This window comes from Novosphingobium resinovorum (assembly GCF_036352595.1).
Lineage (GTDB): Bacteria > Pseudomonadota > Alphaproteobacteria > Sphingomonadales > Sphingomonadaceae > Novosphingobium > Novosphingobium resinovorum_B.
Window position 1 is genome coordinate 57,157 of record NZ_JAZFAX010000001.1, and the last position, 55,464, is coordinate 112,620.

At 67.4% G+C, this 55,464-nt stretch carries 55 protein-coding genes (2 of these 55 cut by a window edge); 31 read left to right on the plus strand and 24 right to left on the minus strand.

Annotation, left to right across the window (positions count from 1 at the left end; translation table 11 throughout):
* Positions 1-107, minus strand: partial view of a glutamate--tRNA ligase gene (gene gltX / locus V2S85_RS00275; protein WP_330700888.1) — the beginning only. It extends 1,360 nt beyond the left edge of the window; the window shows 107 of its 1,467 coding nt (coding positions 1-107); its start codon is at positions 105-107; the stop codon falls past the left edge of the window.
* A 348-nt stretch (positions 108-455) separates the two neighbouring features.
* On the opposite strand from gltX, the gene V2S85_RS00280 reads away from it, so the two are divergent.
* The 5 genes from V2S85_RS00280 to V2S85_RS00300 all read left to right on the plus strand — a co-directional run bounded on the left by V2S85_RS00280 (position 456) and on the right by V2S85_RS00300 (position 6,285).
* Positions 456-2,348 carry a ComEC/Rec2 family competence protein gene (locus V2S85_RS00280; protein ID WP_330700889.1) on the plus strand — a complete coding sequence of 631 codons (1,893 nt, stop codon included), beginning with the start codon at positions 456-458 and terminating at the stop codon, positions 2,346-2,348.
* Positions 2,349-2,368: 20 nt separating this feature from the next.
* Positions 2,369-3,046: a glutathione S-transferase family protein gene (locus tag V2S85_RS00285; RefSeq protein WP_330700890.1), complete on the plus strand. Its 678-nt coding sequence runs from the start codon at positions 2,369-2,371 to the stop codon at positions 3,044-3,046.
* Positions 3,047-3,197: 151 nt separating this feature from the next.
* A complete protein-coding gene (locus V2S85_RS00290; protein WP_330700891.1) occupies positions 3,198-3,587 on the plus strand; it encodes a hypothetical protein in 390 nt (129 codons plus the stop codon).
* Entirely contained in the window at positions 3,580-4,980 is a 1,401-nt protein-coding gene (locus V2S85_RS00295) for an NAD(P)H-hydrate epimerase (RefSeq protein WP_330700892.1), read from the plus strand. The genes V2S85_RS00290 and V2S85_RS00295 overlap by 8 nt, the downstream gene beginning before the upstream one ends.
* 39 nt (positions 4,981-5,019) lie before the next feature.
* Positions 5,020-6,285 (plus strand): class I SAM-dependent RNA methyltransferase, encoded by a 1,266-nt coding sequence (locus V2S85_RS00300; RefSeq protein WP_330700893.1) that lies wholly within the window; start codon positions 5,020-5,022, stop codon positions 6,283-6,285.
* A gap of 128 nt (positions 6,286-6,413) precedes the next feature.
* Here the strand turns inward: V2S85_RS00300 and V2S85_RS00305 are convergent, their stop codons facing one another.
* The 3 genes from V2S85_RS00305 to V2S85_RS00315 form a co-directional block, all read right to left on the minus strand.
* The gene (locus tag V2S85_RS00305) at positions 6,414-6,674 is read right to left on the minus strand and encodes a hypothetical protein (protein ID WP_330700894.1); all 261 of its coding nucleotides are present in this window, start codon (positions 6,672-6,674) and stop codon (positions 6,414-6,416) included.
* Positions 6,675-6,707: 33 nt separating this feature from the next.
* Complete coding sequence (locus V2S85_RS00310) at positions 6,708-6,938, minus strand: hypothetical protein (RefSeq protein WP_330700895.1); 231 nt, start codon at positions 6,936-6,938, stop codon at positions 6,708-6,710.
* Between the two features lie 109 nt (positions 6,939-7,047).
* Positions 7,048-8,019 (minus strand): threonine ammonia-lyase, encoded by a 972-nt coding sequence (locus V2S85_RS00315; RefSeq protein WP_330700896.1) that lies wholly within the window; start codon positions 8,017-8,019, stop codon positions 7,048-7,050.
* Between V2S85_RS00315 and V2S85_RS00320 the strand changes: the two genes are divergently transcribed.
* The gene (locus V2S85_RS00320; RefSeq protein WP_330700897.1) at positions 8,018-8,197 is read left to right on the plus strand and encodes a hypothetical protein; all 180 of its coding nucleotides are present in this window, start codon (positions 8,018-8,020) and stop codon (positions 8,195-8,197) included. The genes V2S85_RS00315 and V2S85_RS00320 overlap by 2 nt on opposite strands.
* A gap of 66 nt (positions 8,198-8,263) precedes the next feature.
* Here the strand turns inward: V2S85_RS00320 and V2S85_RS00325 are convergent, their stop codons facing one another.
* A complete protein-coding gene (locus V2S85_RS00325; protein WP_330700898.1) occupies positions 8,264-8,902 on the minus strand; it encodes a class I SAM-dependent methyltransferase in 639 nt (212 codons plus the stop codon).
* Positions 8,903-8,907: 5 nt separating this feature from the next.
* Complete coding sequence (locus tag V2S85_RS00330; protein WP_330700899.1) at positions 8,908-10,134, minus strand: DUF3419 family protein; 1,227 nt, start codon at positions 10,132-10,134, stop codon at positions 8,908-8,910.
* 255 nt (positions 10,135-10,389) lie between these two features.
* On the opposite strand from V2S85_RS00330, the gene V2S85_RS00335 reads away from it, so the two are divergent.
* The 5 genes from V2S85_RS00335 to V2S85_RS00355 all read left to right on the plus strand — a co-directional run bounded on the left by V2S85_RS00335 (position 10,390) and on the right by V2S85_RS00355 (position 15,223).
* Positions 10,390-11,601 carry a saccharopine dehydrogenase family protein gene (locus V2S85_RS00335; RefSeq protein ID WP_271181103.1) on the plus strand — a complete coding sequence of 404 codons (1,212 nt, stop codon included), beginning with the start codon at positions 10,390-10,392 and terminating at the stop codon, positions 11,599-11,601.
* The gene (locus tag V2S85_RS00340) at positions 11,601-12,044 is read left to right on the plus strand and encodes a hypothetical protein (RefSeq protein WP_330700900.1); all 444 of its coding nucleotides are present in this window, start codon (positions 11,601-11,603) and stop codon (positions 12,042-12,044) included. Before V2S85_RS00335 ends, V2S85_RS00340 begins: the two co-directional genes overlap by 1 nt.
* Positions 12,045-12,049: 5 nt before the next feature.
* Positions 12,050-12,400: a DMT family protein gene (locus V2S85_RS00345; RefSeq protein WP_008828838.1), complete on the plus strand. Its 351-nt coding sequence runs from the start codon at positions 12,050-12,052 to the stop codon at positions 12,398-12,400.
* 16 nt (positions 12,401-12,416) lie between these two features.
* A complete protein-coding gene (locus V2S85_RS00350) occupies positions 12,417-13,595 on the plus strand; it encodes a carboxynorspermidine decarboxylase (protein WP_330700901.1) in 1,179 nt (392 codons plus the stop codon).
* Between the two features lie 419 nt (positions 13,596-14,014).
* A complete protein-coding gene (locus V2S85_RS00355; RefSeq protein ID WP_330700902.1) occupies positions 14,015-15,223 on the plus strand; it encodes a type III PLP-dependent enzyme in 1,209 nt (402 codons plus the stop codon).
* A gap of 63 nt (positions 15,224-15,286) precedes the next feature.
* Here the strand turns inward: V2S85_RS00355 and V2S85_RS00360 are convergent, their stop codons facing one another.
* From V2S85_RS00360 to murI, 5 genes are all read right to left on the minus strand, one after another.
* Positions 15,287-15,490, minus strand: coding sequence for a hypothetical protein (locus tag V2S85_RS00360; RefSeq protein ID WP_330700903.1), 204 nt, complete (start codon positions 15,488-15,490; stop codon positions 15,287-15,289).
* 136 nt (positions 15,491-15,626) lie between these two features.
* Positions 15,627-16,727 carry an NADH:flavin oxidoreductase/NADH oxidase gene (locus V2S85_RS00365; RefSeq protein WP_330700904.1) on the minus strand — a complete coding sequence of 367 codons (1,101 nt, stop codon included), beginning with the start codon at positions 16,725-16,727 and terminating at the stop codon, positions 15,627-15,629.
* Between the two features lie 157 nt (positions 16,728-16,884).
* On the minus strand, positions 16,885-18,099 hold the full coding sequence (gene hemA, locus V2S85_RS00370) for a 5-aminolevulinate synthase (protein WP_330700905.1): 1,215 nt from the start codon (positions 18,097-18,099) through the stop codon (positions 16,885-16,887).
* Between the two features lie 128 nt (positions 18,100-18,227).
* The gene (locus V2S85_RS00375) at positions 18,228-19,025 is read right to left on the minus strand and encodes a hypothetical protein (protein ID WP_330700906.1); all 798 of its coding nucleotides are present in this window, start codon (positions 19,023-19,025) and stop codon (positions 18,228-18,230) included.
* 23 nt (positions 19,026-19,048) lie between these two features.
* Positions 19,049-19,942: a glutamate racemase gene (gene murI / locus V2S85_RS00380; RefSeq protein ID WP_330700907.1), complete on the minus strand. Its 894-nt coding sequence runs from the start codon at positions 19,940-19,942 to the stop codon at positions 19,049-19,051.
* A gap of 110 nt (positions 19,943-20,052) precedes the next feature.
* Between murI and plsY the strand changes: the two genes are divergently transcribed.
* Together plsY and dprA are read left to right on the plus strand one after the other, a co-directional pair.
* Positions 20,053-20,652 (plus strand): glycerol-3-phosphate 1-O-acyltransferase PlsY, encoded by a 600-nt coding sequence (plsY, locus tag V2S85_RS00385; RefSeq protein WP_330700908.1) that lies wholly within the window; start codon positions 20,053-20,055, stop codon positions 20,650-20,652.
* Positions 20,649-21,770 (plus strand): DNA-processing protein DprA, encoded by a 1,122-nt coding sequence (dprA, locus tag V2S85_RS00390; protein ID WP_330700909.1) that lies wholly within the window; start codon positions 20,649-20,651, stop codon positions 21,768-21,770. Before plsY ends, dprA begins: the two co-directional genes overlap by 4 nt.
* Here dprA and V2S85_RS00395 read toward each other — a convergent pair.
* Positions 21,740-21,895 carry a hypothetical protein gene (locus tag V2S85_RS00395; RefSeq protein ID WP_330700910.1) on the minus strand — a complete coding sequence of 52 codons (156 nt, stop codon included), beginning with the start codon at positions 21,893-21,895 and terminating at the stop codon, positions 21,740-21,742. The genes dprA and V2S85_RS00395 overlap by 31 nt on opposite strands.
* 370 nt (positions 21,896-22,265) lie before the next feature.
* On the opposite strand from V2S85_RS00395, the gene V2S85_RS00400 reads away from it, so the two are divergent.
* The 3 genes from V2S85_RS00400 to V2S85_RS00410 all read left to right on the plus strand — a co-directional run bounded on the left by V2S85_RS00400 (position 22,266) and on the right by V2S85_RS00410 (position 26,375).
* Positions 22,266-23,471 carry a vWA domain-containing protein gene (locus V2S85_RS00400; RefSeq protein WP_330700911.1) on the plus strand — a complete coding sequence of 402 codons (1,206 nt, stop codon included), beginning with the start codon at positions 22,266-22,268 and terminating at the stop codon, positions 23,469-23,471.
* Positions 23,472-23,619: 148 nt separating this feature from the next.
* Positions 23,620-26,199 carry a type I DNA topoisomerase gene (topA, locus tag V2S85_RS00405; RefSeq protein WP_330700912.1) on the plus strand — a complete coding sequence of 860 codons (2,580 nt, stop codon included), beginning with the start codon at positions 23,620-23,622 and terminating at the stop codon, positions 26,197-26,199.
* Entirely contained in the window at positions 26,196-26,375 is a 180-nt protein-coding gene (locus tag V2S85_RS00410) for a hypothetical protein (protein WP_330700913.1), read from the plus strand. Before topA ends, V2S85_RS00410 begins: the two co-directional genes overlap by 4 nt.
* Before the next feature lie 12 nt (positions 26,376-26,387).
* Here the strand turns inward: V2S85_RS00410 and V2S85_RS00415 are convergent, their stop codons facing one another.
* The 5 genes from V2S85_RS00415 to lepB all read right to left on the minus strand — a co-directional run bounded on the left by V2S85_RS00415 (position 26,388) and on the right by lepB (position 31,769).
* Complete coding sequence (locus tag V2S85_RS00415) at positions 26,388-27,932, minus strand: glycosyltransferase family 39 protein (RefSeq protein WP_330700914.1); 1,545 nt, start codon at positions 27,930-27,932, stop codon at positions 26,388-26,390.
* Between the two features lie 147 nt (positions 27,933-28,079).
* A complete protein-coding gene (locus tag V2S85_RS00420; RefSeq protein ID WP_330700915.1) occupies positions 28,080-29,189 on the minus strand; it encodes an SGNH/GDSL hydrolase family protein in 1,110 nt (369 codons plus the stop codon).
* Complete coding sequence (era, locus tag V2S85_RS00425; protein ID WP_330700916.1) at positions 29,189-30,082, minus strand: GTPase Era; 894 nt, start codon at positions 30,080-30,082, stop codon at positions 29,189-29,191. Before era ends, V2S85_RS00420 begins: the two co-directional genes overlap by 1 nt.
* A gap of 175 nt (positions 30,083-30,257) precedes the next feature.
* Positions 30,258-30,926, minus strand: coding sequence for a ribonuclease III (gene rnc, locus V2S85_RS00430; protein WP_008828823.1), 669 nt, complete (start codon positions 30,924-30,926; stop codon positions 30,258-30,260).
* On the minus strand, positions 30,927-31,769 hold the full coding sequence (lepB, locus tag V2S85_RS00435; RefSeq protein WP_330700917.1) for a signal peptidase I: 843 nt from the start codon (positions 31,767-31,769) through the stop codon (positions 30,927-30,929). It lies immediately after the preceding gene.
* A gap of 149 nt (positions 31,770-31,918) precedes the next feature.
* Between lepB and pgi the strand changes: the two genes are divergently transcribed.
* Complete coding sequence (gene pgi / locus V2S85_RS00440) at positions 31,919-33,439, plus strand: glucose-6-phosphate isomerase (RefSeq protein ID WP_330700918.1); 1,521 nt, start codon at positions 31,919-31,921, stop codon at positions 33,437-33,439.
* Between the two features lie 64 nt (positions 33,440-33,503).
* On the opposite strand, the gene V2S85_RS00445 is transcribed toward pgi, so the two are convergent.
* Positions 33,504-34,166 carry an alpha/beta hydrolase gene (locus tag V2S85_RS00445; protein ID WP_330700919.1) on the minus strand — a complete coding sequence of 221 codons (663 nt, stop codon included), beginning with the start codon at positions 34,164-34,166 and terminating at the stop codon, positions 33,504-33,506.
* A gap of 181 nt (positions 34,167-34,347) precedes the next feature.
* On the opposite strand from V2S85_RS00445, the gene gor reads away from it, so the two are divergent.
* The 10 genes from gor (at position 34,348) to V2S85_RS00495 (ending at position 46,550) form a co-directional block, all read left to right on the plus strand.
* Complete coding sequence (gene gor, locus V2S85_RS00450) at positions 34,348-35,706, plus strand: glutathione-disulfide reductase (RefSeq protein ID WP_330700920.1); 1,359 nt, start codon at positions 34,348-34,350, stop codon at positions 35,704-35,706.
* Positions 35,707-35,956: 250 nt separating this feature from the next.
* Positions 35,957-37,483 carry an acyl-CoA carboxylase subunit beta gene (locus V2S85_RS00455; protein WP_330700921.1) on the plus strand — a complete coding sequence of 509 codons (1,527 nt, stop codon included), beginning with the start codon at positions 35,957-35,959 and terminating at the stop codon, positions 37,481-37,483.
* A 93-nt stretch (positions 37,484-37,576) separates the two neighbouring features.
* Entirely contained in the window at positions 37,577-38,758 is a 1,182-nt protein-coding gene (gene bktB, locus V2S85_RS00460; protein WP_330700922.1) for a beta-ketothiolase BktB, read from the plus strand.
* Positions 38,759-38,763: 5 nt separating this feature from the next.
* Complete coding sequence (gene mce / locus V2S85_RS00465) at positions 38,764-39,204, plus strand: methylmalonyl-CoA epimerase (RefSeq protein ID WP_330700923.1); 441 nt, start codon at positions 38,764-38,766, stop codon at positions 39,202-39,204.
* A 51-nt stretch (positions 39,205-39,255) separates the two neighbouring features.
* Positions 39,256-41,406 carry a methylmalonyl-CoA mutase gene (scpA, locus tag V2S85_RS00470; RefSeq protein WP_330700924.1) on the plus strand — a complete coding sequence of 717 codons (2,151 nt, stop codon included), beginning with the start codon at positions 39,256-39,258 and terminating at the stop codon, positions 41,404-41,406.
* Positions 41,407-41,488: 82 nt separating this feature from the next.
* The gene (gene bioB, locus V2S85_RS00475) at positions 41,489-42,541 is read left to right on the plus strand and encodes a biotin synthase BioB (protein WP_330700925.1); all 1,053 of its coding nucleotides are present in this window, start codon (positions 41,489-41,491) and stop codon (positions 42,539-42,541) included.
* Positions 42,542-42,558: 17 nt separating this feature from the next.
* Positions 42,559-43,395 (plus strand): alpha/beta hydrolase, encoded by an 837-nt coding sequence (locus V2S85_RS00480; protein ID WP_330700926.1) that lies wholly within the window; start codon positions 42,559-42,561, stop codon positions 43,393-43,395.
* The gene (locus V2S85_RS00485; RefSeq protein ID WP_330700927.1) at positions 43,377-45,398 is read left to right on the plus strand and encodes an acetyl/propionyl/methylcrotonyl-CoA carboxylase subunit alpha; all 2,022 of its coding nucleotides are present in this window, start codon (positions 43,377-43,379) and stop codon (positions 45,396-45,398) included. Before V2S85_RS00480 ends, V2S85_RS00485 begins: the two co-directional genes overlap by 19 nt.
* Before the next feature lies 1 nt (position 45,399).
* Positions 45,400-45,771 (plus strand): tRNA-binding protein, encoded by a 372-nt coding sequence (locus V2S85_RS00490; protein ID WP_330700928.1) that lies wholly within the window; start codon positions 45,400-45,402, stop codon positions 45,769-45,771.
* Positions 45,771-46,550, plus strand: coding sequence for a thioesterase family protein (locus V2S85_RS00495; protein WP_330700929.1), 780 nt, complete (start codon positions 45,771-45,773; stop codon positions 46,548-46,550). The genes V2S85_RS00490 and V2S85_RS00495 overlap by 1 nt, the downstream gene beginning before the upstream one ends.
* Before the next feature lie 4 nt (positions 46,551-46,554).
* Here the strand turns inward: V2S85_RS00495 and V2S85_RS00500 are convergent, their stop codons facing one another.
* The 4 genes from V2S85_RS00500 to V2S85_RS00515 all read right to left on the minus strand — a co-directional run bounded on the left by V2S85_RS00500 (position 46,555) and on the right by V2S85_RS00515 (position 50,295).
* Positions 46,555-46,731, minus strand: coding sequence for a hypothetical protein (locus V2S85_RS00500; protein ID WP_330700930.1), 177 nt, complete (start codon positions 46,729-46,731; stop codon positions 46,555-46,557).
* Positions 46,731-48,113, minus strand: a complete 1,383-nt coding sequence (locus V2S85_RS00505; RefSeq protein WP_330700931.1) for a peptide MFS transporter — start codon at positions 48,111-48,113, stop codon at positions 46,731-46,733. The genes V2S85_RS00500 and V2S85_RS00505 overlap by 1 nt, the downstream gene beginning before the upstream one ends.
* Positions 48,114-48,613: 500 nt before the next feature.
* Positions 48,614-49,720 (minus strand): 3-dehydroquinate synthase, encoded by a 1,107-nt coding sequence (aroB, locus tag V2S85_RS00510; RefSeq protein ID WP_330700932.1) that lies wholly within the window; start codon positions 49,718-49,720, stop codon positions 48,614-48,616.
* Positions 49,711-50,295 carry a shikimate kinase gene (locus tag V2S85_RS00515; protein ID WP_330700933.1) on the minus strand — a complete coding sequence of 195 codons (585 nt, stop codon included), beginning with the start codon at positions 50,293-50,295 and terminating at the stop codon, positions 49,711-49,713. The genes aroB and V2S85_RS00515 overlap by 10 nt, the downstream gene beginning before the upstream one ends.
* A 57-nt stretch (positions 50,296-50,352) precedes the next feature.
* Between V2S85_RS00515 and V2S85_RS00520 the strand changes: the two genes are divergently transcribed.
* From V2S85_RS00520 to V2S85_RS00535, 4 genes are all read left to right on the plus strand, one after another.
* Positions 50,353-50,541 (plus strand): hypothetical protein, encoded by a 189-nt coding sequence (locus V2S85_RS00520; protein WP_330700934.1) that lies wholly within the window; start codon positions 50,353-50,355, stop codon positions 50,539-50,541.
* A gap of 13 nt (positions 50,542-50,554) precedes the next feature.
* Complete coding sequence (locus V2S85_RS00525; RefSeq protein ID WP_330700935.1) at positions 50,555-52,456, plus strand: hypothetical protein; 1,902 nt, start codon at positions 50,555-50,557, stop codon at positions 52,454-52,456.
* 19 nt (positions 52,457-52,475) lie between these two features.
* On the plus strand, positions 52,476-53,366 hold the full coding sequence (locus V2S85_RS00530) for a tyrosine recombinase (protein ID WP_330700936.1): 891 nt from the start codon (positions 52,476-52,478) through the stop codon (positions 53,364-53,366).
* Positions 53,367-53,437: 71 nt separating this feature from the next.
* Positions 53,438-54,931 (plus strand): M48 family metalloprotease, encoded by a 1,494-nt coding sequence (locus tag V2S85_RS00535; protein WP_330700937.1) that lies wholly within the window; start codon positions 53,438-53,440, stop codon positions 54,929-54,931.
* Between the two features lie 106 nt (positions 54,932-55,037).
* Here the strand turns inward: V2S85_RS00535 and V2S85_RS00540 are convergent, their stop codons facing one another.
* Together V2S85_RS00540 and V2S85_RS00545 are read right to left on the minus strand one after the other, a co-directional pair.
* On the minus strand, positions 55,038-55,211 hold the full coding sequence (locus V2S85_RS00540) for a Flp family type IVb pilin (RefSeq protein ID WP_330700938.1): 174 nt from the start codon (positions 55,209-55,211) through the stop codon (positions 55,038-55,040).
* A gap of 122 nt (positions 55,212-55,333) precedes the next feature.
* Positions 55,334-55,464, minus strand: partial view of a Flp family type IVb pilin gene (locus tag V2S85_RS00545; protein ID WP_330700939.1) — the 3' portion only. The gene runs 67 nt beyond the window's last position; the window shows 131 of its 198 coding nt (coding positions 68-198); the start codon falls outside the window, past its right edge; it ends in the stop codon at positions 55,334-55,336.

Here is a 55,464-nt window from a genome sequence, read left to right on the forward strand (position 1 = left end):
CCGATATGGAGGTAACCGGTAGGCGAGGGAGCAAAGCGCGTTACGACGGGGCGGGGCCGGGGTGCCTCCGTGCCAGTCGCCTCGCCCGATGCACTGCCGCTTGCCATCTACCCGACCTTCCTGTCCTATTGGCGGCCATGGGGATCCACGCCGCGACTTGTGAAACTGCGCTTCCGGAAGTGCCCGGAACCGCTGCATTGCAGCATGGGCCATGGACCGCCAAAGGCCTCTTGTCGAGGGTTTTGGCCGCCGTCGAGCGATTTCTTTCGCAGGCCGGATTCGAACGCGGTCCGTGGCTGGTCGTGGCCTTCGCGGCCGGCATAATCGCGTGGTTTCGGCTACCTTCCTGGCCGTGGTGGAGCGGGTTTTGCCTGGCCTGCGTTGCGGTTTTTGCAACTTGTCATGCGACCTTCTCGCGCCATGGAGCCCATCCGCATCTGGCGCGGGCGGCGCGGGTGCTTCCGCTCGTGGTGATGGCGGGTTGCCTGATCGTGTGGGGACGTTCCTGCCTGGTCGGGCAGCCGGGTATCGAGCGGCCGATCGCGGGCCTCTTCCATGCCCGCGTGCTGGCAATCGAGCCGCAACCCGCGTTGCAGCGCGATCGCCTGCTGCTGGCCATGCGCGAGCCGGGAACGGGGCGGGCGATCAAGGCGCGGCTCAACGTCCCCGGTGAAGGAGCGGCAGGCGTCGCCGTCGGCGATCTCGTGGCGTTCCGTGCCAGGCTGATGCCGCCGGCGCCGCCGATGCTGCCGGGTTCGTACAACTTCGCGCGCACATCGTGGTTCACCGGCATCGCGGCGAGCGGCGCGGTGATCGGCGAAGTGCGACTGGTCGAGCGCGGGAAGCGCGGGCAGGGCGGGCTGGCACGGCTGCGCCAGTCGCTCACCGACCACATCGCCCGCAGCATCGGCGATCGGCGCGCCGGCATCGCGGCGGCCTTCGTGACCGGGGACCGGGGCGCGATTTCGCCTTCGGACGACCAGGCGATGCGCGATTCCGGCCTCGCCCACCTGCTGTCCATCAGCGGCCTGCATGTCAGTGCCATGGTCGGCGCGGTCTATGTCCTGGTCATCCGGATACTGGCGCTGTTTCCGTTCGTGGCGCTGCGCGTGCGGCTGCCGATCGTCGCGGCCGGGGGCGGGGCGCTCGCCGGGGTCGGCTATACGCTGCTCTCGGGCGCAGAAGTGCCGACGGTGCGCTCGTGCTTCGGCGCGCTGCTGGTGCTGGCGGCGCTGGTGCTGGGACGCGAGGCGCTGTCGCTGCGCATGCTGGCGGTGGCTGCCTTCCTGGTCATGCTGCTGTGGCCCGAATCGGTGACCGGCCCCAGCTTCCAGATGAGCTTCGGGGCGGTGCTGGCGCTCGTCGCGCTCACCACCGCCGAGCCGGTGAAGCGCTTTCTCGGTCCGCGCGACGAATCGCTGGCGGCGCGCGGATTGCGGCACCTGGCGCTGCTCCTGCTCACCGGCGCGGTGATCGACCTCGCGCTCATGCCGATCGGGCTCTATCACTTCCACCGCGCGGGTGTTTACGGCGCGCTGGCCAATGTCGTGGCGATACCGCTTTCCACTTTCGTGGTCATGCCGCTGCTTGCCGGGGCGCTGGTGCTCGATCTGGTCGGGCTCGGGGCGCCGGTGTGGTGGCTGGCAGGCATCTCGATCGACCTGCTGACGGGCCTCGCCCACTGGTTCGCATCGCGCCCCGGCGCCGTGAACCTGCTTCCCGCGACCAGCCCCGGCGCCTTCGCGCTGTTTGTTGCGGGAGGACTGTGGCTTGGCTTGTGGAGCGGGCGCATACGCTGGATCGGCCTGGCGGCGGCCCTCGCGGGCGGAGCGATGCTCGCCGCCGCGCCGCCTGCCGACCTGCTGGTTTCCGGCGATGGACGCCATGTCGGCGTGGTAGAGGACGGCGGAGTGGTCGGGGAAGGCGGGGCGCGGCTCTTCGTGCTGCGCGGCGGTGCTGGAGGCTATGGGCGTGACAACCTGATGGAGCTTGCCGGCATGGAAGGCGAGCCCGCCGCGCTCGACCGCTGGCCCGGCGCGCGGTGCAACCGGGACTTCTGCGCCTTTGCGATCGCGCGCTCCGGGGCGATCTGGCGCGTGCTCGTCTCGCGCGGGCGGGACGCGGTTCCCGAACGCGCCCTGGCGGCGGCCTGCGAACGCAGCGACATCGTCGTGTCCGACCGCTGGCTGCCGCGCAGTTGTCGCCCGCGCTGGGTCAAGGCCGATCGCGCGTCGCTGGGGCGCACCGGAGGGCTGGCGATATACCTGGGCAAGCGACGGATCGATACCGTGGCGCAGACCCAGGGAGAGCATGGCTGGTGGCATCCCGCGCCGCCGGCATTGCCATGAGACGGAGCAGAGGAACGCCGATGACGACGATCACCATCACCGCCTTCGAGACTTCGCCCGACCGGGGGCGCGGTCTTGCCCGCGACATGCGGGTGCGCTGGGCGCTGGAGGAACTGGGGCTGCCCTACGCGGTGCGCCTGCTGTCGTTCGAGGCGCTCAAGCAACCCGCGCACCGTACGCTCAATCCCTTCGGGCAGATACCGAGTTTCGAGCAGGACGGCATCGCCCTGTTCGAATCGGGTGCGATCGTGCTGCACCTCGCCCGGACCCATCCGGGCCTGCTGCCCGCCGACCCGGCCGCCCAGGCCCGCGCGACCGCGTGGCTGTTCGCCGCGCTCAGCACGGTCGAGCCGCCGATCGTCGAACGCAGCATGGCCGCGTTGTTCGAAAGCGCGAAGCCCTGGCACGAGGAGCGGCTGGCCATGCTGGACGGGCGCGTGCGGGTGCGGCTGGACGAGCTGTCGGCGCATCTCGGCCAGCGTGAGGCGCTCGATGGGGGTGAGTGGCTGGACGGTGCGTTCAGCGCCGGGGATCTGATGATGGTCACGGTGCTGCGGCGGCTGGAAAGCTCGGGCATCCTTGCCGACTACCCCGGTCTTGCCGCCTACATCGCCCGCGCCCAGGCACGCCCCGCCTATGCGCGCGCCTTCGCCGACCAGCTTGCGGTCTTCGAGCGCAGCCAGGCCGCAAACTCCTAGGAAGGGGCTGACCGGCCATGGCGTCTGCAGGATCGCGCCTGGGCCCCGGGAGGTGGGAGGTGCCGCTGCCATGCCCGGATCACGGGCGGCACGGGGCCATTCGGGGAGGGGGTCTTTCGATATCCGCCTGCGGTGCCTAATACGGTGGCCGATGACTTCCTCACTCCTCCGTTCGCTCCTCGTGCTCGCGCCTTGTCTCGGCGCCTTCGGCCTCGCCGCCGCATGCTCGGGGGAGAAGGAGCCGGGGCCGGTCGCGGTGGGGCTGGAACATATCGACTGCGCCGTCGGCGGCGTGACCAAGCTGACCCCCGCCTGTTCGGTGGAGAGGATCGAGAAGGATGGGCGCACCACGCTCGTCGTCCATCATCCCGACGGCGGCTACCGGCGCTTCGCGGCGACCGGGGACGGGACCGGGGTGACGACGCTCGACAGCGCGGGGCCGGTGCGCTCCCGGCTTGTCGACAAGCGTCTCGAAGTTACGGTGGGGCTCGACCGCTATGTCTTTCCCGCAACGGTGAAGCCCCATGCCGCACATGACTGATACTTCCGGCCAGATCCTTTCCGCCCGCCAGATGCGCGAGGCCGAGGCGCGGCTGATCGCCGCCGGCTCCAGCGTCGAGGCATTGATGGACGTGGCCGGGCGGGGCGCCGCCGAATGGGTCTGGCGCATGGCGGCGCACCGCCGCGTCACCGTGCTGTGCGGGCCGGGCAACAATGGCGGCGACGGCTACGTGCTGGCCGAGGCGATCCGCCGGCGGGGCGGCGATGCCGTGGTGGTCGCGGCGGCGGAGCCCGCGACGGACGCCTGCCGCGCTGCGCGGGCGCGCTTCGGCGGCGAGATATTGGGCCCCGATGCGCCGGTCAGCGGCGAGGTGCTGGTCGATTGCCTGTTCGGCACCGGGCTGACCCGGCCGCTCTCGACCGGGCATGCGGCGCTGCTCGCGCGGCTGGCGCGGGACCATGCAAGGTGCGTGGCGATCGACCTGCCGAGCGGCATGCAGTCCGATTCCGGGATGCTGCTGAACGAGGGCCTGCCGGCCTACGACCTGACGATCGCGCTGGGGGCGTGGAAATTCGCGCATTTCCTGATGCCCGCCAGCGCGCGGATGGGGCAGCTTCAGCTGGTCCGGATCGGCATCGACGGCGTCGATGGCGCGGCGCGGGCGATCGCGCGGCCGATCCTCGCGGCGCCCGGCGCCGATGCGCACAAGTACCGGCGCGGGCTCCTTGCCGTCGTCGGCGGGGCGATGCCGGGGGCGGCGGTGCTGGCGGGGGTCGCCGCGCAGGGCGCGGGCGCGGGCTACGTCAAGCTGTTCGCCGAGAGCAAGCGCAACGTCCCCGCCGACCTCGTGGTCGATCAGGGGGCGCTGGCGGAGGTACTGACCGACGATCGCAACACGGCGGTCCTCGTCGGCCCGGGGCTTGGCCGCGACGCGGCGGCGCGCGAGCGGCTGGTGGTCGCGCTGGCGGAGCCGGTGGCGGCGCTGGTCGATGCCGATGCACTGGTGCTGCTGGCCCCGCGCCACCTCGCCGAGCGTACTGCGCCGACGATCGCGACCCCGCACGAGGGCGAACTCGTGGCGCTGGAGCGGGCCTTCGACCTCGACGGCGCGGGTACGCGGCCCGAACGCGCACTCGCGCTCGCCCGGGCGAGCGGGATGGTGATCGTCGCCAAGGGCCCGGACACCGTCGTCGCGGCGCCGGACGGGGCCATCGCCTGCGCCGCGCGGGCGCGTTCGTGGCTCTCCACCGCGGGCACCGGGGACGTGCTGGCGGGCGTGATCGCCAGCCGCCTCGCCACTGGTACCGAACCGTTCGCGGCGGCTTGCGAGGGCGTATGGCTGCACGGGGAGGCGGCGCGGCTCTGTCCGCCTGCGTTCACCGCCGGGCAACTCGCGCGCGCGGTGCCGCTCGCGCTGGCGCATTGCCTGTAACTTGCTAGCCGCGCCAAGCGGGAGCATAGGCGCGCTACCATGACCGAATCCGAAGAAATCCTGCGCATCGCCTCCAAGGGCGACGGCGTCACCGCGTCCGGCCGCTTCGCCTGGGGCGCCGCGCCCGGCGACAAGCTGCGCATCGACGATACGCTCGAATGGGGGCCGCATCACGTCGAGCCGCCGTGCCGCCACTTCGGCCAGTGCGGCGGGTGCCAGCTGCAGCAGCTCGACGAGGAAAGCCTGACCGCCTTCGTCGAGGCGCGCGTGGCCAATGCCGCCGCCTCGCAGGAACTGGGGACGCAGGCGCTGGCCGCGCCGCATCTCTCGCCGCCTTCGTCGCGCCGCCGGGCCTCGCTGCGCGCGGAAAGCTCGGGCGGGCGCGTGGTGATCGGTTTCCGCGAGGCGAAGTCGCACCGGCTGGTCGAAGTGCAGGAATGCCACGTCCTCGTGCCCGAGATCGTCGGATTGCTCGGCCCCTTGCGCAAGCTGCTCATCACCATGGGCAAGGCGGCGCCGGTCAAGAAGGGCCGCCACGGCAAGCCCGCGCCCGGCAAGGCGCAGGCGCGCATGGCCGCCGACATCGAGATGACGCTGGTGGACCAGGGCATCGACCTCGGCATCAAGGGCCTGACCGCCGAGGGCCTCGCCGCCACCGAGGCGATGCTGGACTTCGCGCGCGAACACAAGCTGGCGCGCCTGACGATGGACGGCGGCTACGGCTTCGAAACGGTGTGGGAGCCGGTGCCGGTTACCGTCACGCTCGGCGGCGTCAAGGTGCCGTTCCCCCCGGGCACGTTCCTGCAGGCGACGCTCGACGGCGAGGAGGCGCTGGTGAGCGCCGCGCGTGAATGGCTGGCGGGTGCGCCGACGGTGGCGGACCTGTTCTCGGGGCTGGGCACCTTCGCCTTCGCGCTGGCCGGGCCGGAGACCAAGGTGCTGGCCGCCGAAGCCGCGCGCGACGTGCACTATGCCTGCAAGGCGGGCGCCGACCGCGCGCAGCTGCCGGTGTTCAGCGTCCACCGCGACTTGTTCCGCAACCCGCTGCAGCCCGACGAACTGAGCCGCTTCGCCGCCGTCGTGCTCGACCCGCCGCGTGCCGGCGCGCGGGAGCAGGTGGACTGCATCGCCGATTCGAGCGTGGGGCGCGTGGTCTACGTCAGCTGCAACCCGTCGAGCTGGTCGCGCGATGCGGCGCGGCTGATCGAGGCGGGCTTCCGGCTGGTGGAACTGCGCCCGGTCGGCCAGTTCCGCTGGTCCACCCATGTGGAACTGGCGAGCTACTTCGTGCGGGATACGGCGTAACGTCAGCCTGAGCCGGATGGGGGCTTTGGCAAGCTCAGCTTGAGCGGATTTGAGAGATCTGCCACCGGGTCCGCTCACCCTGAGCTTGTCGAAGGGTCACGGCTGAGCCCTCCGAAGCCCCCGGCGCGCTAATCCGCGCCCATTTGCGCCATCATGTCCATGAAGTCGCGCGCGGCATTGCGTTCGTCCTCATGCTCGAAGGCGACGTCGAGATCGGGCGCGGAGCCCAGGATGTACATGAAGGTCCAGAGCGCGAAGCGGCGGCCCTTGTCCTTCTCCATGCCGAAATCGACCTTCATCCGCTCCACCCCGGCCTCGATCCCGGCGGGGGTGACGGTGGAAAGGTCTTCGGTGGCGAAGTAGCGGCGCAGCTGGTCGTCGAAATCCATGGCGGCGCTCCTAGCAGCTACGGCGCACCGGCTTCAACCGCGTTCGCGATCCCAGCCGCAGCAGCCGCCGCAGACCGGGTAGGCCATCGCCCCCCAGGCGCTGGCGATGAAGCCGATGAAGAACACGCTCCAGCCCAGCCCCCAGTTGCGACTGGACAAGGCGTCCGCCAGCGCCGCCAGCGTGATGCCGATGAAGAACAGTTCCACGGCGATGAAGACGAGCTTGAACGGCTTCAACGGGCGGAAGGGCACTCCCTTGTCCATCGCGTACTCCCGAACTCTTTTATCCTTGTACCGGGAATATATCCTGCAATCGTTGCCTGTTCCATAACAACTTTGATCGGGCCGATGCGGTGTCCGCCAGGTTTACGCCCTAGTTCGTGCCCGACAGCACTTGCGCGAAGGCCCCGGCGTCGGTGTTGCCGCCGGACAGCACCACGGCGGTGCGTTCACCGAGTTCCACCTTGCCCGCCAGCACCGCGGCCAGCGCCGCCGCGCCGCCGGGCTCGATCACGAGGTGCAGCCTGGCGAAGGCGAGGCGCTGCGCCGCGCGCACTTCGGCGGGCGTGGCGACGAGGCCGAACGGGCAGCGCGCCTGCAGCACCCGGAAGTTGATCGGCCAGGTCGCCGGCGTCTGCAGGGCGTCGCAGGCGGTGGGCGGCGCATCGGTTGCAACCCGTTCGATGTGCCCGGCGGCGAGGCTGCGGGCGACATCGTCCCAGCCTTCGGGCTCGACCGGTACGATGCGCGCGTCGGGGCAGGCGAGGGCGAGGCCCGAGGCCAGTCCGCCGCCGCCGCAGGGCGCCACGACCAGGTCCGGTTCCCCGCCCGCCCACTGGCGCATCTGCGCGGCGATCTCGATGCCCGTGCTGCCCTGGCCCTCGATGATCCAGGGGTCGCCATAGGCATGGACGAGGGTGGCGCCGCGCGCCGCGCAGAGCCGCGCGGAGACTTCGTCGCGGTCCTCGCCGCCGGGACGGTCGTAGAGCACGACTTCGGCGCCGAGCGCGCGGGTGTTGGCAAGCTTCACCTGCGGGGCATCGACCGGCATCACGATCGTCGCCGCGATCCCAAGGCGCCGCGCGGCCCAGGCGACGCCTTGCGCATGGTTGCCGCTCGATACGCCGACGACCCCGCGTGCGCGCTCGTCGGGCGACAGCGCGGTGAGGCGGTGCCAGGCGCCCCGGATCTTGAACGCGCCGACCGGCTGCAGGCTTTCGGCCTTGCACCAGATCGTGCGGCCATCGATCTCCAGGGGCAGGAGCGGGGTGGCGGGGAGGATCTCGGCCACCTTGCGGGCGGCTGCGGCGACGCCTTCGGCGGTCGGTTCGCGGGGGGAAGTCATGGCCGGGGTCTTAGGGGCTCGCGGCGCCGGATGGAAGTCAGCGGCAGGGAACCGCGGCGCTTCCGGCACATTGTTCCTTCATAACCAAGGAGAACGGATCATGGGCAAGGGTATCCTGTTGTGGCTTATCGGCGTTCCGATCCCGGTCATCCTGCTGTTGTGGTTCTTCTTCCACTGAGGGCGCGTGTCGCCGGGATGACGGCGACCCGCTCCAATGCCGAGGCTTCGAGAGCCTGCCCCGCCGTCAGCGTGACAGGCGCACCATCTGGTAATAGCCGAAGGGCCCGCGCTGGTGCTCCGCCACCAGGCTTTGCTCGCGCGCCACGCGGGCGGCGACTGTGGCGAGGTCTTGGCGGGGCGTGACGTGGAACTTCGCCAGCCATGCCAGCAGCGCCTTGCGCAGAGGCGAGGGCAGGCCGGCGCAGTCGCCGAAATCCACGACATGCAGCCGCCCGCCCGGCGCCAGCGTCGACGCGGCCTGCGCCAGCGCCGCTTGCCAGTCCGGGATCATCGAGACGGCATAGGACAGCATCACCCGTTCGAACCCCTCGCGCCCCAGCAGCGCGCCGGCGTCGAAGCGGGTCGCGTCGCCCAGTGCCAGCGTGCCGCCGGTCCCCAGCGTGCGCCGCGCGCCGCGCAGCATCTCGCTGGAGATGTCGAGCCCGAACAGCTTCACCCCGCGCCAGATCCGCCCCACCCGGGCGAGGTTGCGGCCGGTGCCGCAGCCGATCTCCAGCACCGCCATGCCGGGCTTGGCATCGAGTTCGTCGATCAGGCGGTCGCGGCCGAACAGGTAATATTTGCGCGTCAGGTCGTAGATCGGGCGCTGCCAGCGGTAGATGCGGTCCATCAGCGCGGCGTGGCTGGGGGCTGCGGTCGCCATGGGGTTCAGCCCTTCAGCACGTAGAGGTGGACGCCGCCGTAGATCGACGAACGGTCGGTGAGCGTCGCCGTCTGCGATTGCTCGATGCGGTAGTCCCAGCGACCCAGGATGGCATCGGGCACGCGGCCGGGCAGCAGCGAGGGTTCGGCGGCGGTGCGGAACAGCACGCGGGCGCCGGGTTTCGCGGTGCGGGTGATCTCGGTCCACAACTCGGTAAGCTGGGTGTCGGTCATCCAGTCCTGCGCGTCGAGCAGGACGTAGCGGTCGTAGCTGGCGTCGTCCGCCGCGGCGAGGACATGGGTGAAGTTGGCGTGGCGAAGGTCCAGCCGGTCGAGCCGGTCGCGGACCAGCGGCAGGTTGGCTTCCTGCAGGTACGGGGGCAGGGGGGCCTCGGTGCCCTTGCCGTAGCCGCGCGAGAACGCCTGCCAGGCGAAGTAGTTGTCGTTGACCGGGAAGTGGCAGGCCAGCTTCTCCAGCCGGCCGCGCAGCACGTCGGCCATCGACTGGCCGCCCGCCAGCGCGTCGTACTGTGCGGGCGGGATGCCGAGGCCGAACAGCGAGGCGGGGTGCTTGGTCAGCCAGCGCACGAAGCGGCGCTCGAACACCGGGGCGAAGCGCTCGTCGAAGATGCGGCGCTGCTCTTCCATCGAATCGGCGTCGAGAAGCTCGGCCGGGTTCACCTTGTGCAGTTTGGCGATGACATGCGCCGCGCCGATGAAGCCGCCGAGCAGGCCGTGGCGATAGACGCCGCGCGTGAACGCCCCGATGCGGCGGCGGCCGACCAGGTCGCGGCCTTCCCAGTAGCGGCGGGTCGCCTCGTCGAGGTGCGGGGCGAGGCGCTCGCGGTAGAGCGCGACGTTCTCCGCCCGGTCGGCCTCGGCGATGAAGCGGCGCACGTCGGCAGGGCTGAGGTGGCGCACGGCGGCGTGCTTGAGATTGTTCAGCGCGATGTGCGCGGTGTTGAGGTCCACCACGGTGATGTGCGCCGGGTCCGCCGTCAGGTAGGACAGCGCGTTGCAGCCGCCGCTGGCGATGGTGATGATGCGGCTGTCCGGCGTGATCTCCATCGCCGCCATGTCGGCAACCGGGTCTTCCCAGATCTGCGCATAGACGAGGCCCTTGAACGCCATCGCGAAGGCCTTGTCGAGCAGCCGGGTCTTGCGCGATGCCTCGTCGCGGACGACCGCGTTTTCGATGAGGCCCGAACGAGGACGGGAACGGGGTCTGGTCATGGCACTGGCTCCTGCGAAGGGATGCGGCGCGGATGACACTGCGGGGTGACCGGCTGATGACGCCTCGAAGGCGGTTTATGACACTTCGGGGGTGGTCCGTGCGGCGGTTGCGGTTGCGCGGTGTGCCGCTAGGGTATGTTTAGGTGCCGTTGAGTGCACCTTGTGTGCCACACAGTTGAGTTGTCACAGAACGGCCCTATATGGCGCGCTTTCGATTGGCCTTCAGGGCCTTGATGCCGCAATGGAGACAGGTTGATGAGCAAGGTTCTGGTGATCGGCGCGGGCGGCGTCGGATCGGTCGCGGTCCACAAGATGGCGATGAATCCCGATATCTTTTCGGACATTCATCTCGCCAGCCGCACGGTCTCGAAGTGCGAGGCGATCGCGGAATCGGTTAAGGCGCGCACCGGCGTGACCATCGGCACTTACGCCATCGACGCCGATGACGTGGCGGCGACCTCGGCCTTGATCCGCGAGATCGGTCCGAAGCTGGTGGTTAATCTTGCCCTGCCTTATCAAGACCTTGCGATCATGGATGCCTGCCTTGCGACCGGCACGCACTACATGGATACCGCGAACTACGAGCCCAAGGACGTGGCCAAGTTCGAGTACCACTGGCAGTGGGCCTATCAGGAGCGCTTCAAGGAAGCCGGCCTGATGGCGCTGCTCGGTTCGGGCTTCGACCCGGGCGTCACCAGCGTCTTCGCGATGTGGCTCAAGAAGCATAAATTGAAGACCATCCGCACGCTCGACATCCTCGACTGCAACGGCGGCGACCACGGCCAGGCTTTCGCGACGAACTTCAACCCGGAGATCAACATCCGCGAAGTCACCGCGCCGGCCCGCCACTGGGAGAACGGCGACTTCGTCGAAACCCCGGCGATGGCCAAGAAGGTGAGCTTCGACTTCGAGGGCGTCGGCCCCAAGAACATGTACATGATGTACCACGAAGAGCTTGAAAGCCTTGCGAAATTCCTGCCGGAAATGGAGCGCGGCCGCTTTTGGATGACCTTCGGCGATGCGTACATCCAGCACCTCACCGTGCTGCAGAACGTGGGCATGACCCGCATCGACCCGGTGATCTACAACGGCGTCGAGATCGTGCCGCTGCAGTTCCTGAAGGCGGTCCTTCCCGAGCCTGCATCGCTTGGTCCCACGACCAAGGGCAAGACCAACATCGGCGACATCGCGACGGGCGAGGCGCTCGACGGTTCGGGCGAAAAGACGTTCTACATCAAGAACATCTGCGACCACGAAGACGCCTACGCCGAGACCGGCAACCAGGCCGTCAGCTACACCACCGGCGTGCCCGCGATGATCGGCGCGGCCATGGTCGTGACGGGGGCTTGGGTTGGCGAGGGCGTGTTCAACATGGAGCAGTTCGACCCCGATCCCTTCATGGACATGCTCAACAAGCACGGCCTGCCGTGGACCGTCGAGGAACTGTCCGAACCGCTGCCGTTCTGATGGGCGCCCGCTCGCGCCTCCTGTTCCTGACCGCGCTGGGTGCGCTGGCGCTGGGTGGCTGCACCCCCGTCGAAGCGCCCAAACCCGGCCCTGTTGCGCCCGGGCCGGTCACGCCCACGGCGCCGACCGGTCCCGCCGAGCCTGCAGGCAACCAGTCCTACGCGCGCGATATGAGCGCGGCGGACAAGGCGGCCTGCACCTCCGGCGGCGGCACGGTGCAGCGGCGCGGGATGCTCGGCATGGAGATGTGCGTGCATGCTTACGCGGACGCGGGCAGGCAGTGCACCGATTCCGCGCAGTGCGAGGGCAAGTGCGTGGGCAGCGCTGGTTCGGTATCGCCGGACAAGGCGGCGACCGGGCAATGCCAGGCCGATGATCGCCTGTTCGGCTGCTATGCGGAGATCAAGGGCGGCAAGTCCGCCTATGCGATCTGCGTCGACTGAGCGGCATGAACTGGTCCTTCGTCGCGCCCGTAGCTTTGCTGGCGGGTTCCAACCTGTTCATGAACACGGCGTGGTATCTCCACCTCAAGGTGCCCGGAAAGGCGCTGTGGGTGGCGATCGCGATGAGCTGGGGCATCGCCTTCTTCGAGTATTGCCTCGCCGTTCCGGCCAACCGGATCGGCAGTTCCGCCTATTCGCTCGGCCAGCTCAAGGTCATGCAGGAGGCGTTCTCGCTGCTGGGCTTCGTGCTCGTGGCCTGGGCGCTGTTCGGGCAGAAGCCGGGCTGGAACGAGATCGTCGGCTTCTGCCTTGTCGGGGCAGGGGCGTGGTTTATCTTCAAAGGCCCGCTGGGCTGACTTGGGACTAAGCATCATGGAAACCAGAGCCGGCGATCCGGGCGCTTTCGCGAACTTCGACCTGTCGCGCGTCGACAGTCCCGCCTTCGTGGTCGATGCCGCCAAGCTGCGATCGAACCTGCGCATCCTGAGCGACATCGGCGAACAGTCTGGCGCGAAGGTGCTGTCGGCGCTGAAGGCCTTCTCGATGTGGTCCACGGCGCCGATCGTGGGCGAGTATCTCGACGGCGTCTGTACCTCGGGCCTGTGGGAAGCGCGCCTCGCCTCGGAGTTCTACGACGGCGAGATCGCCACGTACTGCGCGGCCTACAAGGCGGAGGACATGGACGAGATCCTGCGCCTCTCCGATCACGTCATCTTCAACTCGCCCGCCCAGATCGAACGCTTCTGGCCGTTCATCGAGGGCGCTCGCGCGCGCGGAGAGAGCTTCGACATCGGCCTGCGCGTCAACCCGCTGCACCCCGAGGGTGAAGTCCCCAAGTATGACCCGAGCGCCCCGCATTCGCGCCTTGGCTTCCCGATCGACCAGCTTACCGAAGAGCACGTCGGCCTGATCGATGGCATCCACTTCCACAACTTGTGCGAGCAGGACTTCGAGCCGCTGGCCCGCACCTGGGAAAAGGTGTTCGACTTCCTCGAACCGTTCTTCGGCCAGCTCAAGTGGATCAACATCGGCGGCGGCCACCACGTCACCCGCGCGGATTACCAGCGCGAGGAACTGATCGAATTCCTCGCCGACATGGCCGAGGACACCGGCGCCGAAATCTACATCGAACCGGGCGAGGCGGTGGCGCTGGACGCGGGAATCCTCGTGGGCACCGTGCTCGACGTTGGCTGGAACGGCATGCCGGTGGCGATCGTCGATATCTCTGCAACCTGCCACATGCCCGACGTGATCGAGGCGCCGTATCGCCCCGCCATGCTGGGCGAACGCGGCGAGGAGGACGGAGAGGCAGTCCGACTCGGCGGCCCGTCGTGCCTCGCCGGAGACGTCATCGGCGACTACGTGCTGCCGGCCGATCCGGAGGCCGGACAGCGCTTCGCGTTCCTCGACCAGGCACATTACTCGATGGTCAAGACGACGACCTTCAACGGCGTGCCGCTGCCCTCGATCTGGCTCTGGGATTCGGAGACCGACGCTCTCGAGTGCATCCGCAAGTTCGATTACGAGGATTTCCGAGGCCGCTTGAGCTAATTGGCGTTTGTACCAAAAAGGTTTCGCTGGGGAAACATTCTCCGGCGCGAAAGGCGCGGCTCGATCCGCCGCGTCCGCGATACGGTCAGTCCCATCGATGCGAATCGGCCGGAACCGTTCGGTCACGCATGCGCGTTATCGCCGGTGATGCGGCCCGCCGTGCCGCCGTGTCCGTCGTGATTTCGTCATCGTATCGCCATGGAGAGAGGTGATGCAAGCCTCTGCATATAAACGGAAATTTTTCCATTGTGGGGAGTCGTTGTTCGGCCCTGTTCGCCTCCATGACGTTTTTGTGAAACTCCCCGTTTTTCACTTGCGATTCATCACCTGAGCCTTATATCCCGCCCCTCGCTGCCCCATGGGGACTTCCAAACCGCAAGGCAGCTCTTGTCACTAACACCGTTTGGGGGTCCCTTGAGTTGCACGCATTCCTCGACGCACCGGCCGTAGCGCGCTCCCTCGCGCCTGACGAACCCGTTATTGTCAACCGCCCGCATGCCGCGGCGCGCGCTGCCCATTTCTTCGCCACGAAGTTTCCGGGCAAGTCGCTCTATGCGGTGAAGGCCAACCCCTCGCCGGATCTCGTGAAGATCCTGTGGGACAACGGCATCACGCATTACGACGTCGCCTCGATCACCGAGGTGCGCATGGTGCGCGGCGCACTGCCGGATGCGACCCTGTGCTTCATGCACCCGGTCAAGACCGCCAGCGCGATCGGTGAGGCCTACTTCCAGCACGGCGTGCGTACCTTCAGCCTCGACACCCTCGAGGAAGTCGAGAAGATCGTCGAGGCGACCACCGATGCCGAGGGCAATGCCGCCAAGGATCTTCGCCTCTGCGTGCGCCTGCGCGTCAGTTCCGAGTATTCGGAACTGAGCCTCGCCAGCAAGTTCGGGATCGACGTCGCCGATGCGGGCGAACTGCTGCAGGCCACTCGTCAGGTCGCCGACTGGCTGGGCGTGTGCTTCCACGTCGGTTCGCAGGCGATGACGCCCTTCGCTTACGTGCAGGCGCTCGAGCGCGCCCGTGCGGCCATTGCGGCCGCCGGCGTTGTCATCGACATGGTCGACGTCGGCGGGGGCTTCCCCTCGTCGTACCCGGGCATGGAGCCGCCGCCGCTCGAGGACTACTTCGCGATCATCCACCGCCACTTCGAGGCGTTGCCGATCGCCTACAACGCAGAGCTGTGGTGCGAGCCCGGCCGTGCGCTGTCGGCCGAGTACAACTCGCTGATCGTCAAGGTCGAGAAGCGCCGCGGTGACGAGTTGTATATCAACGACGGTGCCTATGGCGCGTTATACGATGCGGCACACGTCGCATGGCGCTTCCCGGTCAAGGCGATCCCGAAGGACGGCGAGCGTTCGTCGGAACTGAAGGAATTCTCCTTCTACGGCCCGACCTGCGACGATGCGGACTTCATGGAAGGGCCCTTCCTGCTTCCCGCCGACATCAAGGCGGGCGACTGGATCGAGGTGGGCATGCTGGGCGCCTATGGTGCCGCCATGCGTACCGCGTTCAACGGCTTCGGCGGCGGCGAGGTCGTCCTTGCCCAGGACGAGCCGATGGCCAGCCTCTACACCGGCCGCAAGGATCCGCGCGTTTCGGACAATGTCGTCTCGCTGCGCTGATCCGATCGATTACGAATAACGAGAGGCCCCCGGGACCGATGGTTCCGGGGGCTTTTTCGTGCCTCAGGCGCGGCGGACAGGCGTGTCGCGGTGGTGGAGGGCATGCTCGTGGCCTGCCACCTGCACCGGGGGCTTTGCGTGGTCGGCATGGCGCAGCAGCATATGCGTGCCGACCCCTGCGAGTATGAGCAACATCCAGATTGCGCCGTCGAGGGCGAGGATGAGCCTGAGGTTGAGTTTGGGAGGTACGCGAATGGAAAAGGTCATGGATGGCCGCCGGATTGTCGCATTGGCAAGACGCGCCATGGTCTCGGAGCAATGAACCGGAGAGAAACGAAACCGTAGCCCCCCTGTGCGATGCCACAGACCGCCGCCCGTCCCGCGACGGGCGGCGCGAGGTCCGTCAGTTGCTGACGAACAGATCCTTGAAGGTGTGCGGCTGGCTGCGCAGGAATTGCGGCGCGACCTTGACCCGGGCGCCCAGCGCAGCGGCTGCGTGCCACGGCCAGCGCGGGTCGTAGAGCACGGTGCGGGCCAGCGCGATCATGTCGGCATCGCCGGTCGCGATGATCGCCTCGGCCTGCTCGGGTTCGGTGATGAGGCCCACGGCGATGACCGGGATCGATACGGCGTCCTTGACCGCGCGGGCCAGCGGCACCTGGTAGTTCGGGCCGACGGGGATCTGCTGGCGCGGATCCAGGCCGCCGCTGGATACGTGGATCGCCGAGGCGCCGCGCGCTTCCAGTGCCTTGCAGAAAGCGATGGTCTGCGCGATGTCCCAGCCACCTTCGACCCAGTCGGTGCCTGACAGGCGCACTGTCACCGGCTTGCCGGCGGGAAACGCGGCGCGCACCGCATCGAAGACTTCGAGCGGGAAGAGCATGCGGTTTTCCAGCGAGCCGCCGTATTCGTCGGTGCGGGTGTTGGACAGCGGCGAGAGGAACTGGTGCAGCAGGTAGCCGTGGGCGGCATGGATCTGCACGGCGTCGATACCAAGGCGGGCCGCGCGGTGGGCGGCTTCGGCAAAGGCGGTGCGGATCCGGGCGAGTCCGGCGCTGTCGAGCGCCACGGGCGGGTTCTCCGAGCCCTCGAAGGGCAAGTCGGAGGCCGACAGCGTCTGCCAGCCGTTCACGGCGCCGGGGGCGATCTGCGCGCCGCCTTCCCAGGGCTTGGCGGTGCTCGCCTTGCGGCCGGCATGGGCCAGCTGGATCGCGATCGGCATGTCGGACCAGCGGCGCACGCTTTCCAGCACTTTGCCCATCGCCGCCTCGGTCGCGTCGTCCCACAGGCCGACGTCGCCGTAGGAGATGCGGCCCTCGGGGGTGACGGCGGTGGCTTCGATCGTGAGAATGGCCGCGCCCGACTGTGCCAGCTGGCCCAGATGAATGGCGTGCCAGTCGGTCATCCGGCCGGCCTCGGCCGAATACTGGCACATGGGTGCGATGACGATGCGGTTGGCGAGTGCGAGATCGCCGAGGGCGATGGGCTCGAAGAGCTTTGCCATGGATAGTCCTCTGGTCATGCCGTTGCGGGAGAAGGCGCGGGAGATGCGCGGCAACGCAGGCACACTTGGGAACGCCGGGGCACGTAAAAAAGGCCCGCAGTGCAAAGACTGCGGGCCTTTCCCGATAGAATATCTTGCAAGCGTCCAAGCGCCAAAGTCATGCAGCCAGGCGCATCTCCAGGCGGTCCCAGATTTCGACCAAGGCCTCGGTCAGCTCGCGCATCATTTCCTCGGTATGCGCAGGGCCCGGCGTGAAGCGCAGGCGCTCGGTCCCGCGCGGCACGGTCGGGAAATTGATCGGCTGGACGTAGGCGCCGTATTCGGCGAGCAGGATGTCGCTGATCTGCTTCGCGCGAACCGGATCGCCGACCATCAGCGGCACGATATGCGTGACCGAGTCCATCACCGGCAGGCCCGCGTCGCGGAACAACTGCTTCATCAACGCGGCGGAGCGTTGCTGCCCCTCGCGCTCGATGCTGGAACTCTTGAGGTGGCGCACCGAGGCGAGCACGCCCGCGACCAGTACCGGCGACAGCGAGGTCGTGAAGATGAAGCCCGGCGCGTAGGAGCGGATGCAGTCGATGATCTTGGTGTTGGTGGCGATGTAACCGCCCATGACGCCGAACGCCTTGCCCAGCGTGCCCTCGATGATGTCGATGCGGTGGGCGGCCTCGTCACGGTCGGTGATGCCGCCGCCGCGCGGACCGTACATGCCGACCGCGTGGACCTCGTCGATGTAGGTGAGGGCGTTGTACTTTTCGGCGAGGTCGCAGATCGCGTGGATCGGGGCGACGTCGCCGTCCATCGAATAGACCGACTCGAAGGCGATCAGCTTGGGCAGGACGGGATCGGTCTCGGCCAGCAGTTCCTCGAGGTGTTCGAGGTCGTTGTGGCGCCAGACCTTCTTCTCGCAGCCCGAATTGCGGATGCCCGCGATCATGCTGGCGTGGTTCAGTTCGTCGGAGAAGATCACGCAGCCCGGCAGCAGCTTGGCCAGGGTCGAGAGCGTGGCGTCGTTCGAGACGTAGCCCGAGGTAAAAAGCAGCGCGCCTTCCTTGCCGTGGAGGTCGGCCAGTTCGCGCTCAAGGTCTACGTGATAATGCGTGTTGCCGCCGATGTTGCGGGTGCCGCCCGAGCCGGCGCCGACGTCGTGCAGCGCTTCTTCCATCGCCTCGATCACCTTGGGGTGCTGGCCCATGGCGAGATAATCGTTGGAGCACCAGACGGTGATCGGCTTCGGGCCATTGTGGCCGGCGAAGCAGCGCGCGTTGGGGTAGGCGCCCTTGTTGCGCAGGATATCGATGAAGACGCGATAGCGTCCTTCCGAATGGAGACGCTCGATCGCCTGGTCGAAGATGTGCTCGTAGTTCACGGTGTCGACTTCATCCTGCCTTGCCTGTGACGGCGCCTGTCCCACTCGCCGCATCCGTTGCCCGGATTGCTTTTGTCGCGGCCAATAGCTTATCGCGTCTCTCATTGCCAGTCGCTTGTACCTATGGGCTAATCGGAAAACGTGCCCGCTGAAAACGGAATTCGCAACGGATCGTGACCCGCCACGATCGTCATCTGCGGCGCGGCGCGGTGCAGCGCATTGATCGTCATCAACCAAGCGAGATTCTCGGCGCGAAATCCGACCTTCTCGTCGCGCGTGGCGAGGCGGGCGGGAAGGCGCAGCTCGCGCCAGTTGATGCTCAGCTTCGCGACGTCGCCGGTGAACAGATACTCCCGCCCGCCGGCCAGTTGCGTGTAGACCATGTTCATACCCGGTGCGAGGCCGGTGGCGGGAATGACGACGACACCGGCAGCCAGCGCGTAAGGCGCGCCGGTTGCGGGCAGGGGGCTCTTGCCGACGCGGCGCGTGCCGGCCGGGTGGCCGCCGTTGTGGGAGGAGCGGTCGGCCAGCAGGACGACGTGTGCGGCCTTCGTCAGCGCGAAGCCGATCCGGGCCTGCGCGGCGGCGTCGTATTGCTCGAAGTCGTGCTCCTGCGCCGCGTTCCGGGAAATTCCCGCGTCGATCACGATGGAGCCGCTGCCCGGCACGACCAGTTCGTAGGCCCGAACCGTGTTGGGAAGCTGGCGCAGGCCGCCGCCCGCGACCAGCATGTTCCGGGAGTTGAGGCGTATGCCGACGGTTTCGACGCGCAGTTCCACCGGGCGCGGCCCCGGCAACGAGCCGGCCAGCGTGCGCAACTGGGTGATGGTCACCGGCCTTGCCCTCGCTTCGGCCATTCCCGGACCGGCCCCGCCGTCGGCGAGGAGCCAGTAGTAGGGAATGGCGACGATGAGCAGTACGGACAACAACCAGATATTCAGTCGTCGCGTCAAAACCTCTCGATCCTCATGAGCCCGTACTGCGCCAGCTTTGCGGCGTAAGCATCGGGCACGTCTCCCGCTCCGGTAAATAGCGCGAGGTCAGGGGCTTGGCGAGAATATTCCTGTCCCGCAACGAGACGCGCGACCTGCCGTGCGATGCCCTGTGCGCCGTGGACGAAGCTGACGCCGGGACCGAAGGCTTCGGCGAGTTCCGCCTCGACCAGCGGGAAATGCGTGCAGGCGAGGACGACGGTGTCGATGCGCTCGCCATCGGGCTGGCCGCGCAGCGCGTCGGCTGCCTGACGTATCAGCGCGGGATCGACCGGCTCGCCGCGCAGCTTCGCCTCGGCGGCCTCGACGAGGCCCGGCGCGCCGTGGCGCAGCAGCCGTTTGTCGGCGGCGAAGGCCTGCTCCAGACGGTCCACGTAGGCCTGACGGATGGTCGCCTGGGTGCCCAGCAGCCCGATCACGCCGGTCCGGGTCATCTCGGCGGCCGGCTTGATCGCGGGCACGGTGCCGACGATGGGCACTTCCAGCACCTCGCGCACCATGCCCAGCGCGATGGTCGAGGCGGTGTTGCAGGCGATGCACACGAGACGGGGGCGAAAGCGCTCGGTCATGCGGCCGAGCAGTCCCGCGACCCGCGCGGCGACTTGCGCCTCGGTCTTGGTGCCGTAGGGCAGCCCGGCGGTGTCGGCGGCGTAGATGATCGGCGCGGCAGGCAGCGCCTTGCGAACCTCGGCGAGGACGGTGAGGCCGCCCACGCCCGAATCGAACAGCAGGATCGGTGCCGCCGGATCGACGGCCTCCGGAGGCGTCAATGCTGCTAGCTCTCGCTCTATCGCCGCGGACTGGATCGCGGTGGCGGCATTTCGTGCCGCGCCTGTCATGTCGGAAACCATCGTCAATCCCTGGACCTTGCCACCTGTTAACCGCGCCGGGGGCTTCCCGGCAACGACGAAAGCTGCAACTTGTCTTCTGCAAAGCGCGATAGGGCGCTAAGGCGCTTGGCATGGCGTGGATTCTCTCTCTGGCACTCGGATACCTGCTCGGCTCCGTCCCCTTCGGCCTCATCCTGACGCGCGCGACCGGCGCGGGGGACTTGCGAGCGATCGGGTCAGGCAACATCGGCGCGACCAACGTGCTGCGCACCGGTCGAAAGGGACTGGCGGCGGCGACGCTGCTGCTGGACCTGCTCAAAGGCCTCGCGGCGGTGCTCATCGCGGCGCATGTCTGGCCGGAATGGGCACCGCTTGCGGCCTTGGGGGCCTTCCTGGGGCATTGCTTCCCGGTCTGGCTGAAGTTCAGGGGCGGCAAGGGTGTCGCCACCACGGCGGGCGTCGCCTTCGGGCTCGCCTGGCCGGTGGGGCTGGCTTACGCGGTGACCTGGATCGGGCTGCTGGCGATCGTGCGCATCTCGTCGGTTGCGGGCATGACCGCCGCCGTCGTCGCGCCGCTCGCGGCCTTCGTGCTGGGCTATCCCGAGGCGGGGCTGGTGCTGGCGGTGATCGCGGCGCTGGTGCTGTTCCTCCACCGTGAGAACATCGCCCGCCTGCGCGCCGGAACGGAACCCGGAATCGGCCGGGGCATCGGCAGCAACAAGCCGAAGTGAGCAATACGGGCGGCCCTTCGCAGGAAGAGGCATTCGCCCGTATCCGATTGCTGCGCTCGCCCAACCTGGGGCCGGTCACTTACGTCCACCTGCTACGCCGCTTCGGTAATGCGGTGAAGGCGATCGAAGCCTTGCCCGAGATCGCCGGGCGGGCCGGTCGTCGCTATTCGCCGGCGCCAGAACGCCGGATCCACGAGGAAATCGCCGCCGCCCGCAAGGCCGGCGCGCGCTACCTGTTCCACGATTCCGCAGACTACCCGCCCTTGCTGGCCGAAACCGAGGGCGCGCCGCCGATCCTCACCTGCCGTGGCGGGATCGAGGCGCTGTGCCGGCCCTGCGTGGCGATGGTCGGGGCGCGCAATGCCTCGGCGGCGGCGGTCCGGCTGGCACGGGAGATCGCCCATGACCTGGCGGCCGAAGGGTGGACGGTGGTGTCCGGCCTGGCGCGTGGGATCGACGGGGCGGCGCATCGCGGCGCGCTGGCGGCGGGAAGCACCGTGGGCGTCATCGCCAGCGGCATCGACATCGCCTATCCGCCCGAGCACGCCTCGCTGCAGGAGGAGGTCGCGCAGCACGGCCTGCTGATCGCGGAGCAGGCTCCGGGCACTGCACCGCTGGCGCGTCATTTCCCGGCGCGCAACCGCATCATCGCCGGCCTCTGCCTGGGGACGGTGGTGGTGGAGGCGGCGCCGCGATCGGGTTCGCTCATCACCGCGCGTCTGGCCAACGACATGGGGCGGCAGGTCATGGCCATCCCCGGATCGCCGCTCGACCCCCGTTCGCACGGCTGCAACCAGCTTATCCGCGAGGGCGCCACGCTGGTCCAGGACGCGCAGGAGATCATCGAGCAGTTGACCGACCTCACCGGCGCGGTGCGGGCCTTGCGCGAGCCTGTGCCCGCAGGTTTCGCCGATGCCTTGGCGGAAGACGGGATGGAAGGTCCGGCTGAGGCCGACCCGGCCGACGTCACCGGCTTGCTGACCACCGCGCCGATCGCGATCGACGAACTGATCCGCCAGTCGGGCGCCAGCGCCTCTGCGGTCCAGCTCGCGTTGCTGGAACTGGAGCTGTGCGGACGTCTGGCGCGTCATGCCGGGGGGCGGGTGAGCCTCGGCTGATCGTCTGTCAGCAACGGTTCATGCCAGGCGACGAAGATGGCGGCCGACTGCAGAAACGAAGGGGTGACGATGATGCGCAAGGCGATTTCCGCGATCCTGACGACCGCGCTGGTCGGCAGCGCCATGCCTGTGGGGGCGGTCGTTCCCGCTTTGGAAGCCGATCGCAATGCCGCGTCGCAGGGTTCGCAGGGCTTCTGCCGTCGTCCCGGACCGCTGCCAGACCTTGGGCCGGAACCGGCGGCTAACCAGCAGCGCCCCGGCGGCCGCCCGGTCTACAAGGCCGCCTCCGGTGACGATGATGTCGTCGTGACCGCGCGACGCGTCGAGGAGAGCGCCGGGGATGCAGGCCCGATTCCCGCTCCGGCACCGCCACCCCCGCCGCCCCCACCCCCGCCGCCCCCACCCCCGCCGCCCCCACCCCCGCCGCCCCCGCCCCCGCCGCCTCCACCACCTCCGCCCGCGGAGCCGGTTTCCAGGCCGGTGATGGAAGCGCCGATGGCGGTGACCACGGTGACGACGGAAAGCCTCGGCGATGCGCGCGCGGCGCCCAGTGATCTGCCGACCTCGGCTCCCGGCCGCCGCGTGCAGCCGCGCCCGCAAAGCGGCCTGCTGACCGCCGGCGAGCATGACGACCTGCTCAATCCCGAGCTTTACGCCGACTACGTGCGCCGCTCCGACCTCGCGCAGGACGTGCGGGCGCTGCCGGTCCTAGATACCGCGCGGCTCATCACCGTCGAGGTCAAGGATGCGCGCGGCCGCCCGGCGCCGTTCGTGCCGGTGGAACTGCGCTGCGCGGACGGCAACAGCCTGACCTTCACCACCCAGGCGGATGGCACCGTCGTCTTCTTCCCCGGTATGGACCGCCTGTCCGATACCGTGCGCGTGCGTGCTGCCGGGGGCGACTGGCGCGTGCTCGACGTGCCGCGCACCGACGGTACCGGCCGCGTCGGCTTCACCCTGGCCGGGCAGGCACGGCCGGTGACGCGGCTCGACCTGGCGCTGGTGGTGGATGTCACCGGCTCGATGTCGGACGAGCTGAATTTCCTCCAGGCCGAACTCGATTCGATTGTCGCCAGCCTCAACCGTCGTCACCCCGACCTCGACATCCGCGTCGGCCTGACCTTTTATCGCGACAAGGGGGACGAGTTCGTGACGCGTACCTTCCCCTTCACCGGCGATATCGCCCGGGCGCGGGGCGACATCGGCCAGCAGGTGGCGAGCGGCGGCGGCGATTACGAGGAGGCGATGCAGGACGCACTGGTTCGCGCGGCGAAGCTCGACTGGCGCCCCGATGCGATCAAGACCCTGCTGCTCGTAGCCGATGCCCCGCCCCACGCCGAAGATGTCCCGCGCGCCTGGCTGGCGGCGGAGAACCTGCGGGCCAACCGGGTGCAAGTGGTGCCGGTGGGCGCTTCGGGCGTCGGCGACCTCGCCGAGTACGTGATGCGGGCGATGGCCGCCGCCACGCAATCGCGCTACGCCTTCCTCACGGACGATTCCGGCATCGGCAACCCGCATGCGCCGTCGGCGATCGACTGTTACCTCGTCACCCGGCTCGACAAGCTGCTCACGCGCATCATCGACAGCCAGGTCTCGGGCCGCCGGATCGAGCCCGGGAAGGCTGACGTCATCCGCGCGGTCGGTCAGTATGACGCGGGTAAATGCGTACTTCCCAAGGATTTCGGAACGCAAGTCGACTGAGCGACTTTATCCCGCCGCGCTTATCCGGCAAGGGAGGCGGAAACGGGGGACGCAGTGCGTGGGGCTTGACGGCGCCGCGAAAGGCGACCCACCTTGTACGTGTATGTATGCGCGCACGCACGCGTAAGGGCAGATCGAGTTTTCAAGAATGCAGCTTGTCATCGTAGAATCGCCGGCCAAGGCAAAGACCATCGAAAAGTACCTGGGCAAGGACTACAAGGTTCTCGCCAGCTACGGCCATGTCCGCGACCTTCCGCCCAAGGACGGCTCCGTCCGCCCTGACGAGGGTTTCGAGATGGACTGGGAACTCTACGGCGACAAGCAGCGCCAGGTGAAGGCGATCACCGACGCGGCCAAGACCGCCGACCGCCTGATCCTCGCCACTGACCCTGATCGCGAGGGCGAGGCGATCTCTTGGCATGTCCGCGAACTGCTGGCCAAGCGCAAGGCGCTGCCCAAGGACGTGCAGCGCGTGACGTTCAACGCGATCACCAAGGAAACCGTCACCAAGGCGATGACCCAGCCGCGCGAGCTGGACCAGGATCTGATCGACGCCTACCTCGCCCGCCGTGCGCTGGACTACCTGTTCGGTTTCACGCTCTCGCCGGTGCTGTGGCGCAAGCTGCCCGGCGCCAAGTCGGCGGGCCGCGTGCAGTCGGTGGCGCTGCGCCTGATCGTCGATCGCGAGCGTGAGATCGAGGCGTTCAAGCCGCAGGAATACTGGTCCGTCGCCGCGCTCATGGCGCACGACGGGACGGACTTCACCGCCAAGCTGGTGACTTTCGAGGGCCAGAAGCTCGACCGCCTGAGCCTTGGCGAGGAAGGCATCGCCATGCGCGCGAAGGCGGCGGTGGAGCAGGGCGCGTTCAAGGTCGAGGGCGTCGAGACCAAGCCGCATCGCCGGAACCCGCAGCCGCCGTTCACCACCTCGACGCTGCAGCAGGAGGCGGCGCGCAAGCTCGGCTTCTCGGCCAGCCAGACGATGCGCGTGGCGCAGACGCTCTACGAGGCGGGTGCGATCACCTACATGCGTACAGACGGCGTCCAGATGGACCCCAGCGCGATCTCCGCCGCCCGTGCGGCGATCTCGGACCGCTTCTCGGGGCACTACCTTCCCGAGCAGCCGCGCATCTACCAGACCAAGGCCAAGAACGCGCAGGAAGCCCACGAGGCGATCCGCCCGACCGAGTTCACGCGCGACCGCTTCGGTTCGGGTGACGAGGCGCGTCTCTACGACCTCATCTTCAAGCGCGCGATGGCCAGCCAGATGGCCTCGGCCGCGCTGGAGCGCACGACGATCACCTTGCGCGACGGCACGGGCCGCAACGAACTGCGCGCCACCGGTACCGTCGTGAAGTTCCCCGGCTTCCTCGCGGTCTACGAGGAAGGGCGCGACAACAAGGCTGACGACGACGAGGAAGCGGGCCTGCTGCCGTTCATGAAGGCGGGCGACATGCCGGCCAAGAAGGACGTCACCGCCGAGCAGCACTTCACCCAGCCGCCGCCGCGCTATTCGGAAGCCAGCCTCGTCAAGCGGCTGGAGGAACTCGGCATCGGGCGCCCGTCGACGTATGCGGCGACGATCCAGGTCATCAAGGACCGCAATTACGTCCGGACCGAGAAAAATCGTTTCTTCGCAGAGGAATCGGGGCGACTTCTCACGTCGTTTCTGGAGCGCTTCTTCCCGCGCTATGTGGCTTACGAATTCACCGCAGGCATGGAGGATGAACTCGACGATGTCTCCGGCGGCCGTCAGGAGTGGAAGGCGCTGCTCGAAGCCTTCTGGCGCGACTTCAAGCCCAAGTCCGACGAGGTGATGGAGAAGAAGCCCTCGGAAGTGACCGAGGCGCTGGACGAATTCCTCTCCGACTACCTCTTCCCGCCGAAGGACGACGGCTCCGATCCGCGGGTCTGCCCGAAGTGCGGCGAAGGGCGCCTGTCCCTGCGCGGCGGCCGTTATGGTGCCTTCGTGGCGTGTTCGAACTATCCCGAGTGCAAGTTCACCCGCAAGTTCGCGCAGCCAGGCGGCGCGGCCGATGGCGGCGGCGATGACGAGGCACTGGGCAAGGATCCGGAAACGGGCATGGAAATCATGCGCCGCACCGGCCGCTTCGGTCCCTACATCCAGCTCGGCGAAGGCAAGGAGGCCAAGCGCGCGTCGATCCCCAAGGACATCGACGAGCTGACGCTGGAGTGGGGCATCAAACTGCTCAGCCTGCCGCGCACGGTCGGTCCCCACCCGGAATCGGGCAAGGATATCACTGCAAGCATAGGACGTTACGGCCCATACCTCGCGCATGATGGCAAGTATGCGCGGCTGCGATCGACGGCGGAGGTCTTCGACACCGGCATGAACGCGGCGGTGTCGATGCTGGCCGATGCGGCCAATCGTGGCGGCGCGGCCTCGCGCACCAAGGCGGAGCCGATCAAGGTGCTCGGCGCGCATCCGACCACGGGCGGTGAAATCAAGGTTCTGGCGGGCCGCTATGGCCCTTACGTCACCGATGGTACGACCAACGCCACGCTGCCGCGTGACCAGAAGCCCGAAGACCTGACGGCCGAACAGGCGGTCACTCTCATCGACGAGAAGGCGGCGAAGGGGCCGGCCAAGGGCAAGAAGAAGGCCCCTGCCAAGAAGGCGGCTCCCAAGAAGGATGCCGCCAAGAAGCCGGCAGCGAAGAAGGCGCCCGCCAAGAAAGCGGCAAAGGCCAAGGAGGCAGCGGAATGAGCGACAAGATCGCCAAGCACAAGCAGCCCTGGAAGCCCGAGGAACTGCAGAAGCTTCAGACCCTCGCCGGCAAGGGCAAGGGCCTGAAGGAAATCGCCAAGGCGCTCAACCGCACCGAGGAATCGACCAAGGACGCCGCACGCCAGCATGGGATGAACATCGCCAAAGCGCGGTGACGTCCCGTTTTTTCACCCGTGCGGCGAAGGTCGTTTCGGGGGCTCCTTCGTGCGCCAGAGGTCGAACTTGCGCGAGCCCAGCGTCACTGCGGCAAAGCGCTCATAGCGCGCCTTCAGGACGGCGATGACGACTTGCCGTGTGTCGAGGTTCGCATGGTCAGGCCTTGCGGTCCGCGCGGTCACCACTACACCGGGCCGGGTGGCCAGGATGCGGCGTACTTCGGCCACCGGGTCGATGCCGATCGCGCGGGATTCCGCGGCGGAATCGAGATGGCTCGGGTAGGCGAAGCGCGTCGGGATGCAGGCGTCGGTGGTGCGGTACAGGGCGCTGTCGCCTTCGAAGACGTAGAGGCAGCGGCCGCCCAGTTCCCGGGCGATCAGCCGGCTCGCCGAGGAAAACTGGGCCGCGTCGCCCTTCTCAAGGCGCTGGACCGCGGGCACGGCGATCGCTCCGACGAGGCCGATGCCGATCAGCAGGCGTCCGTACCAGCGTTCTTCCCGCCGCCGACGCGCCAATACCGGCGCACAGAGTGCACTGAACGGCACCAAGAGGGGGCCTAGGTAGTGGTCATACCATGTTCCGAACGCCAGAAACCCGGCGAGGGCCGCCAATGCCCAGATCCGCAGGGCGGGCAGGGCGGCGGCGCGTTCTCCCGTCACGGGATGCAGCCGGGCGGGGGCGAGCAGCAGGGCGAGCGCGAAGGGGATGAGCGCCAGCGCTTCCTTGCCGAGGCGGGTGAAGGCATCGGCGATGTCGGTCGCGCGGCCCATGATCGACAGGAAGTTCGCCTGGATGAACGCCTCTCCGTGGCCGGCCAGTTCATAGCCCACCAGCACGGCGGCGGTAGGCGCGATCGCCAGCGTGATCCATGCGCCGCCGGTCAGCGCCAGTCGCGAGCGTGACCAGCCGTCGTTCCGGCCCCGGACCAGCAGCATCAGGCCCAGGGCGATGCCTTCGAACACCACGGTGTACTTGATCTGCATGGCGATGCCGAGCAGCAGCATCGCCGCTGCCCCGCGCCGCGTCAGCCGGGGATCGTGCGCGCGCGTCTGCGCGGCGATCACGATCAGCGCGGCGAGTGCGACAGGCAGGTTGTAGAACACCGGCGACTGGCCCAGCGCGACGTTGAACACCGGCTGCCACAGCAGATAGACGATCCCCGCCATCCGCGCGGCGGGCGGCGGGGCTATCCACCGCGCCATGTGCGCGATCGCCAGCGCCGTCAGCACCGAACAGCCGAGGCCGAGTGCCTGGTAGCCCAGCACCGGATCGACCGGCAGGGCCCAGACCGCCCGATAGATCGCGAAGAGACCCCAGGGCTTGCGGTCCCATATATCGACGTAAGGCAAGGCGCCCTGCGCCATGCGCTGACCGACGAGGAGGTAGAACTGCTCGTCCGACTGGAACGCGGGCTGGCCGAACATCAGCAGGCGCACCGCGATGGCGACGGGCAGGTACAGCGCCAGCGCACCTGCTATCCGCCGATGATGGACGCCGGAATGATCTGCGCCGATGCGCGCGTTCCGGCCGATCGCCGCGCTGATGGCTGTGGCCATGACCGTCCCGTTTCCCGTTCCCGCCGTCGGAAGCGACGGTCATGGGAACGGGTATCTAGGGCGCGTTTCTTGCAGGAATGCGACGGCGATCCGGCCCTGCGGCGACAATCCGGCTTTGCGGCGAAAAGGGCCGAGGGAAGGCCGCCCTCAGCGCTTCCTGGTATCGCCGGAGGACTTCGTCGCCGGTTTGGCCGCCGGTGTTGCAGTCGGTGTCGCCGCCGGAGCGGTCGTGGGCCTGGCTGTCGGAGCAGGCACCGGAACGGCCGGTACGGGCTGCCCGGGCGCGGGCTTCGTCGGCGCCGGGCCGGGCGGGTTGAGCCCCGGCTCGACCGTCACCGAAGGCTTCACCGGCCGCACGCCGCTCTTGATGAGCCAGGTCGAGATGCCGTCCGCCGTCGCCTGCATCCCGGCCTTGTTGAGGTGCCACTGCAGGCCCTGCCGCCCGTCGTAGCCCTGCGGCGAGCCGATCATCCACGGCTCCTTGTCGCAAGGGGTGTGCGTGGCCGAGGACTGGTTCATCTCGACGACGATGGTGCCGTGCGCCTGTGCCACGCGGCCGGTGATCTCGGCAAGGCGGCGGCCGATCTCGCGCACGATGGCGGCGTCGGTCTCGCTGACCGGGGTGTCGGCGCAGAGCTTGCCCGGCGGCGGTACGGGGGTCAGGTACTGGACGAAGACGATCCGCGCCTGCGGGGCGGTCGCCTTGATGCGGCGGGCGATCTCGTTGAGCTGCGCCTCGTCGCGGACGTAGTCGGCCTCGGTGGGGATGCGGACCGGGCCGCAGGCCTTGGTCTTGGCGCCCGAGGCGGCGATGATCTTCGCGTTGAAGGCGCAAGTCGCCGAGAACAGGTTGCCGATGTACGACAGGTCGTTGCCGCCGATGGTGATCGTCACCAGCCGGGTGTCGGGCGTGACGCTGTTGATCTGCGGCGGCACTTCGCCCCAGGGGCCGAGCACGTTGTCGGTCACCGCGCCCGAGCAGGAACGGTCGATCAGCACCATCCCGAAGCGCTCGGCGAGCAGCGTCGGGTAGTTGTTGAAGCTCTGACCGCAGCGTGCGGGCCAGCTTGGCTTGACCGGCGGCAACTGCGGCCCTGCCGCGAACGACGAGCCGATGGCGACGTAGCGTTGCCCGGCCAGGTTCTCTTCCACCAGGGTGACCTGCGCCTTCTCGGCGGCCACGGCTTTCATGTAAGGCGTGGCGCAGCCGCACAGCAGGAATGCGGTGGCAGTGAGGGTCGAGAATGCGGCCTTCATCATTTCACCCAGTCGAGTCCGATTTCCTCGTAGATGTCCTTGGTTTCGGCCCAGTTCTCCTCGACCTTCACGTGGAGGAAGAGGTGGACCTTCTGGCCGAGCACTTCGCTCAGTTCCTTGCGCGCCGCCTCGCCGATCGCCTTGATCTTCGAGCCGCCCTTGCCCAGCACGATGGCGCGCTGGTTGTCGCGGGTGACGACGATCTGCTGGCGGATTTCCACCGAGCCGTCCTTGCGCGGGGTATAGGCCTCAGGACGCACGGCGGCGTCGTAGGGCAGTTCCTCGTGGAGCTGGCGGTAGAGCTGCTCGCGCGTGATCTCGCAGGCGAGCAGGCGCTCGCTGGCGTCGGAAACCTGGTCCTCGGGATAGTGCCAGGGGGCTTCGGACATCTGCCCGGCGAGCCAGGTCTTGAGCTGCGGCACGCCGTCACCGCTGAGGGCGGAGACGAAGAACACTTCGTCGAACTGCACTTCCGCAGTGAATTCCTGCGCCAGCACCAGCAGCTTTTCCTTGGCGCTTGCATCGACCTTGTTGAGCACCAGCACCTTGCGTTCGGTGCGGTCCTTCAGCGTTTCGAGCAGCGGCATCAGTTCGTGGCGGCGCAGCTTCACCGCATCGACGATCAGCAGGATCGCGTCGGCCTCCTGCGCGCCTTCCCAGGCGGCGGCGACCATCGCGCGGTCGAGGCGGCGGCGGGGCGCGAAGATGCCGGGGGTGTCGGCGAGGATGATCTGCGCCTCGCCCTCGAGCGCGATGCCGAGCAGGCGGGCGCGGGTGGTCTGCGCCTTGGCCGAGGTGATCGCCACCTTCTGCCCGACGAGCGCGTTGACGAGCGTGGACTTGCCCGCGTTGGGGGCGCCGATGACGGCGACGAGACCGCAGTGCTGGGTCATTTCTGTGCGGCTCCGGTTGCGCCCTGCGGCTTGTGCTTCGACAAGCTCAGCATGAGCGGAAATTCAATGTTCATGCTGACACATCCATACATTACGTACTTAAGAATATAAAATTCCCGAATTACAAATCCGCTCACCCTGAGCTTGTCGAAGGGTGATGAAGCAGAGCGCCTCGCTAGCCGAATTTCCTCATGAACTCTTCTGCGGCGCCGGTCTCGGCGTCTTGCTTGGAATGGGCGGTGGCCTGCGCCGAACCGACGTTGTGGACTGACACTTCGACCGTGAAGCGCGCGGCGTGATCCGGGCCTGAACGCTCGATCAGCTTGTATTCGGGCATCCGGCGGCGGTTGCCTGCGGTCCATTCCTGCAGCGCGGACTTGGGATGCTTGCGCTTGCCGGTCTTGCCCTGGAGCGTATCCGCCCAAAGGCCGAGTACCATATCGCGTGCCGCTTCGAAACCGCGCTCGGTGAAGCAGGCGCCGATGATCGCCTCCATCACGTCGCCCAGGATGTTCTCCGAATCCTGCCCGCCGTCGTCGCGCGCCTGCTTGCCGAGGCGCATGTGCGGGCCGAGGCCGATGTCGCGGGCGATCGTGGCGCAAGTGGCGCGGCTGACAAGCGCGTTGAGGCGCTGCGAGAGGCGGCCTTCCGCCTCGTCGCTGCCCCGGTAGAGCCATTCGGCCACGGACAGGCCGAGCACCCGGTCGCCCAGGAACTCCAGCCTTTCGTAATTGCGTTTCTCGCCGGTGGAGCCGTGCGTCAGGGCCGCTTGCCAGAGCGCTTCGTCGAGTGGCTCCTGGCCGGAATGCTTGATCAGAAAGGCGCGGGTATTTGCTTCAAGCACTCAGATCACGCTCCCGATGCGGCTCCAGCGCGCGGCGGTGAACCATGTCCAGGGCTTGATCCATTCGGCCGAACCGTCGGTCGAGAACATCATGACCGCCGCCTTGCCGACGAGGTTCTCCTGCGGGACCATGCCGACGCCGCCGCCCTCGACCGCCGGGAAGCGGCTGTCCATCGAGTTGTCGCGGTTGTCGCCCATCAGGAACAGGTGGCCTTCGGGCACCACGTAGACGCCGGTGTCGTCCTGCGGGGTCGGCCCCATGTCGAGCACGGTGTAGCTCTTGCCGTTCGGCAGCGTCTCGCGGAACTGGGGGTAGGAGCAGACGTCCTTGCCCTTGTCCGTGGTCTCGAAGCCGGGGCCGCAGTCGGTGTTGGGGCTGACGGGCACGGTGAAGTTAGGGACTTTCACCTTGGGCACCGACTTCCCGTTGATCCAGAGCTGGCCGCCCTTCATCTGGATCTCGTCGCCGGGCAGGCCGATGACGCGCTTGATGTAGTCGACGTCGTTGTCCGGCGGGGCCTTGAAGATGACCACGTCGCCGCGCTCGGGCTGGCTGGCCAGGATGCGCCCGGGGATCAGCGGCACGCTGAACGGCAGCGAATACTTCGAGAAGCCGTAGGACCACTTGGTGGCGAACAGGTAGTCGCCGGTCAGCAGCCGGGGCAGCATCGACTCGCTGGGGATGTTGAACGGCGAGATGATGAAGCTGCGCAGCACCACCACGCCCAGCACCAGCCAGAACAGGAAGGAGAAGAAGTTCTCGTCCTTCTTGGGCTTGGCATCGGGGGCTCCGGCGGGTGCCTGACCGGCTTCGATCTTTGTCGCGCTATGGGTGTCGCTCATGGGCAAACCCTTGCCCATGGCCGCGTGCTTCCGTCAAGAGCGATCCCGACCAACGTGAGGTACTGGCCGATAATTGCACAACTCGGGCTTGGATTTCGCAACTGCGGAACGCATAAGGCGCACCGAATGCTTACCAGGAGATGCGTTGTATGAGCGAAGCGGTATGGAACAAGCTGCAGGGCCTCGACAAACCCACCTTGAAGCAGCTTTTCGATGCCGATTCCGGCCGTCTGGATGCTTTCGCGACGCGCTTCGAACTGGGTGAGGAGGAGAACTCCACCGGAATCCTGTTCGACTGGTCGAAGACGCACCTCGACGCCGCGCATGTCGCCGCCTTCGAGGAACTGGCGCAGGCGCAGGACTTCGCGGGCCGCCGTGCGGCGCTGTTCGCGGGCGAGATCGTCAACCCGACCGAAGGCCGCGCCGCTGAGCACACCGCCCAGCGCGGCGTCGGCAAGGACGAGAGCGTCCAGACCGCGGCCGAGAACCATCACCGCATGGCCGCCATCGTCGAGGCCATCCATCGCGGCGCCATGGGCGAGGTCAAGCACCTGATCCATGTCGGCATCGGCGGTTCGGCGCTCGGTCCGGCGCTCGCGATCGATGCGCTGGCCCGTGAGGGCGCGATGGTGGACGTCCATGTCGTCTCCAACATCGACGGTTGCGCGCTGGAGCAGGCCTTTGCCAAGTGCGACCCGGCCAATACCATGCTGGCGGTTGCGTCCAAGACCTTCACCACCATCGAGACGATGACCAACGCCGACAGCGTGCTGATCTGGCTGCGCGAGAACGGCGTCGAAGATCCCTATGGCCGGGTCGTCGCACTCACCGCCGCGCCGGAAAAGGCGATGGAATGGGGCGTGGACGAAACCCGCATCCTGCCCTTCTCCGAGAGCGTCGGCGGGCGTTACTCGCTGTGGTCGTCGATCGGCTTCCCCGTCGCCATGGCGCTGGGCTGGCCCGACTTCGCCGAGTTCCTCGACGGTGCGGCGGCGATGGACGTGCACTTCCGCGATACCGACGGCCTTGCGAACCTGCCCTTGCGCGCGGCTTTCGCCGACCAGTACTACACCCGCCTGCGCGGCTGCCAGACCCGCGCGGTCTTCGCCTATGACGAGCGCATGGCACTGCTGCCCGACTATCTCCAGCAGCTGGAGATGGAATCCAACGGCAAGCAGGTGACCTTCGGCGGCAAGCCCATCGACGGCCCCACCGCGCCGATCACCTGGGGCGGGGTGGGCACCGATGCGCAGCACGCGGTATTCCAACTGCTGCACCAGGGCACCAACCTCGTGCCGGTGGACTTCATCGCCTCGATCGCGCCCGGGCACGACCTTGCCTTCGATCACCACCGCATCCTGCTGTCGAACTGCTTCGCGCAGGGTGCCGCGCTGATGGCGGGCAAGGCGAGCGAGGATCCGGCGCGTGCCTATCCGGGCGACCGTCCCTCGGCCACGATCCTGGTGGATGACCTGACGCCCGCCACCTTCGGCGCCTTGGTGGCGTTCCATGAGCACCGGACGTTCGCCAACGCCGTGCTGCTGGGGATCAACCCGTTCGACCAGTTCGGCGTGGAACTCGGCAAGGAGATCGCCAAGCAGATCGAGCAGGGCGGCGTGGAGTTCGATCCTTCGACCACCGCACTGCTGGCGCTGGCGGGCATCGCCTGAAAATAATACGCCGGGACGACTGTGAGGTCGCCCCGGCGCCCTGCAAGGGTAGGATGACGCGACGTCAGGCTCGGTGTTCGAGGCCCTCGGCCCAATCGGCATGAGCAGGCAGGGCCGATCCCGGCGAGGATGCGCCGATCTCGATCAATTGCGAGAGCAGGCGCTTGCCGTCCTCCCAGCTGCCGAGGCCGGAATCGGCATTGATGTGCCCGCTGTTCCCGGCATCGACGAACGTGCTGCCCCAGCGCCGCGCGAGGCTTTTCGAGGTCTCGAACCCCATCCACGGATCGTTGTGGCTCGCCACCAGCAGCGAGGGGAAGGGCAGCGCATCGGCAGGCGTCGGCGCGAAGCCGGTCACCCGTTCGTCGCGCGGGAAGAAATCGACTTCTGGCGGCGCCACCAGCATCGCGCCGATCACCGGGGCCGACCAGCTCGGCTGCTCGAACTTCGACCACCATGCCGTCAGGATGCAGCCGAGGCTGTGAGCGACGATCACCACGGGCCGTCCCGCGCGGTGCACGGCCAGGTTCAAACGGTTGATCCAAGTGTTGCGGTGGGGGTTGTCCCAGGTGCCCAGCTCCACCAGCTGGGCATTGTCGAACTCTTCCGCCCAGCGCCGCTGCCAGTGGCGCGGCCCGCTGCCGTCGAGGCCTGGGACGAGAAGGATCAGCGGTTCCTGCTTTTCGGATTCGCTCTGGGGCGAACGACTTTGAAGAGAACGGGGCATCGGCGATCTCCCTTGTGCTATGGGCTCGAATGTAAACTCAACCGATAAAGTTGACAATGCGTTCCGAGGTCAAAGCGGCAGGAAGAAATTCTTGAGCGTCGGATGGAAATGCGCGCCGAGCGTGCTGGCAATCACCCAGCCCATGTCCCATATGCCCCCGCGACCAAAGGAGCTTCATCGCATGCCCGCCAAAGACGCCGATTACGACTACGACCTCTTCACCATCGGCGCCGGTTCGGGCGGCGTGCGCGCAAGTCGCGTGTCGGCTGCCTACGGGGCGCGCGTGGCGGTGGCGGAGGAGTACCGGGTCGGCGGCACCTGCGTGATCCGGGGCTGCGTGCCCAAGAAGATGCTCGTCTACGCCGCGCACTTCGCCGAAGATCTCGAGGACGCGCGCCACTTCGGCTGGGACGTGGGCGAGCCCAAGTTCGACTGGAAGACCCTGCGCGACAACGTGCTGGGCGACGTCGATCGCCTCAACGGCCTCTACACGCAGACGCTCGACAACAATAAGGTCGAGATCTTCCACCAGCGCGCGACGATCACCGGCCCGCACGAGATTACGCTGGCGAACGGCGAGAAGAAGACCGCGAAGCACATCCTGATCGCCACCGGCGCGCGGCCGCATGTGCCGGAATGCCCGGGGCATACGCATGGCATCACCTCCAACGAAGCGTTCCATCTCGACGCGATCCCCAAGCGCGTGCTGATCGCGGGCGCGGGCTATATCGCCAACGAGTTCGCGGGCATCTTCCACCAGTTCGGCGCCCATGTGACGCTCATCAACCGCTCGGACCAGATCCTGCGCGGCTATGACGAGAGCGTGCGCGACCGCCTGCTCCAGATCTCGCTGGCGAAGGGCATGGAGTTCCGTTTCAACGCGAACTTCGAGAAGATCGTGAAGCAGGAGGACGGTTCGCTGGTCGTCCACATGAGCAATCACGAGCCGATCGAAGTCGACCTCGTCCTGTTCGCCACCGGACGCGTGCCCAATATCGAGGGCCTCGGCCTCGAAGACGTCGGCGTGAAGCTGAACGCAAAGGGCGCCATCGCGGTGGACCAGAACGCGCGCACCAGCGTGCCGAGCATCTATGCGGTGGGCGACGTGACCGACCGCGTGCAGCTCACCCCCGTCGCCATCCGCGAGGGACAGGCTTTCGCCGACCGCGTGTTCGGCGGCAAGGAAGCCAGCGTGGACTATTCGTGCATTGCCTCGGCGGTCTTCAGCCATCCGCCGCTTGCGGGCGTGGGCTTGACCGAAGCGCAGGCGACCGAGCAGTTCGGCACCTGCAAGGTCTACACCAGCGACTTCCGCTCGATGAAGAACGTGCTGGCGCAGCGCAACGAGCGCTCGCTCTACAAGATGATCTGCCATGCCGAGACGGACAAGGTTCTGGGCATTCACATGATCGGCGCGGACACGCCGGAACTGATCCAGGTCGCGGCGATCGCGGTGAAGGCGGGGCTGACCAAGGCTGATTTCGACGCCACCGTCGCGGTTCACCCGACGATGTCGGAAGAACTGGTGCTGATGAAGTAGGAGGACGAAAACCTCTTTCGTCATTGCGAGCGAAGCGAAGCAACCCAGGGCAGCATTACGCCGCCCTGGGTTGCTTCGCTTCGCTCGCAATGACGGGTGGGTGGGCTCGGTCATATCGCCTGACGGATAGATCGCGCACCCACCCCGGATAAGTTTAACCGGTCGATTAAAAACAGTTGACCAGAGGCCTTTCTCGGTCTTACGCGGATGCAGCAATTGACGCTGTGTGCGCCGAGGCAAGGGAATCCGGATGTCCGCAAATATCGCCGAAATGGAGAAGCGCCGCTCCGCCGCAAAGCTGGGTGGTGGTCAGAAGCGCATCGACGCGCAGCATGCCAAGGGCAAGCTGACCGCGCGCGAACGCCTCGACGTGCTGTTCGACGAAGGCAGCTTCGAGGAGATGGACCTCTACGTCGAGCATGACTGCGTCGACTTCGGCATGCAGGACCAGAAGATCCCCGGCGACGGCGTGGTCACCGGCTCGGGCACCATCAACGGCCGCCTCGTCTACGTGTTCAGCCAGGACTTCACCGTGTTCGGCGGCTCGCTCTCGGCCCGCCACGCACAGAAGATCTGCAAGGTGATGGACGCCGCGCTGAAAGTGGGCGCGCCGGTCATCGGCCTCAACGATTCCGGCGGCGCGCGCATTCAGGAAGGCGTGGCCTCGCTCGGCGGCTATGCCGACGTGTTCCAGCGCAACGTGCTGGCATCGGGCGTGGTGCCGCAGCTCTCGCTCATCATGGGGCCCTGCGCGGGCGGCGCGGTGTACTCGCCGGCGATGACCGACTTCATCTTCATGGTGAAGGACAGCTCTTACATGTTCGTCACCGGCCCCGAAGTGGTGAAGACCGTCACCAACGAAGTGGTCACGCAGGAAGAACTGGGCGGCGCGATCACGCATTCCAGCAAGACTTCGGTGTCCGACCTCGCGCTGGAAAACGACATCGAGGCGCTGCTGGCGGCGCGCGATTTCTTCGACTTCCTGCCCTCGTCCAACCGCGACGGCGTGCCGGAACGTCCCTCGGCCGACGCATGGGACCGTCTGGAGCCCAGCCTCGACACGATCATCCCGCCCTCGGCCAACCAACCGTACGACATGCATGAAGTCATCCGCAAGACGGTGGACGAGGGCGAGTTCTTCGAACTCCAGCCACTCCACGCGGGCAACATCATCATCGGTTTCGGCCGTGTCGAAGGCAAGACCGTGGGCATCGTCGCCAACCAGCCGATGGTGCTGGCGGGCGTGCTCGACATCAACTCCTCGAAGAAGGCGGCGCGGTTCGTGCGCTTCTGCGATGCGTTCAGCATTCCGCTGGTCACTTTCGTCGACGTTCCGGGCTTCCTGCCGGGCACCGATCAGGAGCACAACGGCATCATCAAGCACGGCGCCAAGCTGCTGTTCGCCTATGCCGAGGCGACCGTGCCCAAGATCACCGTCATCACCCGCAAGGCCTATGGCGGCGCTTACGACGTCATGAGTTCCAAGCACCTGCGCGGCGATCTCAACTACGCCTGGCCCACTGCGGAAATCGCGGTGATGGGCGCCAAGGGCGCGGTGGAGATCATCTTCCGCGGGCAGGACGCGGACGGCATCGCCGCCAAGACCAAGGAATACGAGGACCGCTTCGCCAACCCCTTCGTGGCGGCAAGCCGGGGCTACATCGACGAGGTCATCTATCCGCACTCGACCCGGCGCCGCATCGCGCTGGGCCTGCGCAAGCTGCGGAACAAGGAACTCGAGAATCCCTGGAAGAAGCACGACAACATCCCGCTGTGACGCACGGCAGGTGGCCTTTTTGAGAGTACACGGACCGGATGTGAAAGCCGAATACGGCGCCCGGTCGAAGGATAAGGGATTGGGAGTCAGGTCATGGAAGAAGTCTACATCGTCAGCGGCGTGCGCACGGCAGTCGGCGATTTCGGCGGTTCGCTGAAGTCGTTCATGCCTTCGGACCTCGGCGGCCTCGTCGCCACCGAGGCACTGTCGCGCGCCGGGATCGAGGCGGACGCGGTTGAGCATGTGGTCATCGGCCAGGTGATGCCCACCAGCGCGCGCGACCAGATGCTGGCCCGCGTGATCGGCATCAATGCCGGCATCCCGCTCGCCACTCCGGCGCTGACGCTGAACCGCCTGTGTGGCTCGGGCGTGCAGGCGATCGTCTCGGCCGCGCAGATGATGAAGCTGGGCGAGGCCTCGGTGACTCTGGCAGGCGGCGCCGAAGTGATGTCCAACATTCCCTACCATGACCACGGCGTGCGCTGGGGCAGGAAGATGGGCGCCAACACGCAGGAAGACGCGCTGACGCTCGGCCTGTCGGACGCCATCGGCGGCTACCACATGGGCATCACCGCCGAGAACGTGGCGGAACGCCACTGCGTCAGCCGCGAGGACATGGACGCGCTCGCCGCGACCAGCCACGCCCGCGCCGCGCATGCCATCGCCGAAGGCCGCTTCAAGGACCAGATCCTGCCCGTCGAGGTGAAGACCCGCAAGGGCGTCACCGTCTTCGACACCGACGAGCACGTGAAGGCCGACACCACCGTCGAAGTGCTGGGCAAGATGCGCCCGGCGTTCAAGAAGGACGGCACGGTCACCGCAGGCAACGCCAGCGGCATCAACGACGGCGCCGCCGCCGTGGTGCTCGCCACCGGTGCTGAAGTCGAGAAGCGCGGTCTGAAGCCGCTCGCGCGCATCGTCGCCTGGGGGCACGCGGGTGTAGAGCCCGAGTATATGGGTGAAGGCCCGATCAAGGCCGTTCCGATCGCGCTGAAGCGCGCCGGGCTGAGCCTCGACCAGATGGACGTGATCGAGAGCAACGAGGCGTTCGCTGCGCAGGCCGCCGCTGTCGCCAAGGTGCTCGGCTTCGATCCGGCGAAGGTCAATCCCAACGGCTCTGGCGTGTCGATCGGTCACCCCGTCGGCGCCACGGGAACTATGCTCACCATCAAGGCCATGTACGAGTTGAAGCGCATCGGCGGGAAGTACGGTCTCGTCACGATGTGCATCGGTGGCGGGCAGGGCATCGCCATGGTCATAGAGAACGTAGGATAACTGCCATGAAGCTCGGCCGTCTCAACCACATCGGCGTCGCCACGCCCGATCTCGACGCCTCGATCGCGTTCTATAAGGACGTGATGGGGGCCACCGACGTGACCGAGCCGTTCGTGCTCGAAAGCCAGCAGGTGCGCGTCTGCTTCGTCAACACGCCGGGCGAGGGCGGCACTGCGGGTACGCAGATTGAGCTGCTCCAGCCCACCTCGCCGGACTCGGCGGTGGGCAAGTGGCTGGAGAAGAACCCGCTCGGGGGGCAGCACCACATCTGTTATGAAGTGCCCGATATCCACGCTGCCAAGGCCTGGTTCGAGGGTCTCGGCAAGCGCGTGCTGGGCGAGCCGCGCATGGGCGCGCACGGGACGCTGATCTTCTTCGTCCACCCCAAGGACATGGGCGGACAGCTTACCGAGATCATGGAAACGCCGAAGGGCGACCACCACTAATTCGACCCGAAGACCCGGCCCTGCGGCCGGGCGATCCGAGGAATAGCGAACATGGCTGACATCAACGACTGGCAGGCAGCGGCAACCAAGGAAGTCAAGGGCAAGGACCTGACCTGGGAAACGCCCGAGGGCATCGCGGTCAAGCCGCTCTACACCGCCGAGGACGTGACCGTCGATCCGGGCCTGCCCGGCTTCGCGCCCTTCACGCGCGGCGTGCGCGCCTCGATGTACGCGGGCCGTCCCTGGACCATCCGTCAGTACGCGGGCTTCTCCACCGCCGAGGAATCGAACGCCTTCTACCGCCGCAACCTCGCGGCGGGTCAGAAGGGCCTGTCGGTCGCCTTCGACCTCGCGACGCATCGCGGTTACGACTCCGACCACCCGCGCGTGGTCGGCGACGTCGGCAAGGCGGGCGTGGCGATCGACTCGGTCGAGGACATGAAGATTCTGTTCGACGGCATTCCGCTCGACAAGATGTCGGTCTCGATGACTATGAACGGCGCGGTGATCCCGATCCTGGCCTTCTTCATCGTCGCCGGTGAAGAGCAGGGCGTCGATCGCAAGCTCCTCGACGGGACCATCCAGAACGACATCCTCAAGGAGTTCATGGTCCGCAACACCTACATCTACCCGCCTGAGCCTTCGATGCGGATCATCTCGGACATCTTCGGCTACACCAGCCGCGAGATGCCCAAGTTCAACTCGATCTCGATTTCCGGCTACCACATGCAGGAAGCCGGCGCGACGCAGGTGCAGGAGCTGGCCTTCACCATTGCGGACGGCGCCGAATACGTGAAGTACGGCGTGGCCTCGGGTCTCGACATCGACAAGTTCGCGGGCCGCCTGTCGTTCTTCTTCGCGATCGGCATGAACTTCTTCATGGAAGTCGCCAAGCTGCGCGCCGCGCGCGTGTTGTGGCACCGGGTGATGACCGAACTGGGCGCCAAGGATGAGCGCTCGAAGATGCTGCGCACCCACTGCCAGACCTCGGGCGTGTCGTTGCAGGAGCAGGACCCCTACAACAACGTGATCCGCACCACGATCGAGGCGATGGCCTCGATGCTGGGCGGCACCCAGTCGCTGCATACCAACGCACTGGACGAGGCTATCGCGCTGCCGACCGACTTCTCGGCGCGCATCGCCCGCAACACCCAGATCATCATCCAGGAGGAGACCGGCATGTGCAATGTCGTCGATCCGCTGGGTGGCTCGTACTACATCGAATCGCTGACGCAGAGCCTCGTCGACCAGGCCTGGGAGATCATCGAGCGCGTGCAGGCCGATGGCGGCATGGCTAAGGCGGTCGCCGCCGGCTGGCCCAAGGCGATGATCGAGACCGCCGCCGCCTCCCGCCAGGCGCGCGTGGACCGGGGTGACGACGTGATCGTCGGCGTCAACAAGTACCGCCTCGCCGCCGAGGACGCGATCGAGACGCTCGACATCGACAACGCCAAGGTTCGCGAAGGCCAGATCGCCCGCATCAACAAGATGAAGGCGGAGCGCGACGAAGCCGTGTGCCAGGCCGCGCTCAAGGCGCTGGCCGATGGCGCCGCTGCGCCCGCCAGCATCGAGAACAACCTGCTTGCCCTTGCGGTCGAAGCGGCCCGCGCCCGCGCGACCCTCGGCGAAATCTCCTCCGCGATGGAGGAGAGCTTCGAGCGCTACGGCACTCAGCCGACCCCGGTGAAGGGCGTCTACGGCGCGCCTTACGAGGGCGACAGCCGCTGGCAGCAGGTGCTCGACGGCGTTCAGGCGGTGGAGCGCCGCCTTGGCCGCAAGCCCAAGCTGCTCGTCGCCAAGATGGGCCAGGACGGGCACGATCGCGGCGCCAACATCGTCGCCTCGGCCTTCGGCGACATGGGCTTCGAGGTCGTCTCCGGCCCGCTGTTCCAGACGCCCGAGGAAACCGTGGTGCTGGCCTTGCAAAACGAAGTCGATGTCGTCGGTGCCTCCAGCCTCGCGGCCGGTCACAAGACGCTGATCCCCGAACTGATCCAGCAACTGCGCGATGCCGGGCGCAGCGACGTCAAGGTGATCGCCGGCGGCGTGATCCCGGCGAAGGACTACGAATACCTGCGCAATGCCGGCGTTCAGGGCATCTACGGCCCCGGCTCGAACGTGGTCGAATGCGCCGCGGACGTGCTGCGCCTGCTCGGGCACAACATGCCGCCCGCCGGCTCCGAACTGCAGGCGGCCGAGTAAGGGGATGCTGGATCAGCGCGGCATCGCGTTCTATGACAGGGCTTTGGCCCCGAGCCGCGCGCGTGCCGCCTGAGGAATGACTATGACCGAAACCCCCGCTTTCGCCCCCCGTACCGACTGGACCCGCGAGGAAATCGCGGCGCTGTTCGACCTGCCATTCACCGAGCTGGTCTTCCGCGCCGCCGAAGTTCACCGCGCCAGCCACAAGGCCGACGAAGTGCAGCTCTCCACGCTGCTCTCGATCAAGACCGGCGGGTGCGTGGAGGATTGCGGCTACTGCTCGCAGTCGGTCTCAGCCAACAGCGGGGTCAAGGCGACCAAGCTGATGGAAGTACAGGCCGTGCTGCAGCGCGCGGCGCAGGCGGCGGACCAGGGCTCGACCCGCTTCTGCATGGGCGCGGCCTGGCGCAACCCCAAGGACCGCGACATGCCCGCCATCATCGAGATGGTGAAGGGCGTGCGCGCAATGGGCATGGAAACCTGCATGACGCTGGGCATGCTGACCCCTGATCAGGCCGACATGCTGAGCGAGGCGGGCCTCGACTATTACAACCACAACATCGACACCTCGCCCGAGCGCTACGATCAGGTCATCACTACGCGCACGATGGACGACCGCCTCGATACGCTGTCGAACGTGCGCATGGCGGGCATCAACGTATGCTCGGGCGGCATCGTCGGCATGGGCGAAACGCGGGCCGATCGCGTGGGCTTCGTTCACACGCTCGCGACGTTGCCGGAACATCCGCAGTCGGTGCCGGTGAACGCGCTGGTACCGGTGAAGGGCACCGTGCTGGGCGACATGCTGGCCGACACCCCGCTCGCGAAGATCGACGACGTGGAGTTCGTGCGCACCGTCGCGGTGGCGCGCATCACCATGCCGGGCTCGATGGTGCGCCTCTCGGCGGGGCGCGAGTCGATGTCGGAGATGACGCAGGCGATGTGTTTCCTGGCGGGCGCGAACTCGATCTTCACCGGCGACAAGCTGCTCACCGCGCCCAATTCCGGCGACGACAACGATCTGGCGATGTTCGCGCGGCTGGGGCTCAAGCCGATGGCCATCGAACTGACGCCCGCGCAAGTCGAAGCCCAGCGCATGCCCAAGGGCTGCGCCAAGCTGGAAGCGGCCGAGTGATGAAACGGGCGGGATCAATGCTGCTGGCGTTGTCCTGCCTCCTTTGCGTGCCGGGCGTTGCGGTTGCCGAAGCGCCTGCATCCACTCCGATCACGATCGGACAAACACACCTCGTTGCCTTTGCCGACGGCGACCAGCGACAGGTCAACGTCTATCTGCCCGAAGGCTATGCGGATGGAGCTAAGCGCTATCCGGTGCTGTATCTCATCGATGGCGGCCTTTCACAGGACTTCCTGCATGTTGCCGGGACGAGCGCGCTCAACGCGATCTGGGGCCGCTCGCTGCCGGTCATCGTCGTCGGGATCGAGAGCAAGGACCGCCGCGCCGAACTGATCGGCAGTGCTGGCAATGCCGCGCAGCACAAACAATACCCGACGGCTGGACAGTCCGCACGGTTCCGAGCCTTCCTGCGTGACAAGGTAAAGCCGCTGATCGAGGCGGATTATCGCACCGATGGCGACGATGGGGTGATTGGTGAATCGCTGGCCGGCCTGTTCATCGTCGAGACGTGGCTGCGTGAACCCGGCCTGTTCCACCGTTACGCCGCCATCGACGCGAGCCTGTGGTGGCATGACGCGGCCCTCGCCAAAGCGGCCGCAGGCCTGATCGCGACGTCTCCCCGGACCGCTCCGCTGTACCTGACATATTCGAACGAAGGTCAGGAAACCGCTCAGGCCGCGCAGCGCGTCGCGGCAGCAGGCGGCTCGCTGGTCTGCCTCTCGCCGCGTGAGGATCTGACCCATGCGACGGCCTATCACGTCCTCTCGCCGCAGGCGCTGCAGTTCCTGTTTCCGACCGCCAACAAACAAGACCCCGAATGGGGCTTCGAGGTGCCATGTTCAAAAAAATCCTGATCGCAAACCGGGGCGAGATCGCCTGCCGCGTCATCAAGACGGCGCGCCGCATGGGTATCGCCACGGTCGCCGTCTATTCCGACGCCGACGCCCGCGCGCCGTTCGTGCAGATGGCGGATGAGGCGGTGCACATCGGCCCCGCGCCTGCCGCGCAGTCCTACCTGATCGCCGACAAGATCATCGCCGCCGCCAAGCAGACCGGCGCCGACGCCGTGCACCCCGGCTACGGCTTCCTGTCCGAGCGCACTTCCTTCGCCGAGGCGCTCGCCGCAGAGGGCATCGAGTTCATCGGCCCTCCCGTGAACGCGATCGCGGCGATGGGCGACAAGATCGAGTCCAAGAAGCTCGCCAAAGCGGCCGGCGTCAACGTCGTCCCCGGCTTCGTCGGCGAGATCGAGGATACCGAGCACGCCGTGCGCATCTCGGCCGAGATCGGCTACCCGGTGATGATGAAGGCCAGCGCGGGCGGCGGCGGCAAGGGCATGCGCCTTGCCTACAACGAAAACGACGTGCGCGAAGGCTTCGAGGCGACCAAGCGCGAGGGCCTGAACTCGTTCGGCGACGACCGCGTCTTCATCGAGAAGTTCATCCTCAACCCGCGCCACATCGAGATCCAGATCCTCGGCGACAAGCACGGCAACATCCTCTACCTGAACGAGCGCGAATGCTCGATCCAGCGCCGCCACCAGAAGGTGGTCGAGGAAGCGCCGTCGCCCTTCGTCACCCCGGCGATGCGCAAGGCCATGGGCGAGCAGTGCGTCGCCCTGTCGCGCGCGGTGGGATACTACTCGGCGGGCACGGTGGAACTGATCGTCTCGGGCGCGGACCCGACGGGCGAGAGCTTCTACTTCCTCGAAATGAACACCCGCCTGCAGGTGGAGCACCCCGTCACCGAAGCGATTACCGGCGTCGATCTCGTCGAGCAGATGATCCGCGTCGCGGCGGGCGAGAAGCTGGAGATGACGCAGGACGACGTGAAGATCGACGGCTGGGCCATCGAGAACCGCGTCTACGCCGAAGATCCCTATCGCGGCTTCCTGCCCTCGACGGGCCGCCTCGTGCGCTACAATCCGCCGGTCGAAGGCTGGACGGATGACGGCGAAGAGAACGGCCGCCGCGGCATCGACGGTATCCGCGTGGACGACGGCGTCTACGAAGGCGGTGAAGTCTCGATGTTCTACGACCCGATGATCGCCAAGCTCATCACCTGGGGCGAGACGCGCGACGAGGCGGCGGACAAGCAGATCGCCGCGCTCGACGCCTTCGAGATCGAGGGCCTTGGCCACAACATCGATTTCGTCTCGGCGATCATGCAGCACCCGCGCTTCCGCTCGGGCGAGCTGACCACCGGCTTTATCGCCGAGGAGTACCCCGAGGGCTTCCACGGCGCGCCCGCGTCGGACGAACTCAAGGTGCAGCTGGCCGCCGTCGCCGCCTTCGTCGCCACCGCGCGCGCCGATCGCTCGCGCCGGGTCGAAGGCCAGCTGGGCGGCCCGCTCGATCCTCCGGGCGAGTGGACCGTGACCATCGACGGCGATGTCTTCGCGGTCGAACTCGACGAAGACCTGCTGACGGTCAATGGCGAGGAAGTCGAACTCGAACTCGAGTACACCCCGGGCGACCGCTTCGTGGACGCGGAAGTCGATGGCGAGGACTTGACGCTCAAGCTGGACGTCACTCGCACCGGTTTCCGGATGACCACGCGCGGCGCGATCCACAAGGTGGACTGCCTGCCCGCGCACATCGCCGGCTACACGCAGCACATGATCGAGAAGATTCCGCCGGATCTCTCGAAGTACCTGATCTGCCCGATGCCGGGCCTGCTCGTTTCGCTCAATGTGGGCGAGGGCGACAAGGTCGAGGCAGGGCAGCCGCTGGCAGTGGTGGAAGCCATGAAGATGGAAAACATCCTGCGCGCCGAGAAGTCGGGCACGGTGAAGTCCGTCAACGCCAAGGCGGGGGAAAGCCTTGCGGTGGATGCGATCATCCTCGAGATGGAGTGACATGCATCTCGATCACGACCCTGCCGCGCCTCCGGGCGAAACCATAGGCTTCGACGATTTCCTCAAGGTGGACATCCGCATCGGCACCATCGTCGGCGCGGAAGTCTATGAGGGCGCACGGAAACCCAGTTACAAGCTGCGGATCGATTTCGGTCCCGGCATCGGCGAGAAGAAGAGCGTCGGCCAAGTGGCCGCGCTCTATTCTCCCGAGGAGCTGACCGGGCGGCAGGTGGCGGCGGTCGTGAACTTTCCCGTGCGCCAGATCGGCAAGGCGCTGTCCGAAGTGCTGACGCTCGGCTTCGCGGACCAGGAAGGGCGGGTGACGCTGTTCTCGCCCGACAAGCGCGTACCCGATGGATCGCGGCTGTTCTGATGGCGGGGCTGGGAGATATGCTCGCCGCTGCGGAGCCGCTGGAAAGCGGTTTCGCGCTGGAAATCACCGAGGACTGGCTGCAGGGGCGCACCGCTTACGGAGGACTGACTTCGGCCATCGCATTGGCGGTGGCAAAAGGCGTTTCCGACGATCTGCCGCCGCTGCGCTCGGGTCAGCTTTCGATGGTCGGCCCCTTGGCCGGGCGCATCGAGGCTCGCGCGAAAGTGCTGCGGCAGGGGCGCAATGCGACCTGGGTTTCCGCCGAACTGACCGGTGAGGCGGGAGTGGGATTCACCGCCGGCTTCGTCTTCATGCGCCAGATCGAGAGCGTGCTGTCGATCGATCACTATCCGCTACCGGACGGCGTCATTTCGCTCGACGAGGCGAAGCCGGTGCCGATGGATCATGCCCCGGCTTTCCTGCGCAATCACTTCGAGGCGCGCTTCGCCATGCCCAAGACCGCGCTGGGCGAGGCGGACCTCGCTTGGTGGGTGCGGCCGCGCGAGCGCGGGGGGCTCGATCCCGAGGTCGAGTGCCTGCTGTGCGGGGATGTGCTGCCGGTGGCGGTCTGGCCGCTGCTGGGCTTCAAGGTGCCGATTTCGTCGATGCAGTGGCACGTCAACATGCTGGACGCGAAGCCCTCGGCGGATGGCTGGTGGATGATCCGCTCGACCAGTTTGCATGCGACGCATGGCGGGGCGAGCGAGCACATCATGCAGTGGAACGCGGATGGTGTTCCGGCCGTTGCGGGCATGCAGTCGGTCGCCGTGTTCGGTTGAGCCCTCAGCGGCCGCGCATGCCTTTGATGAAAGCGTAACTGCCGCCGACGAACACCGCGAGGGCGAGGATAAAGCCGATCCCGGCGCCCCATTTCGCACCTTCGGCTCCCCAGAGAAAGCCGCCTGTCGTGAGGCCCAGCAGCGGCAGGACGATCAGCAGCAGGCAGCCGATGACGGGCATCAGGCGGTGCCCATCAATCGCTTTGCAAACAACAGCTTGAATAGCCCGAACCCGATTAGTGCGACGGCGGCCGAAGCCATGTGCAGCAGCCAGAACGTCGTCGTCGGCATTGTCGAGAACAGCGTGCCGATCTTGCCCACTGCGAGGTTCGCGCCGAAGAACGCAAGGTAGTAGATCCCCACGATCGAGGCGTTCAGCGCGCGCGGGGCAAGGCGGGTGAACAGCGCGAGGCTGACCGGCAGTAGGTGCGCGAAGCCGATCGAGTTCACGAGGTGGAACATGACCGGCCAGAATAGACCAATCTTTCCGGTACCTTGCGTCGCCGCAGCCATATAGAGGCACGCCGCGCCGCCGACGATGAAGGCGCAGCCCAGGATCATCTTGCCCAGTTCGTCCGGCTCCTTGCCGGTGCGCTTGCCGACGAAGGCCCAGAACGCGGCGACCGCCACCAGCATCGAGAAGCTGAGGGCGGCGTCAATGGTAATCATCCAGCTCGTCGGTAGCGTCTCGCCCATGAAGCTGAGCTGGAACTGCTGGTCCGCCCAGACGAGATAAGCGTTGAAAATCTGCTGGTTGGTCAGGAGCGACACGCCCATGATCGGCACCAGTACCAGCACGGCCAGAAGACGTGGGCCGTCTCCCTTCTCGAACGTGGCGCGGGGCTCGGCGGACTTGGCGGCCTTGCTGTCGGCGGGAAGCCAGGGCTTTGCGTAGATGTACAAAAGCAGGCCGAGCACCATCACCACGCCGGCGCAGCCGAAGCCCCAATGCCAGCCGACCTTCTCGCCCAGCGTGCCCGAGATCAGTGGCGCGACGATTACCGAGACATTGATAAATATGTAGAAAATCTGGAACGCCATCGCGCGGCGGATATCGCCCTGCTTGTAGAGTTCGCCGACCTGGCTGGCGATGTTGCCCTTGAACAGCCCGACGCCCACCACCAGCGATATCAGCGCCAGCAGGAAGGCGCTTTCGAACGCCATCAGGAAATGGCCGAGCGACATGACCACGCCGCCCGCGATCAGCGCGGCGCGGCGGCCGAGCAGGAGGTCGGCCAGGATGCCGCCGAGGATCGGGGTCAGATAGACTAAGGCCGTGTAAAGGCCGAATATTTCGGAAGCCAGCGGCTGTCCGGACAGGCCCGGGAACACGTGCGTTGTGACCCAGTCCAGCCCGATCACGCCCTCCTGCCGCCCCGGCACCAGCAGGTACTTGACCATGTAGAGCGTCAGCAGCGTCTGCATCGAATAGTAGGAGAAGCGCTCGCAGCCCTCGACCAGGCCGAGCAGGCCTAACCCCTTGGGATGGCCCAGGAAAGCGCGGTCGTCTCGCGCCGCTTCTTCAGGGAAGTCGAGGTTGGGCGTCGCTTCGGGTGCGGTCATGTCTGTCCCGTAATTATCTTGTGCATCGGCGTAATCGCCGTTCCTGCGCGAGCAATGTCATGTCGATGTAACAGGGTCAAACCTGAATGCGTGGCTAATGAAAAGGCGGCAGGCCGATCGACCTGCCGCCTTCCGCAACGCCCCGGGGGATTCGCACGGGGCGTCTTGGCCCCCCGGCCAGCGTGACAAACGCCTACTCCGTTGAAAGAGCGTGCAAATATATAACGTTCGCGAGCCCGTGGCGATCCGGGTTTCGTCGCTGCACGGCCACGAAGCGGCGCATAAGCACGGCGTTTTGCAGGGTGCACTCAACGGCACCTAAAGGCACTTAAAGATGCCACAAGACGCCAAAAGGTGTGGGTAGCGATGGAATGGCAGTGACTTACCACAGCCATCGTCATTGCGAGCGCAGCGAAGCAATCCAGAGCGGTTTACCCGGCTCTGGATTGCTTCGCTACGCTCGCAATGACGACGTTGAATCGACGGTGCTCAGGAGAGCGTCAGCGCGCCAGTTCCTCGTCGAGGAACACCGCCACGTCTTCCAGCGAGACCTGCTTGTCGAGGTAGGTCTGGCCGATGCCCTTCATCAGCAGGAAGGGCAGGGTGCCCGCATCCATCTTCTTGTCGTGGAGCATGTGCTGCACGAGAGCGGCACCGTCGCAGTCCAGCCCGAGCGCCCTGAGGCTGGCGGGCAGGCCGATCTCGCCGATATGCTGCGCGACATGCTCGGCGCTCGCCTGCGGCATCAACCCGCGCCTTGCCGAGTAACGCGCCGCCAGCACCATGCCGAGCGCGACGCCCTCGCCGTGGAGCAGGCGGTCGCCGAAGCCGGTCTCGGCCTCCAGCGCGTGGCCGAAAGTGTGGCCGAGGTTGAGCAGGGCGCGGCGGCCGGTGGTTTCGAACTCGTCCTCCGCCACGATGCGCGCCTTGGCCGCGACCGAATGGGCCACGGCATATTCGCGAAGCGCGCTGTCGCCCGCGAGCATCGCGGCGGCATTGCCGTCGCACCAGGCGAAGAAGTCGGCGTCGTCGATCAGCCCGTACTTCACGACTTCGGCATAGCCCGCGCGCAAGTCGCGCTCGGGCAGCGTTTCCAGCGCCGAGAGGTCGGCCAGCACCAGCGAGGGCTGGTGGAACGCGCCGACGAGGTTCTTGCCGGCGGGGGTGTTGATCGCGGTCTTGCCGCCGACGCTCGAATCGACCTGCGCCAGCAGCGTGGTGGGCACCTGGATGAAATGGCACCCGCGCTTCAGCACCGAGGCGCAGAAGCCGGTGAGGTCGCCGATCACGCCGCCGCCCAGCGCGATGATGTGATCGCCGCGCTCCACTTCGAGGCCGAGCAGCCAGTTCACCGTGGCGGCCAGTTCCTCCCACGACTTTGTCGCTTCGCCTGCCGGAAGGATGCGCCAGTGCGGTTCGTGGCCGTTGTCGCGCAGGGACTTTTCCACCACGTCGCCCCAGGCCGCGTGGACATTGGCGTCGGTGACGATCGGCACCGCGCGCTTGCGCAGGCGGCCCCGGCAGTTGGGCGCGAGTTCGGCGAGCAGCCCGGCGCCGATGCGGACTTCGTAAGGCCGACCGGCGATGTCGACGGGGATCACAGCCATTGCGAAATTCCCTGGAGTACCTTGTTGATGGTCTGGACGTGCGGGCCCGATCCGCTGAGGACGTGGATCGGCGCCTGGGCGTAGTGCTGCGCCCGCTCCTCGCGCAGGCGGCCGAGGATCTCGCGCGGGTTGCCGCCGCGCAGCAGCGGGCGGTTCTCCTTGCGCGCGGTACGCTCGACCAGGGTATCGACCTCGCTGTCGAGCCAGATGGTGATCGCCTTGTCGAGGATCAGCGCGCGGGTTTCCACGTTGACGAAGGCGCCGCCGCCGGTGGCGATGACGATGCGCCGCCCGGCCGCGACGCTGTCCGTCAGCAGGCGGGAGATGACGCGGCGTTCGCCGTCGCGGAAATAGTCCTCGCCGTAGGTGTCGAAGATCTCCGGGATCGCCATCTGCGCCGAGCGCTCGATCTCGTCGTCGGCATCGACGAAGGGGCAGTCGAGAAGGTTCGCAAGCCGCTTGCCGACGCTGGACTTGCCGACTCCCATCATGCCGACCAGCACGATGGGGCGATCGATCCGGCGGCCGAGCGCCGCGATTTCCTGCGGGGAAAACCGTGTCTGTTGAACGTCCATTGCCCCATCGCCTATAGTTGCGCTAGGTCGCAGCGCAAGCATGGTGAAGGAAGCCGAGTGAACATCGTAAAGCGCGAAGTAAAGCGCGGGCGCGCCAGCCTTGCACCGAAGGTCGCCGCCATCCTGCTGCCGCTGGCGCTGATCGCGCTGGGCGTCGCCGCCTGGAACGATGCGGGCGTGCAGACGGTCGAGGACCAGACGATCGCGGTGCCGCTGCCCGCTCTGCCGGATGGGGCGGCGAAATGAGGGGGGTGGCCAAGTGAGGGCGCTCCACCTTCTTGCCGGCGGCGCGCTGGCGCTGGTCTCGGTCTGGGCGGTCGGGCTGCAGGCCGCGCAGGATTCGCCCGAATCGCTGCTGCCCAAGATGTTCGACGATCCGGCCCCGGCGCGCTCCGCCGCGCCGCGCCCGGCGGCGACGAGGGCACCGGCGCCGCGTCCTTCCGCCGCGCCTGCCGTGACGGGCACGGCGGCAAGCACCGCGCCGCGCCCGGCGGCGACCTCGACGCCGGTGATCCAGGCGCTGCCCGCTGCCGCGCCGACATTGGCCGCCGTGCAGCAGGACGACGGCACCTTGCGCCGCATCCCGAGCCTCGAAGAGCTTGAGAAGATGTCGCCCGAGGATTTCGAGGCGCTGCTCGGCGCCAAGGTGGTGATCGACATGCCGCCGAGCGCGCGCCGTTCCGCCGACGAGGCGGGGCTGCTCGATCCCGAGGAGGGCGGACTGCCGCTGGATTCGCTGCGCCCGCAGAACGGCGCGCTGGTCCGGGTGGCGCTGGCGGGCAACCGTGGCCAGCTCGTTTCGCGCTGGGGGCACATCCTGCTGCGCCGGGCGCTGGCCTCGCGTCTCGCGCCGCCGCAGGGCATGAGCGCGGGCGACTTCATGGGGCTGCGCGTCGGCCTGCTGCTGCGCATGGGCGAGTATGACGCGGCCCGCGCGGTGCTGCAGGATCTCGACATCGCCGACTATACCCCCGCCTTCGGGCAGGTGGCGTTCGACGTCTATGCCCGCAATGCCGACTTCACCGGGCTGTGCCCGGTCATGGCGACGCAGGGCTCGCTGCGCGACGATCCGCAATGGAACGCCGCGCGCACCATCTGCGAGGCGTTTCGCGGCAACAGCACGGCGGCGATCTCGCGGCTGGAGCGTGACCGGGTGCGCGGGACGATGGACCAGACTGACCTGCTGCTCGCGCAGAAATATGCCGGGGCCGCCGGCAAGGCGCGGCGCGCGGTGACGATCGAGTGGAACAAGGTCACGACGATGACGCCGTGGCGCTATGGCCTGGCGATCGGCACCGGGCTGGAGCCGCCGGCTGCGCTGGTGAATGCGGCGGGCCCGTCCTACGACTATGCCGCCGCGCTCGCCCCGATGGTGAGCCTGACGCGGCGCGCGGCTGCGGCCGATCGCGCGGCGGCGGCGGGCGTGCTTTCGAACGCGGCGATGGTCGATCTCTATTCGCAGCTCTATGCCGATCCGGACATCTCCGGCGAATGGCAGGACCGCGCCGAATCGCTGCGCGATGCCTATACCCAGCCCGATCCGGCGACGCGGCTGGCGGCGATGCAGGCGTTGTGGAACGTGACCGGGGCAGGCGTCTATGCCCGGCAGGTGCTGACGGCGGCGGCGGCGGCGCGCATGGCGCCCAGTGCCGACCTTGCGGACAGCGCGCCCTCGCTGATCGCCTCGATGCTGGCGGCGGGATACGATGCCAACGCGCTGCGCTGGGCAAGCGTGGTGGAAGCCGGTTCGCGGGCCTGGGGCCTGCTGGTGCTGGCGGCGCCCGGGCAGGGCGCGGCGGTCAGCGGTTCCGCGCTCGAAACCTACGAAGGCGAGGACGACAGCGCGCGCAAGCAGCGCTCGGCCTTCCTCGCCGCCGGTCTGGCCGGGCTGCAGCGGCTCGATCGCGGCGCCGCCGAACGGATCGCCCGTGACAACGGCATGGCCATGGGCGGCGCGACCCGCTGGACCGCCGCGATCGACAGCGCCGCGAAGCGGGGCGACCAGGCCAGCGTGGCGCTGCTCGCGGCGTTCGGCATGCAGGGCGAGAGCTGGCAACGGATGACGCCGCGCCACTTGTTCCACATCGTCGCCGCGCTGCGCGCCGTCGGGCTCGACGCGGAAGCACGGATGATCGCGGCCGAGGCGGTCGCGCGGGTCTGACGGGCGGGTGGGCGCGTCGATGACCGCTGCCGAAGATCCCGCAGAGCGCTTCCTGGCGATGCTCGCGGCCGAACGCGGCGCGGCGGCCAATACGCTGGCGGCCTATCGCCGCGACCTGGAAGCCGCGCGCGAAGTGCTGGGCGATGTCGCGCAGGCCTCTCCCGAGGCGCTCGAAGGCCTGGGCGCCGCGTGGAGCGGCCTGGCCGGTTCCAGCCTGGCGCGGCGGTGCTCGGCGCTGCGGCAATTCTACGGCTTCCTGATCGACGAGGGGCTGCGCGCCGACGATCCCTCCGCCGCCCTGCCGCGCCCGCGCCTGCGCCGCCCCTTGCCGCGCCTGCTCAGCCACGAGGAAGTCGAGCGGTTCCTGGCCCGGGCGGACGAGGAAGCGGCGGGCGAGCGGCACGATGCGGTGCGGCTGCTGGCGCTGCTCGAACTGCTCTACGGATCGGGCCTGCGGGCGACCGAGCTGGTTTCGCTGCCGGTCACGGCGGTGCCGCGCGATGCGCCGTTCCTGCACGTCACCGGCAAGGGCGGGCAGCAGCGGATGGTGCCGGTCAGCACGCGGGCGCGGGCGGTGCTGTCGCGCTGGATGGCGGTGCGCAAAGGCACCTCGCGGCTGCTGTTCCCGTCGAGCGGGGCCAGCGGTCACCTGACTCGCGTGCGCCTGTTCCAGCTTTTGCGCGCGCTGGCGGGCCGGGCCGGGATCGATCCGGAGCGCGTCTCGCCCCACGTCCTGCGCCATGCCTTCGCGACTCACCTGCTGGAGGGCGGCGCCGACTTGCGGGTGCTGCAGATGCTGCTCGGCCATGCGGATATCGCGACGACGCAGATCTACACCCACGTCGACAGCGCGCGGCTGGTGGCGCTGGTCAATTCGCGGCACCCGCTGGCGAACGCGAAGGGAAACTGAAGGAACCGGGGCGCGTTGAGGGCCTTGGATGCTGCGCGATGGCGGTTCGCGCCAAGGGGAAAGGGAAGGACATGACCATCGATCTGAGGCGCGTGCTGCGCGTATCGTGTGCGACCGGTGCGATCGGCGTGCTGGCGCTGTCGGCCGGCGCGGTGCGGCTGGATGCGCAGGCGGCCAAGGGCGCGCGCGTCTATGCGATCACGGCGGCGGACAAGCAGCAGGGCGCCAAGGCCCATCCGGAACTCCTGGCCGAGTTCGGCGGCGCCGTCACCGGTCCGCAGGCGGACTATGTCGAGCAGGTCGGCAAGCGCATCGCGGTGCAGTCCGGCCTGTCGAACGCCACGGGGGACTTCACCGTCACATTGCTTAATTCGCCGGTGAACAACGCTTTCGCGATTCCCGGCGGCTACGTCTACGTGACGCGCCAGCTCACCGCGCTGATGAACGACGAGGCGGAATTGGCCGGGGTGCTCGGGCACGAGGTCGGCCACGTCGCCGCGCGGCACTCGGCGCAGCGGCAGAAGGCGGCGCAGCGCAACCAGATCCTCGGCGTGCTGGGCTCGGTGCTGGCGGGGGCGGTGCTGGGCGACAATGCCCTCGGCCAGCTGGGGCAGAAGGTCTTCTCGCAGGGCTCGCAGCTGCTCACGCTCAAGTTCTCGCGCTCGCAGGAACTGCAGGCGGACCAGCTCGGGATCACCTACCTCAAGCGCGCCGGCTACGATCCGCGCGCAATGTCGAGCGTGCTGGAAAGCCTGGCGCGGCAGAACGCGCTGGAGGCGCAGCTTCGCGGCAGCACCAGCCAGACGCCCGAGTGGGCCTCGACTCACCCCGATCCGGCCTCGCGCGTGCGCTCGGCGCTGACGTATGCGGGCACGGCGACCGGCGGCGCGGCGAATCGCGACGTGTTCCTCTCGCGCATCGGCGGCCTGATCTACGGCGACGATCCCCGGCAGGGCGTGGTCGAGGGCACGCGCTTCACGCATCCGACGCTGCGGTTCGCGTTCGACGCGCCGACCGGCTTCACCATGGTCAATGGCACGCAGGCGGTGACGATCAGCGGATCGACGGGCAAGGCGCAATTTTCGGGCGGCAAGCTGGGCGCCGGCCTCGATTCGTACGTCACCGGCGTGTTCGCCGGGCTGACCGAATCGAATCAGGCGCGAATCACGCCCTCCAGCATCGAGAAGACCACCGTGAACGGCCTCCCCGCCGCCTACGGCACGGCGCGGGTGCAGTCGTCGAGCGGGGCGGTTGACGTGGTCGTGTTCGCCTACGACTTCGGAAACGGCCAGGCCTACCACTTCGTCACGCTTGCCCAGGCCGGCGGGGCAGGTGCGTTCAATCCGATGTTCCGCTCGCTGCGCCGGATCTCGGCGGCCGATGCGGGCACCGTGCGCCCACGCATCCTGAGGGTCGAGACGGTCAGGAGCGGCGACACCGTGCGGTCGCTGGCGGCGCGGATGGCCTATACCGATGCGGTGGTGGACCGCTTCCTGGTGCTGAACGGGCTGCAGGCGGATGCCGCGCTGAGGCCGGGGCAGAAGATCAAGATCGTAACGTACTGAATTTCATGATTTTAATTGCGCGTCAGGCGGACAAACGGAAAGGGCGGCAAGTTTCCCTGCCGCCCTCGAAATCCTAGCCTGAAAGTATCGGCTAAGTATTCGTCAATTACTTGACGCCGTTCGACATCGCCGAAGAAGTCTTCGAGAAGGTCGAAACGAGCTGCGAGCCCATGCCCTGCATGGCAGCGATGGCGGCAACGGCGATGAGAGCGGCGATCAGGCCGTATTCGATGGCGGTCGCGCCCTTTTCGTTGCGGCGCAGCTTGGCGAGAAACTTCATGATGGTCTCCTGATAAAGCAGTCTTAGTGTACCCGGTCCGCCTCGCTTCAGTCTCTCTTCTGCGCCTTGGACATCCTCTATCTACGCTGCAATCGTTGATAAAGGCTTAAGCTTGTTTGAGCCTAGTTTTTCGCGGTCGCGGCGGCGGACTTCGAGGCTACGGAATTCCACATAGTCACCGTCTGGCTCGCCACGGCCTGCAGGGTGGCGAACAGGGCCAGCACGATGAAGGCGAGGATCATGCCGTATTCGA

Excerpts from the sequence above, each read along its gene's own strand:
- V2S85_RS00485 (WP_330700927.1), top strand. The coding sequence starts at position 43,377 with ATGTTCAAAAAAATCCTGATCGCAAACCGGGGCGAGATCGCCTGCCGC.
- pgi (WP_330700918.1), top strand. The coding sequence starts at position 31,919 with ATGAGCGAAGCGGTATGGAACAAGCTGCAGGGCCTCGACAAACCCACC.
- V2S85_RS00285 (WP_330700890.1), top strand. The coding sequence starts at position 2,369 with ATGACGACGATCACCATCACCGCCTTCGAGACTTCGCCCGACCGGGGG.
- V2S85_RS00325 (WP_330700898.1), bottom strand. The coding sequence starts at position 8,902 with ATGGCGACCGCAGCCCCCAGCCACGCCGCGCTGATGGACCGCATCTAC.
- V2S85_RS00290 (WP_330700891.1), top strand. The coding sequence starts at position 3,198 with ATGACTTCCTCACTCCTCCGTTCGCTCCTCGTGCTCGCGCCTTGTCTC.
- V2S85_RS00330 (WP_330700899.1), bottom strand. The coding sequence starts at position 10,134 with ATGACCAGACCCCGTTCCCGTCCTCGTTCGGGCCTCATCGAAAACGCG.
- aroB (WP_330700932.1), bottom strand. The coding sequence starts at position 49,720 with ATGGCTGTGATCCCCGTCGACATCGCCGGTCGGCCTTACGAAGTCCGC.
- V2S85_RS00400 (WP_330700911.1), top strand. The coding sequence starts at position 22,266 with ATGGCGGTGACCACGGTGACGACGGAAAGCCTCGGCGATGCGCGCGCG.
- V2S85_RS00360 (WP_330700903.1), bottom strand. The coding sequence starts at position 15,490 with ATGACCTTTTCCATTCGCGTACCTCCCAAACTCAACCTCAGGCTCATC.
- murI (WP_330700907.1), bottom strand. The coding sequence starts at position 19,942 with ATGGTTTCCGACATGACAGGCGCGGCACGAAATGCCGCCACCGCGATC.
- topA (WP_330700912.1), top strand. The coding sequence starts at position 23,620 with ATGCAGCTTGTCATCGTAGAATCGCCGGCCAAGGCAAAGACCATCGAA.
- V2S85_RS00410 (WP_330700913.1), top strand. The coding sequence starts at position 26,196 with ATGAGCGACAAGATCGCCAAGCACAAGCAGCCCTGGAAGCCCGAGGAA.
- scpA (WP_330700924.1), top strand. The coding sequence starts at position 39,256 with ATGGCTGACATCAACGACTGGCAGGCAGCGGCAACCAAGGAAGTCAAG.
- V2S85_RS00445 (WP_330700919.1), bottom strand. The coding sequence starts at position 34,166 with ATGCCCCGTTCTCTTCAAAGTCGTTCGCCCCAGAGCGAATCCGAAAAG.
- V2S85_RS00345 (WP_008828838.1), top strand. The coding sequence starts at position 12,050 with ATGAACTGGTCCTTCGTCGCGCCCGTAGCTTTGCTGGCGGGTTCCAAC.
- V2S85_RS00495 (WP_330700929.1), top strand. The coding sequence starts at position 45,771 with ATGGCGGGGCTGGGAGATATGCTCGCCGCTGCGGAGCCGCTGGAAAGC.
- mce (WP_330700923.1), top strand. The coding sequence starts at position 38,764 with ATGAAGCTCGGCCGTCTCAACCACATCGGCGTCGCCACGCCCGATCTC.
- V2S85_RS00415 (WP_330700914.1), bottom strand. The coding sequence starts at position 27,932 with ATGGCCACAGCCATCAGCGCGGCGATCGGCCGGAACGCGCGCATCGGC.
- V2S85_RS00420 (WP_330700915.1), bottom strand. The coding sequence starts at position 29,189 with ATGAAGGCCGCATTCTCGACCCTCACTGCCACCGCATTCCTGCTGTGC.
- era (WP_330700916.1), bottom strand. The coding sequence starts at position 30,082 with ATGACCCAGCACTGCGGTCTCGTCGCCGTCATCGGCGCCCCCAACGCG.
- V2S85_RS00505 (WP_330700931.1), bottom strand. The coding sequence starts at position 48,113 with ATGACCGCACCCGAAGCGACGCCCAACCTCGACTTCCCTGAAGAAGCG.
- V2S85_RS00455 (WP_330700921.1), top strand. The coding sequence starts at position 35,957 with ATGTCCGCAAATATCGCCGAAATGGAGAAGCGCCGCTCCGCCGCAAAG.
- V2S85_RS00295 (WP_330700892.1), top strand. The coding sequence starts at position 3,580 with ATGACTGATACTTCCGGCCAGATCCTTTCCGCCCGCCAGATGCGCGAG.
- V2S85_RS00310 (WP_330700895.1), bottom strand. The coding sequence starts at position 6,938 with ATGGACAAGGGAGTGCCCTTCCGCCCGTTGAAGCCGTTCAAGCTCGTC.
- plsY (WP_330700908.1), top strand. The coding sequence starts at position 20,053 with ATGGCGTGGATTCTCTCTCTGGCACTCGGATACCTGCTCGGCTCCGTC.
- V2S85_RS00515 (WP_330700933.1), bottom strand. The coding sequence starts at position 50,295 with ATGGACGTTCAACAGACACGGTTTTCCCCGCAGGAAATCGCGGCGCTC.
- V2S85_RS00395 (WP_330700910.1), bottom strand. The coding sequence starts at position 21,895 with ATGGCGCTGCCGACCAGCGCGGTCGTCAGGATCGCGGAAATCGCCTTG.
- V2S85_RS00540 (WP_330700938.1), bottom strand. The coding sequence starts at position 55,211 with ATGAAGTTTCTCGCCAAGCTGCGCCGCAACGAAAAGGGCGCGACCGCC.
- V2S85_RS00300 (WP_330700893.1), top strand. The coding sequence starts at position 5,020 with ATGACCGAATCCGAAGAAATCCTGCGCATCGCCTCCAAGGGCGACGGC.
- V2S85_RS00535 (WP_330700937.1), top strand. The coding sequence starts at position 53,438 with ATGACCATCGATCTGAGGCGCGTGCTGCGCGTATCGTGTGCGACCGGT.
- bioB (WP_330700925.1), top strand. The coding sequence starts at position 41,489 with ATGACCGAAACCCCCGCTTTCGCCCCCCGTACCGACTGGACCCGCGAG.
- V2S85_RS00530 (WP_330700936.1), top strand. The coding sequence starts at position 52,476 with ATGACCGCTGCCGAAGATCCCGCAGAGCGCTTCCTGGCGATGCTCGCG.
- lepB (WP_330700917.1), bottom strand. The coding sequence starts at position 31,769 with ATGAGCGACACCCATAGCGCGACAAAGATCGAAGCCGGTCAGGCACCC.
- V2S85_RS00335 (WP_271181103.1), top strand. The coding sequence starts at position 10,390 with ATGAGCAAGGTTCTGGTGATCGGCGCGGGCGGCGTCGGATCGGTCGCG.
- V2S85_RS00315 (WP_330700896.1), bottom strand. The coding sequence starts at position 8,019 with ATGACTTCCCCCCGCGAACCGACCGCCGAAGGCGTCGCCGCAGCCGCC.
- V2S85_RS00350 (WP_330700901.1), top strand. The coding sequence starts at position 12,417 with ATGGAAACCAGAGCCGGCGATCCGGGCGCTTTCGCGAACTTCGACCTG.
- V2S85_RS00500 (WP_330700930.1), bottom strand. The coding sequence starts at position 46,731 with ATGCCCGTCATCGGCTGCCTGCTGCTGATCGTCCTGCCGCTGCTGGGC.
- bktB (WP_330700922.1), top strand. The coding sequence starts at position 37,577 with ATGGAAGAAGTCTACATCGTCAGCGGCGTGCGCACGGCAGTCGGCGAT.
- gor (WP_330700920.1), top strand. The coding sequence starts at position 34,348 with ATGCCCGCCAAAGACGCCGATTACGACTACGACCTCTTCACCATCGGC.
- V2S85_RS00320 (WP_330700897.1), top strand. The coding sequence starts at position 8,018 with ATGGCCGGGGTCTTAGGGGCTCGCGGCGCCGGATGGAAGTCAGCGGCA.
- V2S85_RS00490 (WP_330700928.1), top strand. The coding sequence starts at position 45,400 with ATGCATCTCGATCACGACCCTGCCGCGCCTCCGGGCGAAACCATAGGC.
- V2S85_RS00365 (WP_330700904.1), bottom strand. The coding sequence starts at position 16,727 with ATGGCAAAGCTCTTCGAGCCCATCGCCCTCGGCGATCTCGCACTCGCC.
- V2S85_RS00305 (WP_330700894.1), bottom strand. The coding sequence starts at position 6,674 with ATGGATTTCGACGACCAGCTGCGCCGCTACTTCGCCACCGAAGACCTT.
- V2S85_RS00340 (WP_330700900.1), top strand. The coding sequence starts at position 11,601 with ATGGGCGCCCGCTCGCGCCTCCTGTTCCTGACCGCGCTGGGTGCGCTG.
- V2S85_RS00480 (WP_330700926.1), top strand. The coding sequence starts at position 42,559 with ATGCTGCTGGCGTTGTCCTGCCTCCTTTGCGTGCCGGGCGTTGCGGTT.